This is a genomic window from Actinoallomurus rhizosphaericola, assembly GCF_024055675.1.
GTDB classification, from domain to species: Bacteria; Actinomycetota; Actinomycetes; order Streptosporangiales; family Streptosporangiaceae; genus Actinoallomurus; species Actinoallomurus soli.
The window spans coordinates 229,266-286,936 of sequence record NZ_JAMXMW010000008.1 but is presented as its reverse complement, the minus strand read 5'-3'; the positions used below and the strand labels follow the sequence as shown (position 1 = coordinate 286,936).

Sequence of the window (57,671 nt, the reverse complement as noted above, 5' to 3'; positions counted from 1 at the left end):
CCCGCCATTCCACTCCGTTATTCATCCGGTGGAGTTCGGCGGTGGCGGAATGCGGCTGGGCGAAGGCGTACCCGATGACACCCTCGTACGTGAACGCGCCCGACGCGACCAGCGAGTCGCGCTCGGCCGAGGAGGCGGTGAGCAGATAGGTGGCCCGGGCGTTGCTCCTGAGCCGGTAGATCGCCTGGGATCCGGTGAACGGCTGCCGGAGCAGATATCCCAGCTTCGTCGGCTCAAGCGTCATTCCATACTGGCTGACCGCGGCGCTCTCCTCGGCCTCGGACAAGGTCCAGAACCAGCCGGCATTGCCGTTGGTGCGTAGTTCCAGCAGGGGTACCGGATCGGTGACCTTGTTCTCCTGATCTCCCGTGTCCGCGGTCGCGACGCGCCCGCCCACCAGCGTCAACAGGACCAGCGTCGCCACCAATAGTGCTGCCGGCCTTCGCCGCATCGCCCACCTGCTTTCGACCACCGCCAACCGGATAGAGCCGACTTTACCGGTCCGCAACCGTCTCCGGCCGCCATTTCGAATCACTTCAGAATAAGCGAGCCAGTGGATTCGGCGGCCGAGTACCGATTCGGGAATGCTGGAGGACCAGGTGCTACGGCAGGGATGTCTGGCATGGTCCAGGTGCGCCGTCGATTTCGGCTGGTAGCACCCGCTCCAACACGGCCTTGACCAGCCCGCCCATTAGCGTCGGTCGTAGATATCGGGATCGTGACGCTGGTGAAGCACGGACGTCGTGACGTGCCACACCGCGTGGTCGATGTCCGGTTCGGCCAGGACACGCGGCTCCGATATCCCGCTCCTGCGGCACAACTCGGCCACGGCGCCTGTCTCGTGCCAGTGCCGGGCCGGCGCCAGGGCATCACGTCCCTCCGCGCCCTTGAGCCACAGCTTCGCCCCATGACCGAAGAGCGCGTTTATCGGCAACCGCACCACAGCGAATCCCATCGTTCCAGCACAGAGGGCACTTTCGCGCCTCAACCGCCGAACCTGCCCCCGCCTACTGAGCGCGCGAAGCTAGAGTAAAACAGAAACGAAAGTTCTTTCGGGCGGAGGTCGGTGTGCGGTCCCTGCAACAAGGAGACCCCGCGAGTGTCGGTCCGTACCAGCTCATCGCCCGGCTCGGCGAGGGCGGAATGGGCACCGTCTTCCTCGCTCGCTCGCCCGGAGCCGGGCTGGCCGCCCTCAAGCTCATCAAACGCGAGTATGCCGCGGACCCGGAATTTCGCGCGCGGTTCCGCCGGGAGATCACCGCCGCGAGCCGGGTCAGCGGCCTCTTCACCGCGCCGATCCAGGCCGCCGACGCCGATGCGTCGCAACCGTGGTTCACGACGGCCTACATCCCGGCGCCCACGTTGGACGAAGCGGTCACGGCGATCGGCCCGCTGCCCGAGCCCGCGGTACGGGCACTGGGCGCGGGCCTGGCCGAGGCGCTGCAGGCCATCCACGCGGCCGGTCTGGTTCATCGGGATCTCAAACCGGGCAACATCCTGCTGGCCGAGGACGGACCGAAGATCATTGACTTCGGGGTGGCCAAGGCCGGGGACGCCACCCAGCTCACCGGCACCGGCGGAATGCTCGGCACGCCGGCCTACATGGCACCGGAACAGATCGCGGGCAGCAAGGACGCCGGCCCCGCGTCCGACGTGTTCTCGCTGGGCGGCGTCCTCGTCCACGCGGCCACCGGGCGCAAGCCGTTCGGCGAACGGGACGAGGCGGCCCTGCTCTACGAGGTGATGTACGGGGAACCGGAGCTGCACGGGGTGCCCGGGTCGCTCCATTCGTTGCTCGCGGCGTGCCTGGCCAAGGAACCGGCGCGGCGTCCTCGGCTGGAGGACGTGCTCACGAGGCTGGCTCCCGCCGATCCGCAGGCGCTGCTGTCGCCCGCGCTGCGCGAGGCGGTGAGGGCCAAGGAGACCGAGGCGCATCAGGTGGCGTCCAGGCCGATCGCCGTTCCCCCGCCGCTGCCCCGGGTCGGGGTTCCGCGGCGCCGCGTTCTCGGGCTCACCGCGATCGGTGCGGTGGTGGTGGCCGGGGTCGGCGGAGGCACTGCGGCGTGGGCGCTGACCCGTACAGAGAAGTCCGCCAGGCCCGCCCCGCGCGGCACCGCCCTGGCCACCGCGCCGCCGCCCGCGTGGACCTTCACCCCGCCGACCGCGCTCACCGACGACGCGTACCTGCTCGTCAGCGGCGACGTCGTGCTCTTCGGGAGCACGGACGGCATCTGGGCGCTGGACGCACGGACGGGACGGCAGCTCTGGACCCATGACATCCCGCTGGGCGCCTCGGACACCGTCCATGGTTCGACATTCCTCGTGATCGGCGGCCATGACCAGCTTCTCAACGTGATCGATGCGACGACCGGTCATACCACGACCTTCCACACGAACACCGATAAGATCAGCACCGGCGATATTCACGGCGTCATCGGCAACACGGTCGTCCTGAATACGAGCGGCCCCAAGCTGAGCCGTGGGCCGGTCATCGCCGTGGATCTGACCAGCGGCCGGACCCTGTGGCACTACCCCGCCGGCACCGGCACCCTCGACCCCACCGGCGCGGTCGACGGGACGACCGTATTCATCAACGACAAGCCCGCGCTCGTCGCCCTGGACCCGGCGACCGGCCGCAAACGCTGGACCTACACCTGGCCCACGGACCTCGGCAGCCGGGACTGGGACACCTTCGACATCACGGCCGGCGGCGGCCGGGCCTTCGGCGACTTCGGCGGCGCCCTCCAGGCGGTCGACGCCACGAGCGGGAAGGCCCTGTGGTCGCACCCCACCGACCCGAAGGTCGACATCGCCTATGACACGGTCTTCCTCTCGGGCACCGACGCCATATTCAAGGGCACCGACGTGCGCGCGTACGACCAGGCCACCGGCACACCGAAATGGACGCTGTACGGCCCCGAACCATTGGCCGGCCTCGGGGGTGTCGCGGTGTCCGACGGCCTCATCGCCGCGGCCTTCGGCGGCTATTCCGGCTACCCGCAGGGCTTCTTCACCGCCCGGACCGACGGCCGTCTGCTCTGGACGCACTGGGGGCCCGCGACCGCCCTCGAAGACTGGGCGGTCGCGGTGGCCGGCTCATCGGTGTTCGCCACCGATCAGAGACGGGCGTACTGCTTCCGGGCGGGCGGATGACGGCCGCGCTGGAGCCGTCCGATCCGCACCACATCGGGCGCTATCGGCTGCTGCGCCGGCTGGGCGAGGGCGGCATGGGCCTGGTCTATCTGGGCGCGTCTCCAGGCGGGCGGGCGGTGGCCATCAAGGTCGTACGGCCCGAACTCGCCGGCGACCCGCGATTCCGCGCCCGGTTCCGGGCTGAGGCCGAGGCGGCCCGCAAGGTGAGCGGCGCGTTCACCAGCCCGGTGGTGGACGCCGATCCGGACGGGCCGGTCCCCTGGCTGGCGACCGCGTACGTCAACGGGCTCAATCTGCGGGATACGGTCAGGCGGTACGGTCCGATGCCCGAACCGGTGCTGCGCACGCTCGGCGCGGGGCTGGGGGAGGCGCTGATCGCCATCCACCAGGCCGGGCTGCTGCACCGCGACCTCAAGCCGGGCAACATCCTGCTGGCCAAGGACGGGCCACGGGTCATCGACTTCGGGATCAGCAAGGCCGTGGACGGCCCCGCGCTCACCGCCAGAGGCGAGCTGCTCGGCTCGCCGGGCTACATGTCCCCCGAGCAGATCCGCGGCACCCAGCTCACTCCGGCCGGCGACGTGTTCGCCTTCGGCGCGGTGCTGGCCTACGCGGCGACCGGCCGCCCGCCGTACGGCGTGGACGCGGTGCGCACGATCATCCACCGGACCCTGCACGAGCCGCCCGACCTGGACGGCGTCCCCGAGTCCCTGGTGAAGATGGTGGCGGCCTGTCTGAGCACCGACCCCGAGCGCCGGCCACCCGCGCATCTGCTGCCGCGGCTGCTGGCCGCGCAGCCGGTCGCGCCCGGCTGGCTCCCAGACGCGCTGGGCGAGGAGTTGCAGCAGCGCGAGGACACGCTGGTGATGGATCTGCGCGCCGCCGCCCGGGCCCGCACCCGGCGCCGGCTGCTGATCGGCGGTGCGGCCGTGGCGGGCCTGGCGGTCGTGGGCGGTGGCACCGCGGCGGCGCTGGACAGCGGCGACAGGGGACTCAAGCCGCCGCGCTTCCTGTGGCAGGCCACGACCAGCGGCGAGGAGGTCGCCCCGTATGCGACCGCGCGCGCCATCGTCACCGCCGACCGGATGTCCAAGTGCCGCGGCTTCGACGCGGCCACCGGACGGCAGCTCTGGTCCGCCGACTACGAAGAAGCCGACGTACTCCCCACCGGCATCTACGCCCTGGGCGGTTCCGGCGGCCCGCTGGTCGCCTGCGACCCCTATTCGCACGCGACCCGCTGGAGCTATCAGCCTCCGTTCACGCTGACCAATCTGATGATCGGGGCTCAGTCGACCGACCTCGTGGTGCTCACCGACTCGAAGACCATGATCATCGGTATCGACCCCCGCACCGGGCGGCAAGTGTGGCTCCGCCAGTGGCCGGGCTCGGGGGACCCGTTCCTCAACGTGAGCGGCATCATCGGCCGTACCCTCATCGCCGGCCGGATCGCCGAGAACGACTTCACGATGTTCGGGCTCCATCTGCTGACGGGCCAGGACCGATGGGTCGAGAAGAGCATGCGCCACGCGTTGGCGTCCGGCCCGAGCGACCTGCTCTTCTGCAACCCGGCGCGCACCACGCTGGAGGCCGTGTCGCCGGATACCGGGCTGCGGGTCTGGACCACCGACCTGCCCGACGCGGGCGACCCCACCCGGAACGACGAACTGTCACTCGATGTCACCGTGGCGGGCGGAATCGCCTACACCGGAGAGCCTACGGTCCACGCTCTGGACGTGCGCGACGGACGGCAGCTCTGGAAGTACACCCCGGCCTCACCGGGTGGCCAGGAACGCAGCTTCCTGGTCAGCGGGGAGCACGCCTACATCCTGGACAACCCGCAGCTCGTGGCGCTGGACGCCCGTACCGGCAGGCGGCGCTGGTCGGTCAACACGCCGGCGGCCCGTACCGCCCCGCTGATCGCGGCGGGGGGCCTGATCTGCACGGGCGTGTCCGGTCGGACCGGAGCCGGGCTGTACGGCTGGGCCGCCGAGACGGGCAAGCTCATCTGGAACCACCCGGCGAACGCGCCCGATCCGAACACCCAGTGGACCTTCGACACCCGTGGCCGGATGCTCACCGCGTTGTACGGCACCACCCTGCTCGCCTTCCATCTCGATTGAGCCCGCTGGGCGGACGCCGACGCCTGAAGAGACGCTGCCGACTCCGCTCTCGAACGCTGTGGGTGGTGCGACAACCCACCCTCACCGACCAGATCCAGGCCCTGCGCGCCGGCCTGGGCCACCAACCGGCCGATCAGATCTTCGGGGATCCGGGTCTGTCCAGTTAACGGCTCTGTCGCACTTTCGGTGGTAACGGACGGTGAGGCTGTTGTAGGAGGATGCGGTGGCGCAGGAGATGGAAGCCTGCCCGGCCATACATCTGTCTCTTGATAGGCGGCCGTCCGGTCGACGCTTGCCTGAGCAAGCTGCCTGGGCCGCAGCGCCGGAACGGAAAGTCCCACCAAGACGACCCGCGCCGGGCGGCTTAGCGTGACTTTCCGCTCCGATGTTCCTCACCCCCCATATCCTTTGGATCGTGCTCGAACGCATCGACCTGGGCGAAGTCGACTACGACGACGCGTGCGCGCGCATGGCCGGTTGGGTGAAGGAACGCCGCGAGGGCCGGGCAGGTGATCGGCTGTTCCTGCTGAGCCACCCACCGGTCATCACCTACGGGGCCCGTACGCCGGCCGCCGACCTGCCCGGCGTCCTCGCCGACACGGGGATCCCCACCGTTCCAGTCGACCGAGGCGGCTACGCGACGTACCACGGGCCCGGGCAGCTCATCGGGTACATCGTGCTGGACGTCCACGAGCGCGGCCCAGTCGACATCGTCCGCTGGCTGGAGAACGGCCTCATCGACGCGCTGGGGCGGCTGGGCATACCGGCGGTGCGCCGCGACACCCCACGCGGGGCGACCAGCCTCGTCGGCGTGTGGACGCCCGAGCACCACAAGATCGCCTCCATCGGCATGCGGATACGCAACGGCATCACCAGCCACGGATTCGCGCTCAACATCGATCCGGACCTGACCGCCTTCGACCTGTTCACCGTCTGCGGACTGCATGACGTGACCATGACCTCCCTGCGCGAAGTCTGCGCTCGGCTCGACGTTCCCCTGCCTACGGACGCCGAGGTACGCGACGCGGTCGCCGCGTCGCTGACCTGACAGCCGTCCCCGCCCACTGCTCAAGCCCGGCCCCGAAAGGCTTTCACGGGTTCGTTGGATTCTCCGCGATTGCTACCGGGGCCCCGATATGGCTGGAGCGGATCTTGCTCTCGGACGTTCCCCAGGACTGCAGCGCCCACCGCCACCGCAGAGCGCTCTGGTCGGCAACGGCCAAGTCCGGAAGCGTCAGCTTCGTATCCTTCGGTGGCGTCCAGTCTGTTGCGGTGGAAGGTGCGCGCGAGTGTCAGACCGGCCTTACCCGGGCGTCGACGCTGTACAGCCCAGCGACCCATGGCTCGACGCGAGGCGCACGGGTCTTCGCCGAGCACTAGCGCGGCGACCTGCCCATCACCGACCAGCGGGTCAGCCCGCCGAGCACCGACCTGCGCGGATCTCAGCCCTGGGGTGGGGTCGGAGGTGGTGCGCACAGCACTCAGCGGAAGAGCAGAGAAGAAGCAGGTACGTAGCTGTCCGTGCGTCGCCTCAGTTGTCCTTATACCTCCGGCGTAGGTCGTTGAAGGTTTCGCCGAACTCACGTTTCAGCGCCCTTCCCGGCGCCGCAGCGCCGCATCGGCCAGGTAACGCAACGACGCGACCGTGCGCACACTGCGGCCGGCCTCCCGGAACGCCTTTAGATCTCGTTGCGGCGGGACCCAGCTGATCCACCGCGGCGCGGTCGCCGTACCTCTTGCTGAGCCGTTCCGCATAGATGGCGATGCCAGGAAGGAGGAACGTGTCGCCGTCTGCCGGATCAGGATTTGACCCGCAGAGTGCTTCCCGGGCGAAGCCGGCCGTCGTCGCCGACGTCCGCGAGGACGGCAGGCAGGCCGACGCTGAGCATCTTGCGGCGGATCCGGCCGAGCATCTGGGCCATGAACAGGCCGCCGATTCCGGTGAATCCGGTGTGTTCATAGGTGAACCGGGTGCCGTCACCGACGGGCTCGAGGCGATAAGTGACCTCGGTGTCATCGCCGCCGCCGTCATCGGTCCAGGTGTATCGGAGCAGGGTCGGCTCGCCGACCTCGAGGACCTCGCAGTTGACGATGCCGTTCCAGCCGGGCTTGGGCTTGGCCACGAACCGGAATCTGGTGCCGGCGACCGGCGCGAAGCCCTCGGCGCGCGCGCCGGCGCCCGTCGCGGTCCACAGCGGGATCAGGTCGGGGTCGGTCAGGGCCCGCCAAACCCTGGTGGGGGGGTACGCGTAGTCGCGGACGATACGGATCTCGCTCACGGAGGCCTCCTCGGCTAAACTTTCTGTGACTAAAAAAATATAGTGGCTGGAGCTAGTTCGCAACTGGAGGCGAGCATCCGGATATGGCCGGACGTCCGGGAAAACTACAGTGACGGAAAAAATGCTGACGCTCGATACCATGGGGTCATGAGTGAGCCAACGGTGGACTGGGCATCCCTGCGGCCCCGGCCGGCCGGCCCCTCTAAATCGACAGGTCTGAGGGAGCGCAAGAAGTGGATGCTTCGCCAGCAGCTCACCGACGTGGCGACCCGGATGTTCCTCGATCGCGGATTCGACGGCGTACGGGTCGCCGAGGTCGCCGACCGGTGCAACGTGTCGGAGAAGACCGTCTTCAACTACTTCCCGACCAAGGAAGCACTCATCCTTGACCGCTGGGACTCCACGACCGCCGGCATCCAGGCCGCCCTCGCCGAGCCCGACCTGACGCCGGTCCAGGCCTGCGTCCGGGTCCTGGACGAGGAGACCCGCGGCCTGACCGTCGCCTTCGAGGCGTATGAGAACCCGGCCGCAGCAGTGGCCGACATCAGGCGCTTCGGCGAACTGCTGAATTCCACACCCTCCCTGCGCGCACACCAGCGAGCGACGACGGAACGGCTCATCGACGAGGCACAGCGACTCCTCGCCAAGCGCGCCGGAGCCGACGAAGACGCGCCGGAGCCGCGCATCGCCGCAGTAGCCCTCCTCGGGCTATGGGACGTCCACGCCCGCAGCATGCGCAAACACCTCACGCCCGGCCGTACTCCCGCCGACGTGCACGCCGCCATCATGGACGACGTACGCCGCGCCGCCCGGGTGATCGAGACCGGCATCGAAGACGCACACCTGGCCGCACCGCCCACCTGAGCTCCCGCCGAAAGTAGCGGCACCGGCCACGATCCGCCGGTGCCGCAAAAAAAACGGCCTTTCAGGTGGCCCTGCCGCGGTGCGCAGGTCCGCGCCGAGAAGGACACCTGCGCCGGCCGTCCTGAGCCGGGCGAGAGCGGACGCGGAACGATCGCCCGGCGCCGCCCGGTAGACGATGATCACTTGCTTGCTCGGCGACCAGCCGCGCGGGTCGACTCGACCCAGCGCGAACAACACCCGGGCACTGGCCCGGCCTGCTAACTCCCGCACCACCGCCCCGACCTGGGCGGTCAGGCGGACTGTTCGTCTCTGGTAGCGCTCCAAAACCCTAGCGACCTGTTCCCGGAACGTCCGCCGGGGACATCGCCAGTCCCGGCAGGCTAGCCGCCGCACCCGCACGTTCACGACCACCCGCCGCCCGTCGACGGGGATCGGCCACGGTCCGCCTCACACCACGCATGGATATGGGCGGTCTCGACCGCACATTCCGGACACGGTACGGGCACCCGCCGGCAGCGGGCCCGCACCCGGATCAACTCGTCCTCGTCCGTCACATCCTCAATGAGCAGGCTGGATAGGCCCGAAAACACCACAGCGACAAGCTCGTCGACCTTCAACACACCTCAGCGTGACAGGGCGATACCCTCCGTTACCACCGAAAGAGCGACAGAGCCGATGAGTCTGAAGATCGTCCGGGAGGAGGACCTTCGTGGATTCACGCTGACCGTATGGTTCGTGACAATCAGCCGTTGGGAATCGTCAGAACTTCATGAGGTGTGAGCAGACGGTCTCGTGCATCCGGGCTGGACGTCGTACAGCGGCACACCGGCCTGGACCAGCCAGGAGGTCGCGGCGTGCCGCATGATCTTCGGCGGGTACTTCCGGATGAGTGTTCTCTGGGAGAGCAGGGCGAGGGCGTGGTGGGTATCGTTCAGATGACGCCGGCTTCGGCCAGCCAACTCCACAGTTCTTCCTGGTGGATGACCGTGACTCCCAGCTTTTCGGCCTTGCCGGTCTTCGAGGCTCCGACGTTGTCGCCGGCGAGCAGGTAGTCGGTGCTGGCCGAGACCGACGAGGCGGTCGTTGCGGCCGCCTGCTCCACCAGGCGCGTGACGTCCGGCCGGCTGATCTTCGCGCCGGAGCGCGGGTCGGTGAAAGCGCCGGTGATCACGACCGACCTGCCCTTGAGCGGTGAGTCGCCCGCAGCCGCCGCGTCGACCGGCCGGTCCTCGGGCAGCACATCGAGATTCACGCCGCGCTCGCGCAGCGCCGTGATCTCCTCTTGGACGTCCGCGCGGGCGAAGAAGGCCACGATGCTCTCGGCGGCCTTCGGCCCGATGTCGCGGATCGCCACCAGGTCCTCGACCGTCGCCGCGGCGATGTCCTCGATGCGTTCGTAGCCGGCCAGGCACAGGCGCTTGGCGGTGCCCTCGGAGGCCATCGGGATCGCCAGCCCGATCAGTGCGCGCCGCAGCCCCATGCCCTTGGACGACTCGATCGAGTCGACCATTTTCCGGGCGCTGGTCTCGCCCATCCGCTCGTAACCGAGGAGCTGCTCGGCCGTCAGGTCGTACAGGTCGCTGCGGCGTTTGAGCACGCCGTCCTCGGCGAGCTTCTCGATCCAGACGTCACCGACGCCCTCCATGTCGGCCGCCTGGCGCGAGGCCCAGTGCATCAGCCGACGCGTCGCCTGCGCCGGGCACTGCAGGTTCACACACCAGCGCTCCTCACCGGTGCCGCGGACCTCCAGCTCGAAGCCGCACGACGGGCAGTGCGTCGGCGGGACGATCTCGACCTCGCTGCCATCGCGCCTCTCCGGCAGCGAGCGGCCCGCGAACGGGATCACATCACCGCGCCGCACGACCGCCACCGTGTCGCCGATCCGCAGATCGCGTTCGCGGATCAGCCGCGGGTTGTGGAGGGTGATGTTCTCCACCGTCACACCGCCGACGAACACCGGCGCGACCTTCGCGCGTGGCGGGACGCGGCCGATCTTGCCGACCGGCCACTCGACCGACAGCAGCGTCGTCAGCTTCTCCTCCGGCGGATACTTGAACGCGATCGCGCCACGGGGCTCGGCGCTGTTGAAGCCCGCCGCCTCGAACGCCGCCGGCTCGTGCAGCCGCACGACCGCGCCGTCGATGTCGTAGTCCAGTCCGTCGCGGCGGCCACCGATCTCGCCGATCGCGTCCATCACCTCCCTGGCGCTCGCGCACACGTACTGGGCGACCGGCTCGAAACCCGCCGGGATCTCCATCGCGACGCCATCGCGATCGGCGCCGAAGGCGAAGAACCGGAGCAGCCGCTCGGCCTTCGCGGCCGCCTCGGGATCCTTCAGCACCAGCGTCCCGGCGGCACCCGACCGCGGGTTGGTCAGCGTCCGGTCCGGGTGCGCCTCGTTATAGGCCGCCCACACCGACCGCAGCATCACGGCCTCGCCGCGGACCTCCACGCGCCCCGGAGCCGCGATCCGGGTCGGCAGGCCCGGAATCACGTGACGCACCTTCTCGGTCACCAACTCGCCGACCGCGCCGGTGCCGCGCGTGGCGACATGGTCGAGCCTTCCGTCGGTGTAGACGACGCTGAGCGAGAGCCCGTCGAGCTTTTCCGACACGCGGAAGACCTGGCCGCTGAAGCGCTCGCAGAACGTGCGGATCTGCTCCTCGCTCGTCGCCTTCGCCAGCGAGAGCATCGGGCGCGCGTGGCGCACGGTCGGGCCGGTCAGCTCCGCCGGCGCATTGACCTTGCCGAGCGGGCTGTCAACCGGCTCGAGCTCGGGATGCTCGGCGACGAGCGCCGCGAGCTCATCCTTCAGCGCGTCGTAGTCGGCGTCCGGCAGCGGGCTGTCGCCGGTGCCGTAGTACAGGTCGTTCAGCCGCTTGACCTCGGCGGTCAGCTCGGCGATGCGCTCTTCAACGTCCACTCCTCGATTAAAGGCGATGGCACCGACAATGTTCGCCGCCCGGCGTGTCGGTGCCGGAAACCCGGCTCGACCTCGGCGGGTGGCCTACGCCGGGTGCCCGGGGTCGATCGCGGGGAGGTCGGAGAACATGAGCGGGCCGCCGCCGTCGGAGCCGACATGCGTCTCGGCCGGGGCGAGCAGCACGCCGATGTGGTCACCGAGCTCTCGACGGTCGAGCACTCTACCGACGAGGACGCGCGGGCAGCGGGTCAGCAGCGGAACCCCGTCCGGGCCCGGCCGCCACTCGCAGCGAGCGAACTTGTCCGTCTCGTCCCCGGTCTCGGAGCCGAACAGCGTCGCCAGATCCTGCTGGTCCCGGCCCATCACGTGGACGGCGAGGTAGGAGGCGGAGGCCGCCACGCGGTAGGTCCGGTTCTTCTTCGACAGGCAGACGAGGAAGCGGAACGGGTCGATCCCACACTGTGTCGTGAACCCGACGAGACACCCTGCCCGTACGCGCCCGCCGTCGGCGGCGGTGGTCACCACGAACATCGGGTAGTCGAATCCCGAGATGAATCGCTCGGTGCCTCCCGCCTCGCGTCGGAAGGCGGTGAGCGTTTCCGGAACCGGTGCGTCGGCTTGGTGCATGCAGCGCTGCTTCCCGCCCGGTCTCCGCGAAAACACGCGCAACAAGGTCTGTCTGCTCACGTGCGACCGCCCGACTGCGATATCCGGGGATCATCCGAACGAAGCAGGACTCCCGAAGCGGGCCGCCTACTGGGGCAGGTGGCGCAGTTCGCTGTCGTACAGCTCGGCCGGGTCGAAGCCCATGCCGGTGAAGTGGCCTGCCAGTTCCAGGGAGAGGATGCCGTGCAGACGGGTCCAGAAGCGCAGGGCGCGGCGCAGGGCGGCCGGCGGGGCGGGGTGGCCGTCGGCCCACTGCCGGTGTTCGGCGAGGTGGGCCTCCAGTCGGGCGTCGGGGTGGCCGTCGGCCGGGGCGTCCACGGCCGTGCCGGCCGACTGGGCGGCGTCGAGGAGAGCGTCCATGATCTCTGAGGCGATCGTGGTGATGTCGTCGGGTGCGTGGTAGCCGGGAACCGGAGTGCCGTAGACGAGGAAGTAGCGCTGGGGGTCGTCCAGTGCCCAGGCGCGCAGTGCGTGTCCCAGTCCGGCCAGGTCCGCACCCGCCGCGGCGGCGGTGCGGATGGCGTCGGCGAGGCTGCGGTAGGCATCGCGGATCAGCTCGGTGATCAGCTCGTCCCGGCCGGCGAAGTACCGGTAGAGCGCGGGGCCACTCATACCCATCTGCTTGGCGATGGCGTTCAGGGACAGCCCCGGCGCTCCCGCGGCGGCGATCTGCTCCCAGGCGCGCTCCTTGACCTCGGCCCGTAGCTGGGCCCGGTAGCGCTCGCGTGGGGTCTCCCTGCCCACGGTGGTCATGTGCTCGTCCCTTCCCTGTTCGATCACCGGCTCCCGGAGGGCCGGTCGAGCCGCTCGACGCAGGCCCGCAGTTAGACCCTATTACGAATGTTCTTGACCGTCACTCCTGCAGCGCGTTATAACTTCTAACGAACGCGCCAGCCGCTAACTGTCGCTGGTGAGAGGTCGATGGAGGTCGTCATGAACGCTGCGGAAATGGTCGAGGTCGTGCTGCCGGGCAAGGTCGAGCCGGAGGGGCTTCAGGTGCGGCAGGGGGCCGTGCCGACCGCCGGCCCGGGCCAGGTCGTCGTCCGCATGGAGGCGACCGGTGTCTCCTTCGCCGAGCAGCAGATGCGCCGCGGCCGCTACTACGACCAGCCGCCCTACCCGTTCGTTCCCGGCTACGACCTGGTCGGCACCGTGCTGGCGACCGGGGACGGTGTCGCTCCGGGCCTGGTCGGCACCCGGGTGGCCGCGCTGCTGAAGGTCGGCGGCTGGGCCAGCCACGTGGTCGTCGACGCCGCCGATGTGGTGCCGGTGCCGGACGGGATCAGCGCCGCGGAGGCGGAGACCGTGGTGATCAACGGCATCACGGCCTGGCAGATGCTGCACCGCAAGGCCCGCGTCCGCGCCGGGCAGACCGTCCTGGTGCACGGCGCCAACGGAGGAGTCGGCTCGGTCCTGGTCCAGCTCGCCCAGGCCGCGGGCGCGAAGGTGATCGGCACCGCTTCCGCACGCCACCACGCCGCCCTGCGGGAACGGGGAGTGACCCCGATCGACTACCGCACCGAGAACATCCCCGCACGCGTCCGTGAACTCGCCCCGCGCGGCGTGGACGCCGTCTTCGACCACGTCGGCGGCCGCAGCGTCGTCGACTCCTGGCGCCTGCTCGCGCCGGGCGGCACGCTCGTCTCCTACGGCAGCGCCTCCACCCGCGACGATGAAGGTTCCAAGCAGTGGCCGGTGCTCAAGCTGCTGGGCCGAGTGTGGCTGTGGAACGCCCTGCCCAACCGCCGCCGCGCCTACTTCTTCAACGTCTGGGCCGGCCGGGCCCTGAGCCGCAGCCGCTTCCGGGCCCGGCTGCGCGCCGACCTCACCGGGGTGTTCGAAGCGCTGCGGCGCGGTGAGATCACCGCCCAGATCGCCGCCGAGCTGCCTCTCACCCAGGTCGCCGAGGCGATGCGCCTGGCCGAGTCCGGCACCGTCGCCGGAAAGGTCGTCCTCCACCCCTGACGCTCCCCGCCGAAGCCGTCGAACACGCATGTCACCGGGCCGCACCGTCGCGGTCCGACCGGAGGTGTACGGCGCAGCGCCCGCGCTGAACCGTCAGGGAACCGACGGACCGGACCGCACGCGCTGCACCGGGACGGGACGTGACGGTCGTCTCGGGTCAGCCCAGACGGAACTGCTGGGCGGTGCTGGTGTTGCAGGCGTAGATCTGCAGGACGTCGCCGGGACTCTGCCTGTTGCCGGGGTCGTCGAGGCAGCGTCCGGACTGCGGGTTGTAAAGGGTGCCGTCGCTCCGGCTGGTCCACGTCTGGGAGCCGGTGCCGTTGCAGTCGAACAACTGGACCGGGGTGCCGTCGGCGGTGGCCCCGTGGCTGACGTCGAGGCACTTGCCGAACACCCGGACGGTGCCGTCACCCGGGGTGGACCAGCGCTGTGCGTCGGTGCCGTTGCAGGTGTACAGCTGCACCGCGCCGGCCGAGGAGGGATCGGCATCGGCCACGTCGGCGCACAGCCCGCCCGGGCCGGTGATCGGTCCGGGTGGCAGCCGCCAGATCTGCCCGTCGGTGCCGAGACAGTCGTACAGCTGGAGCTGGACGGCCCCGGGGGTGCGGTTGGAGTCCGGGACGTCCAGGCAGCGGCCGGATTGGGGATTCAGCAGCGTGCCGTCGGCCCGGCGGGTCCAGGACTGGCCGGGGGCACCGTTGCAGGAGGCGATGGTGACCGGCGCGCCGTTGGCCGTGCCGCCGGCGGTCAGGCAGCGGCTCAGCAACCGTACGGTGTTGTCGCCGGCGTGGCCGGCCTGCTGCGCGGTGGTGTGGTTGCAGGTGTAGACCTGGACCGGTTGGCCGTCCGCGTCGATCCCGCCCCGCACGTCCAGGCACAGCCCGCCGACGCCGACGACCTCGCCGGTGCCCGGGTTGTCCGCGGCGGACCCGGTGAGCGCCACGGTGTGCGCCGCGCCCGTCGACAGGCTGTCGGTGGTGACGGTGACGGTGCGGCTGTTGCGGTTGTACGCCCACGCCGTCTCCGGCACCTGCGCTCCGTCGACCAGGACCGCGGTGGGCGCGGCGCTGTCGGCGACGCGCAGGGTGTACGCCCGGGTGGCGGGCGCCCCCGGATAGCCGCCCGTGGCGGCACCGACCGTGAAGGTACGGGAGCCGTCGGCCCAGGACAGCGGCGTGGTGGTGAACTGCCCGGACGCGTACCCGCTGCCCTCCCCCGCGTCGCCGTAGAGGCTGAAGGAGCCGTCCGCGCCGGCCGTGACGTCGACGGTGAGCCCGCCGCCCGGCTTCTCCTTCTGACCGTTCACGTAGTCGGTGCGCAGGGGCACCAGGCCGCCGGCCTTGACCAGCACGGGCATCCGGGACAGCGGAGCGCTCATCGTGACGGTCGTCGGCCCCGTGTACGTCGCGCCGGTGAAGTAGTCGCTCCAGGTGCCCGGCGGCACCCACACCGACACCGACCCGTTGCCGTTCGCGTCATTCGCAGTGGTGACCGGCGCCACCAGCATGTCATCGCCGTACATGTACTCACCGGAGGCGCTGTAGGCGGCGTCAGTGGTCGGGTAGTCCAGGTACATCGGCCGTACGATCGGCACTCCGGTCCGGGACGCCTGCCATGCCATCGTGTAGGTGTACGGCACCAGCGCCTCCCGCAGGCGCAGGAACCGCTGCGCCGCCGCCTGGGCCGCGCCCGGATAGTCCCACGGGAGCCGGTCGCCGTGGTCGGAGTGCAGCCGCAGCACCGGCTGGAACGTACCGAACTGCACCCACCGGGCGTACATGTCGTCGGCGAGGTGACCTCCGTGGAAGCCGCCGATGTCGTGCGTCACACCGGTCAGGCCGGCGGCGGCCTCCCCGGCGGTGAACCGCACCTCGTAGGCCAGGGTGTCCCAGGTCGAGTACGTGTCACCCGTGAACGCCAGCGTGTTGCGCCGCTCGGACCAGGGGCCGACCGCGAAGTTCGTGGCGTCGAGGCCGCCGTGCTCGGTGCCGCCGATCCGGCTGAACGCGAAGCCGCGCAGGCCGCGCCCGGTGTCGTGGTCGGCGTACGCCTGGTTGATCAGGTTGTCCGGCGCGACGTGCGGATCCGAGGCGATCGACGCGCCGCAGCCTCCGCAGTAGTCCAGCCACCAGGCCCGGACGCCCTGCTGCTCGAACGGCGCGTGCAGCCCCTGGTAGGCGGCCAGGTGCGCCGGATTCGACCAGTCGAAGTAGTGGGTGTGCCCGTCGGGCTGGACCGGCAGACCGCCGGCGGCGGTGTTCGCCGCCGGGAACCTCGGATCGGTGTCATCGATCTCAGGGTGGACGTTGAGGCTCACGTCCAGGCCCATCTGCTTCGTCCAGTCGAGGAATGCCTGCGGATCCGGGAACAGGTCCGTGTTCCAGTTCCACCCGTCCCACTCCACCGGCTTCTTCCAGTCGGTGTCCACGACGAGCCAGTCGATCGGGACGAAGTTCCTCCGGAACGCGGGCAGCAGCGTGTTCTGGTAGTCGGACGTGCTGTACCCCCAGAACCGGGAGAACCACACGCCGTACGCGGTCTGCGGTAGCAGGTTCACTCCCCCGGTCAGCGCGTTGAGGTCGCTCAGGCCCTGCTTGTAGTTCTGCCCGTACCCGAAGAAGTAGCCGTCCTGATAGGGCTGTGCGCCGTGGCTCGGCCGGTCACCGACCGTGTGGTTCGCGCCGAGCAACGCGGTGCGGGTGTCGTCCAGCAGGTACCAGCCGCCCCGGTCCAGGAGGCCCGGATGCAACGTGCCGGCGTCCGGCAGACCGTTCGGGAGATTGTCCAGCGACCGGTACCAGCCGCCCAACTGGCCGGCCGGCCCCGCGCCGTAGCCCGTGGTGCGCAGATCGGTGGCCGGCGCCGGGTAACCCGTGGCCGTGGTCGGCGTGACGGCGAGACTGTCGAGGTTGACGCGGCCCGAGTCACCGGCGTCCTCGGCGACGGTGATCGTGTTGACGCCGGCGCGCAGACCGACGTCCACCGACGCCGTGGACCAGGTGTCCCACGAACCGGTCGGCGGCAGGCTGAACCGCGGCCCCGCGTCGCCGTTGACGTGCGCCGTCAGCGTGCGCGTGGCGGACTGGCCGTCGCTGCCGGTGGCGTTGGCGTACCGGACCGCGAGTCGCCACGTGCCGGCGCTGGGCACGTCGACGTCGTACTGCACGCCGCTGCCGGTGCGCTCGTATCCCGAGGCGAATCCGGTACCCGTGTAGCCCTGATGGTCGTAGGCGGGCGTCGCGTTCCCCGTCAACAGCGCGTTCTCGCCCTCGCACGCGACCGACACGGGACAGTACGACGGGAACGCCGGGCGCGCGGTCGTGCCCGTCGCGGTGATCGCGACGCTTAAGTTCGACGCGGTGAACGGGCCGCTGTTCTGCTTGTACCGCAGAGTCAGCGCGCTGGTGCGGATCTCCCGGTAGCCGTCCGCCGTCACCGTCGTGGTGTACGGCGGCGGCGTGAACGACCGGTTGACGGCGTTGAAGGTGGTCGCGTCCGTGAAGACGCCGTCACCGGCGTACTCCGTGCGGATCAACGTCGGCGTCAGGACTTCGAACCGGGCGGCGCCGTCCGTCACGGCCGCCGCCGAGGTCGCGGCGGCGGGCGACGACGGGAGGGCGACGACGACCGAGGCGGCCGTCGCCAGCGTGGCCAGGGCGGACACCCCCGCCGAACGCCGGGCCGGTGATGTCCGGAGACGCATCGGCACCTCGCACACTCGGCTTGCCGTCCCCCGCATCAGATCATCGGACCGGGTTTCTGTAAACACTCTGAACGGTTTCTTTCCGACCCGGCCGGATCGGCCCGGCGCCGCCCGGGTGAACCACGTTTTATCCTGCGGACCGTGGCCAGCAACGATTCCGGGCACGGCGCGCCGACGGCCGAAGAGGACAGGGGCAAGGCCCACGGTGGTGTGCGCATCTCGGTGCTGGACACTTCTCCGATCGTGTCCGGCTCCACCGCTCGGCAGGCGCTCCTCGACACGGTCGATCTGGCGGTTTCCGCCGATGAGCTGGGCTACCACCGGTATTGGGTGCCCGAGCACCACAGCATGCGCGGCGTCGCTTGTTCCGCCCCCGCCGTGCTCGCGGGCCATCTCGCGAACGCGACCCGTCGCATCAGGGTGGGGGCGGGAGGAGTGCTGCTCCCGAATCACGCGCCGATCGTCGTGGCCGAACAGTTCGGGACGCTGGCCGCGCTCCATCCGGGACGGATCGACCTCGGGATCGGCCGGGCCCTCGGCGGTCCCCGCCGCGCCGCGGACGCCGTACGCAGCGAGACCGAGCGGACCGCCAAGAGCTTCCGCCTGCAGATCACGGAGCTGCTCGGCTACTTCGACGGTGCCTCCGACGACGGAGTACGCGCGGTTCCCGCGATCGGCAACCGGCCGGCGATCTGGATACTCGGCTCCAGCGCCGCGAGCGCACGCCTCGCCGCGTCACTCGGCCTGGCCTACGCGTTCGCCCATCACCTGAACCCCGGCGAGGCCGTGAACGCCGTCCGCGGTCACCGGGTCCTGTCCCGGTCTCCCGAGCCGGCCGGCCCCACACCTCCGGCCCTGATCAGCGTGTCGGTCATCGCGGCCGACACCGATGAGCGCGCCGAGTGGCTCGCCGGTCCCTCCCGGTTGAAGCTGCTGAGCAGAGCACAGGGCCGGCGGATCCTGTTGCCTCGCCCGGAAGAGGCCGCCGCCCACCCTTACACCGACGCCGACCGTGTGGAGATCGCCGAACGCACGAAGGGCGTCATCGTGGGGTCGCCGGAGACGGTGCGGCGACGGCTCCAGCGGCTGCTCGATGAGACCGGCGCCGACGAGCTGATGGTCACCACCCCGGTGTACGACCCCGGTGACCGCCGGCGGTCGTACGAACTCCTCAGCGGAATCGCGCCGTCGCTGCGATCCGCGTGCGGCTCTCCCCAGGCGGCCGAGGTCGACCAGGAGGTGTAGTGGTGGCGACGCGGACCGGAGCGGTCAGCCGTGGGCCACGGTCAGGGCGTAGAACTTGACCTTCGCACCGTTGCTGGTGCTGCTCGACGATGACTGGTTGTAGTCGCCGGCCTTGAAATACTGGTGGTAGGCGGTGAAGCCCGAGGCGATCGAGTAGCTCTTCGTGTTCCCGTTGACGGTGACCTGGATCTTGCCGCCGACGATCGCGATGACGTAGCTCCACTGGGTACCGAGTGACACATTGGTCAGCGTGTAGGTGTTCTGACCGCCGTCGGGTGACCTCTCGATGCCGAGGACGACGTCGCCGTTGGCGTGGTAGTACAGCTCGAGCAGCGGCTTCGTCGACGAGCCGCCGCTGCCGAGATGGATCTGTCCGACACAGACGTTCTTCGTCACCGAGACGATCCGCAGGGTCGCCGACAGCTTGTGAGTGCCGGACAGCGGCCAGTCCGCGGCGCTGCCGTCGGCGTTCATCTCGCGCAGTTCTGTGCGGGCGTAGCTGGAGTTCGGCGTGGTGACCCCGGACTCGGGGTCCCAGAAGGTCATCGAGCCGTCGTTCTTGTCGGTCCAGAAGTAAGCCGGATTCGTGTAGCCGTTCGCGCCCTTCAACTGCGACGGCGGGATCGTGGTCGGCGAGCCGGGCGATCCGATCGGGAGCTGGAGCGCCCACACCGACAGGTTGAAGTTGCCGCCCGGTGCGACGGTCGGGTCAAGGCCGGTGGCGCTCAGTCCCGTGGCAGGGGCGGAGCCGATGGCCGCGGCGTCACGGGCGCCGATGGCGCCTGGGGCGATCACCATGGCTCCGCCGGCGGCTGCCGCGAGGATTCTCCACCTGGTACGGCGTGTGCGGTCGTTGTCTGCCGTCACGAACATTCTCCCTCACGCGCGGGGCCGAACGCGTCCTGGCGGGGGCGCGAAGGTGGGCGTAGGGGCACGCTTCCTGGATTGCTGGACAGGAGCGGGCCCCTCCAGGTCATGACGTAAGAGTAGGTACACGACCGGTTTTTGTAAAGATACTTAACTATCGATGTTGCCGACGACCCGTCCGGTTCGATCCTCAGCCTTCGAGCCCACTGATGACGCGCAGACACTTCCGGGTCTCCTCCCCAGGGGTGTGACACGAGATCGCGTCCGGCATGTGCCCCCAACCGACGGTCCTTGACGCGCGTTCCGGCGAGCGAAACGCGCGTTGACACCGTGTTCTGCCTCATCGGCGAAGCTGATCACGACGCGATCCGCGCGTCCGTCGACGTCAGCCGCAGGCCGCCGATCGTTATCGGCTTGTTCGGCTGGAGCACGTGGTCCGGCACGGTCATCACCGCCGGGCAGTCGTCGCCGTCGATCTGCCTGGTCAGCGCGTAGAAGCCCTTCGAGTCGGTCCTGATCTCCTCACTGGTCGCGGCCGTCGCGTACATCGGCGCGTGTGGGGACGCCTCGTGCAGCACGCCCAAGCCGCCGACGTGGTCCGGATGCGCGTGCGTGATCAGGATCCCGACCACCGGACGGTGCACCGCACGGATCGCGGCGACCGTCTTATGCGCCTCGGACAGCGTGCGGCCCGAGTCGACCACGATCAGACCGTGTGGCGCGGACATCCACAGCACGTTGACCGAGCCGGGGTTCGGCGATGCGTACCGGCCGACCGGAAGCGGGGAGGCCGACGCCGACGCCGGCGCGGCGACCGGTATCAGCAGCAGGAGCGCGACGATCGCCTTCCTCACTGGAACCGTCCCGCGTTGGCCCGGGTCCACTCCGCGAACGTCCGCGGCGGACGGCCGGTCACTTCGAGAACCGTCGGGAAGACCGTTGCCTCGTCGAGCCTTCCATCCGAGTAGAAACTGAAGAACGCGTCGACGTACTGCTCCGGCATCTGCGTGAGCATCTCCGTGCGGGCCTCGTCGTCGGGCTGCGCCTCGTACCGGATCTCACGGCCGAGTGCCTGGGCCAGGATCCGCACCCGCTCCCCCGGCCGCAGCGCCTCCGGGCCGGTGACCGGGTACTCGCGGCCCTCGTGCTCCGCCGACACCAGCGCCTTGGCGGCAACGGCCGCGATGTCCGCCGGGTCGACCACCGCCGACGGCACGTCCGGCCACGGTGCCCGCACCACACCAGAGCTCACCTGGGGAGCCCACTGCAGTGCGTTGGTCATGAACATCCGCGGCCGCACCATCGTCCACCCCAGGCCGGACGCCCGCAGCGCGTCCTCGGTCTCGATCATGTATTTGGCGACCGCGTTGGACCGGTCGCCGGTCTCGACCGAGCCGCCGGACATCAGCACGACGCGCCGCACACCGGCTCGCGAAGCCTCGGTGAAGACATCCGGTGAGTAGCCACTGAGCAGGAACAACGCGGTGGCCCCGCCGAGCGCGGGCCGCAGCGTCGCCGGGTCGGTCAGGTCCCCCGCCACGGCCGTGGCACCGGCCGGCACCGTCGCCTTCGCCGGGTCCCTGGTCAGGGCCCGTACCGGTTGACCGGCCTCGACCAGCAGGCGGACCACTTCGCGCCCGACGTTCCCGGTAGCCCCAGCCACAACGATCACAGTCCGCTCCTCAAATGTTAGGGAACGTTCCCTAACGCGTAGACTACGTCGTCGTGAGGCGCCCTGCCACGGAAACGAGAGAGCACATCCTGGCGGTGGCGCACGACCTCTTCTACTGGCACAGCATCAAGGGCACCGGCGTCGACACCATCGCCGCGACGGCCGGTGTCGCGCCGACGACCCTTTACCGCCTGTTCGCGTCGAAGGACGACCTCGTCGCCGCGTACGTCGACCGCGCCGCGGGGCTCTACAAGCGATGGTTCATCGAGGCGACGGCCGATGGCGAGCCCGCCGACCGGATCCTGTCACTGTTCGACGCGCTCATCGAGCAGGTGCAGCCGGAACACTGCCGCGGTTGTCCGTTCCTGATGGCGATGGCCGAGTTGCCGGACGCGTCGGCCAAGGCACACGCGCTGGCCGTCGACACCAAGGCGTGGGTACGCGAGAAGATCGGCGAACTGACCGCCCAACTGGCCGTCGAGGACCCTGCGGTGCTCGCCGACCAGATCTTCCTCGTCATGGAAGGGGTTTACGCGTCCGTGCAGTCGCACGGCGCCGACGGGCCGGCGCGCCAGGCACGCGGGCTCGTCGAGGCCCTGCTCAGGGGAGCCCGTTGAGGAACGGCCGGTCCGCGCCAGGGGCTCGGGAAGACGAATCTTCTGCCGCCCCGGCCACCGCCGTCCCTGGCAACCACCCGCCTCCCTCGCGCGTCCAACGGCCATGCGCCGCCCCCTCACCATCGCCGTGATCCTGCTCGCTGCGACCGCCTGCTCGTCCACCGACGAACCCGGCGGCACGGCCACCCCGTCGGTCGCGAGCAGAGCACCGGCCGTCACCACCTCCTCCATCCCGCCGGCGCGCACCGCCAAGGAATACGCGGCCGCTCTCAAAGCCGCCATGCCGCGGGTGAAACGCATGCTCGTCGTGACGGAGACCAGCGACTCGAACAACCTTCTCGGCCGGCCGAACGGGTACACCTCGGCGGCCGTGCTCTCCGATAAGGTCGCGACGCAGTGCCAGAGCGCTCGGGATGGGATCGACTGCGGCGCGGTGGTCGAGGTGTGGCCGGACGCGCAGGCCGTCGCCCAGCGGGTCTCCTACATCCAGGGCATCTTGAAGAAAGCCCCGGCGCTCGGGAGCGAGTGGGACTATCCGGCGGGCACCGCGCTGTTGCGGGTGAACGGGAAAGTCGTGCGGCCGTCGGTCGCGAAGACGTACGAGGCGGCGTGGCGGCGCGTAGCGGGCTGACCTCGGACACGGCGAAAGCCCCGCCCTCCGGTCGGGAGGATGGTCCATTCAACCGACGCGACCTGCGAAAACGCTAGAACGATACTCGCTGATACTCGCACGGTCCTCGCGCTCACGGGAGCGACGGAACGCGATTACACCGCCGAGGCGCCTCGACCTCGAAGAGATCGCGCTTGGAATCGAACATTTTTCAACATTAAAGGGCGTCGGATTGGCTGCCCGCTGGAGGCGATGGCACTCACGCAGCGGACAAACCGCATTTATGGCATCGGGGCCAAGAGTGCGACAGACCTCAATCTTCACGAATGACCACGAAACAGCCACATACCCCCCTTGACGTCATCTTCCAGGAAGCCGCAGACTGCACACTCGGAACATCGCGTTTACACAGGCTTAAACGCGTCCCGCTTGTGAAGCGAGGCACCCGCATGCCCCCCAGCATCCCCAGACTGCTGTCCCGCTCGCGCGCGGCCCTGACCGCGATCATGATCCTCACGGTGCTGGCGTTGGGTGCCGGCCCGGTGGCGAGCGCCGCACCTCCTCCGATGGCGGCCCCCGTCACCGCCGGAACGGCGCACTCGGTGACGTACGACGGCTACTCCTTCAAGATCGACGGCGAGCGCACGTACATCTGGTCCGCCGAGTTCCACTACTTCCGCCTGCCCAATCAGGACCTGTGGCGGGACGTGTTCCAGAAGCTCAAAGCCGCCGGTTTCAACGCCGTCTCGCTCTACTGGGGCTACCACTCCCCGAGGCCAGGCGTCTACGACTTCACCGGGGTACGGGACGTCGACAAGCTGCTGGACATGGCCGACCAGGCCGGCCTCTACGTCATCGCCCGGCCCGGCCCGTACATCAACGCCGAGGTCGACGGCGGCGGCTTCCCCGGATGGCTGTCCACCAAGGCCGGAACCACCCGCACCGGCGACCCCGACTACCTCAAGTACTCCGACGAGTGGCAGGCCCAGATCGACGCGATCCTGGCCAGGCACCAGCTCACCACGGGCACCGGCTCGGTGATCGAGTACCAGGTCGAGAACGAGTACTACCACGGCGACGCCGCCGGACGCTCGTACATGAAACACCTGGAGAACAAGGCGCTCGCCGACGGCATCAAGGTCCCGCTGGTCGGTAACAACAACGGCACGTTCAACGCCGGTGACGGCGCTCTCGACGTGGACGCCGCGGACTCCTACCCGCAGGGCTTCAACTGTTCCAACCCCACTCAGTGGAATGGCGTGCCGGACATCAGCTACGACCATGTCGCGGGCAAGCCGCTGGCGACCGCCGAATTCCAGGGCGGCGCCTTCGACCCGTGGGGCGGCCCCGGCTACGACAAATGCGCCCAGCTCATCAACGACCGGTTCGCCAACGTGTTCTACAAGCAGAACATCGCGGTCGGCGCGACGTCACAGAGCTTCTACATGACCTACGGCGGCACCAACTGGGGCTGGCTCGGCGAGCCGCAGAACTACACCTCCTACGATTACGGCGCCGCGATCCGCGAGAACCGTGAGCTCGATCCCAAGTACGACCAGGACAAGCTCATCGGGTACTTCACCCAGGCGGTGGCGCCGCTGACCAAGACCGACGCGATCTCGGCCACCGCGCCGGACAACGCGCGGATCGTCGACACCGCGCGGAGGAACCCGGACACCGGCACGCAGTTCCACGTGCTGCGGCACTCCGACTCCACGTCGACGTCGAAGGACAGCACGCACATCTCTGTCGACTTCAACACCAAGCCGGTCGACTACACCTACGACGACAACGACGCGGCCCTGAAGTACTCCGGGTCCTGGTCGCACGTGGCCGACCAGAGCTACACCGGGGGCGACTACAAGCACACCGAGTCGTGGTCCAACGCGGCCGGCGACTCGCTGACCGTGCCGTTCAACGGCACCGCCGTCCGCTGGATCGGATCGAAGGTCGACAACCACGGGCTCGCCGACGTCTACCTGGACGGCGTCCTGCAGGCCACGGTCGACGGTTACGGCAACGAGAACCAGGCGGTGCTGTTCCAGAAGAGCGGCCTGACCGACGGTCCGCACACGCTCAAGATCGTGGTGGACGGCCGGCACAGCTCCGGCGCGACCGGCGACTTCGTCGCCATCGACGCCATCGATCTGACCGTGCCCGCGACCAAGCCCGTGACCTACCCGACCGTGCCGCAACAACCCGGCACCGGCATCACGCTGGACGGCCGCGAGTCGAAGATCATCACGGCGAACTACGACCTCGGCGGCAACCGGCTGCAGTACTCGACGTCCGAGCTGATGACCAACGCGACGATCGGCGGTCAGGACGTCGCCGTGCTGTACGGCGACGCCGGCACGGCGGGCGAGACGGTGCTGCGGTTCGCTTCGAAGCCGACCGTCACGTCCACCGGCGGCGATGTCACCCAGACGTGGGATGCCGCCACCGGTGACCTGCGGTTGAACTACACGCACAACGGCCTGGCCCGGGTGCGGATCACCGGCGGCGACCATCCGCTGCTCCTGCTGCTGGCGGACACGGCCACGGCGAAGACGTTCTGGCGGCAGGACACCGGCTCCGGCCCGGTCCTGGTACGCGGTACGCACCTGCTGCGCACCGCCAAGATCAGGCACTCGACGGCCGAACTGACCGGTGACGTGGACACCGACGGCTCGATCGAGGTGTGGAGCGAGGCGTCGAAGCTCAGCTGGAACGGCTCCGACGTCGCGACCACGGCATCCGACGACGGCAGCCTGGTCGGGAAGGTGCCGACCGCGGCCCCGGTCGAACTGCCGGCACTCACCAACTGGGTGCACACCCAGGAATCGCCGGAGGCCCAGCCCCGGTTCGACGACTCCACCTGGACGGTGGCCGACAAGATGACGTCGAACAGCATCACCACGCCCGGCTCGCTGCCGGTGCTGTTCGCGGATGACTACGGCTTCCACACCGGCAGCACCTGGTACCGCGGCCGCTTCACCGGCACCGGCAAGGAGGCCGGGATCACGTTGTCCGCGCAGAGCGGCGGGGGCGCGGCCGCCTCCTCGGTCTGGCTCAACGGCGTCTTCCTCGGCGGCTCCACCTCCGACGGTTCCAAGACGTACACCTTCCCGGCCGGGTCGGTGCACGCCGGCCCCGACAACCTGATCTCGGTACTCACCGTGAACATGGGCCACGAGGAGGACTACAACGAATCCAGCGGCAACAAGGCGGCCCGCGGGCTGACCGGCGCCAGACTGATCGGATCCCCGAACGCGATCACCTGGAGACTGCAGGGCGACCGGGGCGGCGAGACGCCGCCGGACACCGTACGCGGGCCTCTGAGCGTCGGCGGCCTGTACGGCGAGCGCGCCGGCTGGTACCTGCCGGGCTACCCGACCGACGCCTGGCAGCCGGTGACGCTTCCGGCCGCCGACAAGACGCCGGGCGTCTCCTGGTACGCCACCGACGTGACACTGCAGCTGCCGCCGGGCCAGGACACCTCGCTGGGCCTGACCATCAGCGACGCATCGTCCCGCAAGTACCGCGCGGAGATCTTCGTCAACGGCTGGCACATGGGCAACTACGTGAACTACCTCGGGCCGCAGCACAGCTTCCCGATCCCGAACGGGGTGCTGAACCCGCACGGCACGAACGACATCAAGATCGCCGTGTGGAACCTGGACGGCTCCACCGGCGGCCTGGGCACCGTGACGCTGACCAAGTACGGCAGCCACGCGTCCCCGCTGACGGTCGTGCAGAACAACAGCCCGGGATACAACGAGGGCACGTACAAGATGCCCAAGTCGCCCATCTCAACCGTCAACCTGCAGGTTCCCGGCACGGTGACCGGAGGGACCAAGTTCACCGCGACGGAGACGGTGAGCGTCGACCGCGGCGCGGCGGAGAACGTCATCCCGGCGCTCACGCTGCCCGACGGCTGGACGGCGAGCGCCCCGACACCCGCGTCCGCCGCGAGGCTGACCCCCGGGCAGTCGGCGACGTTCACGTTCACCGTCACCCCACCGGCGACCGTCGAGAAGCCGGCCGCGATCACGGCCACCGCGACCATGACCCAGAAGAGCAGCCGGCAGACGTTCAGCGACGAGCGGATCATCGGCCCGATACCGCCGGTGCCGCCGGCCGGTCAGGACAAGGTCAGCGACCTGCCCTGGCTGTCGGCGACCAACGGCTGGGGACCGGTCGAGCGGGACACCAGCGTCGGTGAGCAGGCCGCCGGTGACGGCCACCCGATCACCATCAACGGCACCTCGTACGCCAAGGGGCTGGGCACCAACGCCGTCAGCGACGTCGCGGTCTACCTCGGCGGTACGTGCAGCAGGTTCACCGCGACCGTCGGCATGGACGACGAGAACGGCAACGCCGGAACCGTCACGTTCAGCGTGGTGCTCGACGGCAAGACGCTGATCACCACGCCCACCGTCACCGGTTCCACCCCGGCCATCTCGATCGACGTTCCGGTCACCGGTGGTCAGGTGGTCGACCTGGTCGTCGGGGACGCCGGCGACGGCAACGGCAACGACCACGGCGACTGGGCGAACCCCGTGCTCACCTGCTCCGGCTGACCATCCGATCGCTCCGCACCGTCGGCCCCGCTCCCCATCAGGAGCGGGGCCGACGCCGTGTGGGCCGAGCCTCGCGCGAGCGACACACCGCACGGACCCGCCCTCGGCCGCTCGTGGTCGAAACCCGTTCCCCTTGTTTTCATCGATGTTCATCGGGTCGCCCGGCATTGCGTTCCCCCTGCCAGGACCGTTGTGCGTGCTCCCGGCGCCGCGGTGTCGAGCGCCTTGACGTGACCGCTCCGCCGCTCATACTTCCCCCCTGAATCACCATTCCGTATTTCGCGTCGTGTTCGAGATCCCGAACACGACCCCCTTCGCGAGGAGATCCATGAATCGAATGCTCGGACTCCGCCGGTGGGGCCCCGTCGCTTCGGCCTCATCGGCCGCCGCGCTGGCCGCGGCGGTCATCGTCCTCCCCGGATCCGCGCACGCGGCCGCCGGCTGCCAGGTCGACTACACGATCAGTTCGCAGTGGCAGGGAGGTTTCGGCGCGAACGTTTCCGTGACCAACCTGGGCGACCCGGTGTCGAGTTGGACGCTGACGTGGTCGTTCGGCGCCGGGCAGCAGGTCACCCAGGCCTGGAACGCCACCGTCACGCAGAGCGGGTCGAACGTGACCGCACACAGTGCGAGCTACAACGGCTCGCTGGCCACCGGCGCGAACACCAGTTTCGGCTTCAACGGTTCCTGGACCGGCAGCAACCCGCTACCGACCGACTTCGCGCTGAACGGAGTCGCCTGCACGGGCGGCGTCTCGGGCGGCGGCACCCCGACCCCCACGCCGACGCCGACTCCGACCGGTGGAAGCTGTTCTCTTCCCTCGACCTACCGCTGGACCTCGACCGGCGCACTGGCGACGCCGAAGAACGGATGGGTCTCACTCAAAGACTTCACCAACGTCGTCTACAACGGCAAACACCTGGTCTACGCCTCCAACGTGTCCGGATCCTCCTACGGCTCAATGGCCTTCACCCCCTTCACCAACTGGTCCGACATGGCCTCCACCGGCCAAACCGGAATGAGCCAAGCCGCAGTCGCACCCACCCTCTTCTACTTCGCCCCCAAAAACATCTGGGTCCTGGCCTACCAATGGGGCGCCTGGCCCTTCATCTACCGCACCTCCACCGACCCCACCAACCCCAACGGCTGGTCCACACCCCAACCCCTCTTCACCGGAAGCATCACCGGCTCCAGCACCGGACCCATCGACCAAACACTCATCGGCGACGGCACCAACATGTACCTGTTCTTCGCCGGCGACAACGGCCACATCTACCGCGCCACCATGCCGATCGGAAACTTCCCCGGAAACTTCGGCACCTCTTACACCACCGTCATGACCGACACCACCGCCAACCTCTTCGAAGCCGTCCAGGTCTACAAAGTCCAAGGCCAAAACCAATACCTCATGATCGTCGAAGCCATGGGCGCCAACGGCCGCTACTTCCGCTCCTTCACCGCCACCAGCCTCAACGGCACCTGGACCCCCCAAGCCACCAGCGAAACCAACCCCTTCGCCGGCAAAGCCAACAGCGGAGCCACCTGGACCAACGACATCAGCCACGGCGACCTCGTCCGCACCAACCCCGACCAGACCATGACCATCGACCCCTGCAACCTCCAACTCCTCTACCAAGGCAAAAACCCCACCGCCACCGGCCCCTACGACCAACTCCCCTGGCGACCCGGCCTCCTCACCCTCCAACACTGATCGCCGGCCGCCACCAGGCGTGATCGGGGGGCGGGCCGCCTCGGCCACCCCCCGATCCCTGCTCGGCGGTCAGTCGTCCAGCACTGCCAGGGCGTCGATCTCCACGAGCACCCCCGGCGGGAGGCTCATGTAGACGGTGGTGCGGGCGGGAAAGGGCTCCCCGACGGCCGCCGCGTACGCCTCGTTCATCCCGGCCAGGTGTGCGGGATCGGTGAGGTATACGCGCAGCATCACGACGTCCTGCAGGCTCGCGCCGCCTGCCGTGAGCACGGCGGTGACGTTGCGCAGGGCCTGTGTGGTCTGCTCGGTGACCGTGGTGCCGACGATTTCGCCCGTGTCCGGATCGAGCGGGAGCTGCCCGGAGACCTGCAGGACGGGGCCCTTGCGGACGCCCTGGGACAGCGGGGCCGCCAGGGCCGGAGCGTTCTCGCTGGTGATGACGGTTCTGGTCATGGTGTGTCCTCGAAGATGTGCGTACGGAGGCGGACGAGGGTCAGCTCCAGGCCTGCCGTTCCTCGCCGCGGGGATCGTCGACCTGGGCCCACTCGGCGTCGATGCGCATGGTGGCCCTGCGCTCGGTGTCGTACGGGTCCCAGCCGGGGTCGCCGGTCCTGGCGAACCGAACCCAGGTCTCGTGCATGCGGGCGGCGAGACGCGCAGGAGGCTCGTCGGGGCCGAGCAGGGCGGCGGGGCCGTGCAGCAGAGGGAGGTGCGCGCGATCGAACACGAAGGGCAGTTCCACCGCGTGGGTGGCGCCGAGCTCTCCGTCCAGGGCGTGGGAGCGCCAGGCGAACTCGTAGGCGTAGGTGGCGGACCGGGCATGAGCGGCGTGTGCGCCGGCCAGGGCCCAGCTGCCCGCGCCGAACAGCGCGTCGCCCATGATGGCGGAGCGCAGCTCGCCGAAGGACGCCTCGGGCCGTGTCTTCCGGTACGTCGCGACGAGTCGCGCCGGATCCGGATGCGAGCGGGCCGCCGCGTCCTCGACGTCCCCGGCGGTCGAGGTGGAGTACTCGCCCACGGGGACCAGGTAGAGGTTCCCCTCCTCGGTATTGGTCCCGATGAGCAGGTCGACGTCGGTGCCGAGGCCGGCGGCGACCGATTCGGCGGGCTGCGTGTCGAGCACCAGGCTGAAGGGGCTGAGCCCGATCAGGGGGTCGCGGTGCGTCTCGGACCGCAGGTCGATGCCCGCGAGCCGGGAGGCGGCCTCGACAAGGCGGTCGTCCGAGACGTCCGCGAAGGCGTCGGCATGGGGCTCGACGCCCAGGGCCTGGGCTGCCGCCCTGGTGACGCGGGCGGCCTGCTCGGAGGTGAACGCGCCCAGGCCGCTGCCGCTCTGGACGATCGCCCGGCGGAAGAGGCCCGTGGCCTCGGGAGTGGCCAGGACGCCACCGACGATGGTCGCCCCCGCCGACTGCCCGAAGAGGGTGACGTTTCGCGGATCCCCGCCGAAGGCGGCGATGTTCTCCTGGACCCAGCGCAGCGCGGCGACGACGTCGAGCAGACCGCGGTTGGCGGGAGCGCCTGGGAGGTCGAGGAATCCGGCGATGCCGAGCCGGTAGTTGAGGGTGACGAGGACGACGCCGTCGCGGGCGAAGGCGGAACCGTCGTACAGCGCGGACCGCGTCGATCCGGCGACGAATCCGCCGCCGTGGACGAACACCATGACGGGCAGGTCGCCGCCGCCGGCGGCGGGCGCCCAGACGTTGACGGTGAGGTGGTCCTCACCACGGCTCCAACCGGGGCCGAAGTACGGGGACATGTCCACGCTGCCGAGCCTGCGCTCGGACTGCGGCGCGTTCGGCCCCGGCATGGTCGCGTCCCGTACACCGTCCCACGGCTCGTGCGGGCGGGGCGGCGCGAACCGGCCGGCGCCGCGGGGCGGAGCGGCGTAGGGGATGTTCAGGAAGGCGGCGGTGTCACCCTGGCTCAGACCGCGGACGACCCCCTGCGCCGTGGTCACGACGGGGTCGGGATGGTGGTTCACAAGTTGTTCCTCTCCGCGGATCTCAGGCCTGCTCGGTGTACGGGGCGAAGGGGGCCCAGCCCTTGATGGCGAACCGGTCCCCCTCGCGTGCCACTTCCGCGGCGCCGTGGCCGCCCAGGTGCGCGGGGATCACGAGCGCGTTGTTGTCGGCCGCCCAGCCCAGTACCTTGCGGCGGGTGGCGCGGGCGCCCGCGGGGTCCTCACAGAAGCAGCTGTTGGAGTCGGGTTCGAGGATCTGGACCGGGCTGTGCAGCATGTCACCGACGAACACCGCGCGGTCCGTCCCGGAGGTGAGGGTCAGCACGGAGGATCCAGGGGTGTGCCCGGGAGCGGCCTCCAGGCGGAGGTCGGCGTCGATCTGGTGGCCGTCCTCCCACAGCACCGTCTGGCCGGCCTCGTGCACCGGGGCCACGCTGTCCTCGAAGACGTTCTGGTTGCCGCGGCCGAGCACCGACTCGTGGTCGTTCGCGGGATTCCAGAAGTCGAAGTCGACCTTCGGCATCAGATAGACGGCGTTGGGGAAGGTCGGCACCCAGCGCCGGCCGTCCAGATAGGTGTTCCAGCCGACATGATCGACGTGGAGATGTGTGTTGATCACAATGTCCACGTCTTCGGGCTGGACACCGGCGCGTGCGAGATTGGCCAGGAAGCCCGTTTCAAGGTGACTCCATACCGGTGAGTACGGGCGTTCCTTGTGGTTGCCCACTCCGGTGTCAACGAGGATGGTCTTGCCCTCGCTGCGCAGCAGCCAGGTCTGGATCGCGGAGTTCACGATATTGGTTTCGCGATCCAAGAAGTGCGGGGTCAGCCAGGAGGGTCCGTCGTCCCACACTTCCTTCGGGCTTTCCGGGAAGAAGGTGTCGGGCGTCATTTCGACGGAACCGTAGTATTCCCATACTCGGGTGACGGTGACGTTCCCGAGTGTGATCTGTTCCATGAGAGTTCCTTGGAATCGGCGAGCATTTCCTCGGACCCTACGAGCGATCTCTGTTCGGGTGGTATCCGTCACGTGACTGCACCTGCGCGTGGGCCGGGTCCGGGGCGGCTTGTAGCCTGAGACATCGGCAAGGCGGCTCCGATCGAGAAGCCATATTCATTGGAGTTTCCGTGGACGAGCACACAGGCGACCTCCGTACGGTCACGAGACCGGAGCCGGAGCCGGAGGAGCCGATCGTCGGCCGGGACGCGGAGCTGGCGCGCCTCCTCCGTGCGGTGGACCCGGCGTCGGCCGATCCGGTTCTGCTGCTGCTCGGTGACGCGGGCACCGGGAAGAGCGCGCTGCTGAGGCGCGCGGTGCGCCGGGCCGAGGCCGGCGGTGCCCGCGTCCTGCGTGCCGAGGGCAGCGAGTCGGAGTCGAGCCTGGCGTTCTCCGCCCTGCACCAGTTGCTGCGGCCGGTGCTGGCCGAGGCGGACGGACTGCCGGACGGGCAGCGCGCCGCGCTCCAGGACGCCTTCGGGCCGGCCACGCCGCGGCACCCGAGCGCACCCGGTCTCATGCCGATCGGGGTCGCCGTCCTGAGTCTGCTGTCGGCCGTGGGCGACCGGCGTTCCCTGCTCGTGGTGCTGGACGACGCGCAGTGGTTCGACCGTGCTTCCCTGGACGTGCTGTCGTTCGCCGTCAGACGGCTGGACGGTGAACCGGTCACGACGCTGGTCGCAGCCCGTGGCGGCGACCAGATCCCGGGATTCGACCGTCACGTGCCGACGCTCGTCCTCGGGCCGCTCGACGACGCCGCGGCCGATCGGCTGCTCGACCTGCAGCCGAAGAGCCCCACCGGCCACATCAGGACGCGGATCCTCGATCAAGCGGGCGGCAACCCACTGGCACTGGTGGAGCTGACGAGGGCGGCCACCGCGCACGACACGGCGACGGGGCTGCCGTCCGCAGGTCCGCTCCCGCTCACCGATCATCTGGAGCGGATCTTCGCCGCCCGGCTGGACGACCTCCCCGCCGCCACGAGGCGAGCCCTGCTGCTCCTGGCCGCCATGGACAGCGTCGACTCCGCGATCGTCGCCTCGGCCGGGCTTCCGAACGCCGAGGACGATGCCTGGCTGCCCGCCGAGCGGGCCGTCCTGGTCCGGCGGACCGGCCGTGACGTCCGCTTCCGTCACCCACTGGTCCGGGCCGCCGTGTATCACGCGGCGTCCCTGGGCGCCCAGCGCGAGGCTCATCTCGCGCTCGCCGAGATGCTGCGGGACGAACCGGATCGGCGTGCCTGGCATCTGGCCGCCGCGTGCCCGCGCCCGGACGCGGCCGTATCGGCGGCGCTGGAGCGGACCGCCGACCGGGCCCGCCGGCGCGGCGGTCACGCGGCGGCGGCCAAGGCCCTCCAGCGCGCCGCGGAGCTCACGCCGCAGCGCGAGGACAGTGCCCGGCTGCTGGTCGAAGCCGCGTCAGCGGCCGTGTTCACCGGAGACCTCGCCTGGGTCGAGGAACTGACCGCCGCGGCGCGCGTGCGCACGGACGACCGGGCACTGCTGGCCTCCGCCGCCGTGCAGGCCGGACGGCTGGCGGTCCTGACCGGACGCCACACCACGGTCTTCTCCCGCCTGACCGACACCGCGGAGGAGTTGGCGGTCGCCCAGCCCGCCGCCGCACTGGATCTCCTTGCCGATGCCGCCGTGGTCCGCTTCTACTCAGGAGAGGACACCCAGCGCCACCGCATCCGGGACATCCTGGAACGCCTCCCCGAGGACGCCGCACGCGCAGGCCTGCGCGCCTGGGTGCGGGCCGTGTCGGACCCCTTCGACGACCGGGCCGGGCTCGTCCGCCTGCTCCCGCGGGCGGCCGCCGACGCGGAGGCCCGGCCGGAGCACCTCACCACCGTCGGGATCATGGCGTGGCTCCTCGACGAGACCCCGCAGGCCGTCCGTGCCTTCGACGAGGCGTTCGACCGCTGGAAGCTGGAGGGGGCGCTGCCCGAGGGGCTGGGCGGCGCGGTCGCCTGGGCCTATGTGGAACGAGGCCGATGGGACCAGGCCCGTGAGGCCTGCGCCCGCACCACCGCGGTCGGCCGGGCGGCCGGCCTCGACCACGCCGTGGCCTGTGCGGCCACCGTGGACGCCACCGTACTGGCCTACCAGGGTGACGCGGCGGCGGCCCGAGCCCGGGCCGAGGACGCGCTCACCCTGGTCGATCCGCTGGAGAGCCGCTCGGTCTTCGTCTATGCCCATCGTGCGCTCGGCGCCGCGGCGGCCGCGGAAGGCGCGTACGAGACCGCGTACGACCACCTCCGTACGGCCTTCACTGCGGACGGCGCGCCCGTGCACTATCACGCCTCCTACCCGGCCCTCGCGGATCTGGCCGCCGCCGCTGTGCGCTGCGGCCGCCGCGAGGAGGTCGGCCCGATCGTCGAGCGTTCCGCACGATCGCTCGCGCAGAACGCCTCTCCCCGCCTGCGTGCGCTGATCAGCCGGGCCCACGGCCTGCTGGCGGACCCCGAGGACGCCGAGCCGCACTTCCGGGCGGCCCTGGCGGATCCGGTACTCGAGCACTGGCCCTTCGAACGCGCGCAGAGCCTGCTCGACCTCGCCGAGTGGCTGCGGCGCCGGCGGCGCATCGCGGAGGCGCGGGCGCCGCTCACCGAGGCCCTGGAGACCTTCCGCCGCCTGGGCGCACGCCCGTGGATCGAGCGCGCCCGGGCCGAATCACGGGCCGCCGGCCTCGCCGTCACGAACTCCACCCCCGACGCGCTCGCCGAACTCTCCCCCCAGCAGCAGCAGATCATCAGGCTCGCCGCCCGCGGACTGACCAACCGCGAGATCGGCGAGAAACTCTTCCTCTCCCCTCGCACGGTGAGCTCGCACCTCTACCGCAGCTTCCCCAAGCTGGGCATCACCGCCCGATCCCAGCTGCGCGACCTCGTCGAGGGCACCCTCACGACGTCCGGCCACCAGGACTGAGCGCGCGCCCGGCCGTGGAAGCAGTCACCTGACGCATACCGCGCGCCATCCCCCCGGACCAGACTGGCCGCGAGGGCGAGGAGTCGGTGACCCACCCGGTGGCCCCTTCGCCCTGCGATCCCGATGCGCCCTCGGTCCCGGGGATCCTGCGCGAACGCAGGTCCGAGGCCGGTGGGCCCGCCTCGCACCCGGTCTCTCCTCGCGGTCGGACCGGCGCGGCCACGACGAAGGACGGAAATCATGATGGCTGCGAAGACGGCGTCGTTGTGGGACCGGTTCGCCGCCGCCGACCCCGGGCTGCTGCGTCTGACCGCCGGGCTGCGTGCCGTCCTCGGCCTCACTCTCACCCTGGCCGCGCTGACGGTACTGGATCGGCCTCCCGCCGTCCTTCTGGCCGGAGGCTTCACGGCGGTGGTCATCTCTCTGGCGATCGGCGACCTGCACCCCCGCGACCAGCTCCGTACCCTGCTCGCCGGGATTCCTGTGGTCCTTGCCGCCGTGACGCTCGGGGGCCTGCTGGCGCCTTTCCCCCTCGCGTCCCGTCTGGCCTTCCTACTGCTGATCTTCACCGCGGTCTATGCGCGCCGCTTCGGACAACGGGGGCTCGATCTCGGGATCTTCGCCTTCATGGCCTACTTCCTGTCCCAGTTCGCCCGGGTTCAGGCCCACCAACTCCCGCAGCTGACCGGGGCGTCGGCCATCGCCTTCGCGGCAGCCGCGGTCACCCGACTCTGTCTGGTGCCGACGACCTCCGGCGGAATCCACCGGCGCCTCAGAGCGGCGTTCGACAGACGCCTACGTGATGCGCGGCGGGCCACGTCGGACCTACCGGCGGGCAGCGCGGCCGGCGTCCGCCGACTCGAACGACGTCTCGACCGGCTGCACACCGCCGCGCTGCTGCTCCAGGACTTCCTGCACGAGGCCCCGGCCGTGCCGTTCCCCGACACGGCGACGGAGCTCGAGCGGGTGGCACGTGCGGACGCGATCGCGCAGCGCCTCGGCGTGCTCGCGATCCGCTCCTCGAAGATCTCGACGGCGTCCGCTGGCACCACGACGAGTGCGGAGACCATCGGTCCGACGAACCGAGCGGAGCCCGGCCCCATGGCCCTCCGCCCCGGAGCATCACAGCCGTCAGGTCCGTGGCGGCCTACGACGCGGCAGGCTCTCCAGGTGACCGCCGCGGCCACGCTCGCGATGCTCGGCGGGCATCTGATCGACCCGCACCTGTGGTACTGGGCCGTGGCCACGGCCTGGGTCGTCTTCATCAACGCCGAGCACACCGGGGACATCCTGCTGCGGAGCGGGCGGCGGCTCGCCGGCACCGTGGCCGGGGTGCCGTTCGGATACGGCCTCGCCGTCCTGGCCGCCGGGCACACGAACGTGGCCCTGGCCTTTCTCCTCGCCTGCGTCTTCGGGATGTTCTACACCCCTTCCGACAGCTACTGGGCGGTGACCTTCTTCATCACCGGCTCGCTCAGCATGGTGCTCGCCGTCCTGCACACCCTGTCCTCGGAGCTGCTCGTCCTGCGCGTCCAGGAGACCGTTCTGGGGGCCGGGTGCGGGATTCTGGCAGCCGCGCTGGTCGTTCCCACGAGCGTTCACGCGGTCGCCGAAACGCGTCTGAGGGAGCTGCTCTCCGTCCTCGACCAGATCGTGTGTCCCGTGCCGCCGGCCGGTGTCCCGGCGCGCGCGCCTGATGACCGTGATCTCGGCCGGGCGCTGGACGCCTTCCGCAAGGCCTGCCGCCCCTTGGCGCATCCGCTCAATCCCCGCCGCGCCGAACGGGCCCGGGTCCGTCGTCTTCTCGAACGAGTGGAGGCCGCCTCCTTCCACGCGCAGAGCCTCGCCAGGACAGGGCCGCCTGCCGACGGCCCGCGTGGAGTGTCACGCATCGGGTGCACCGGTCGGAGGATCGGGAACTCGCCCGTCCGGCGGTCTCGGCCGGCCGGCGGTGAGGTCGGCGCGGATGGCCAGGGTCTCCCGGACGGCGTAGTAGACCAGAACGTACCCGGCGGCGGGGTCGGCCTGCCACCAGCCCAGGGCGGCGTTGAGGACCAGTCCGGCCAGTACGGCGGTGGCCAGCAACGCGTCGATGAGCGTGACCCTGCCTTCGGTGCGGAGAACCGGGTTGTCGAGTGCGATGCCGGTTCGGCGCTTGCCGTAGGCCAGCGAGAACATCACCGCGGCCGTGATCGCGGTCCAGCAGATCCCCGTGATGCTGTGGCCCGGACGATGTCCGACCAGCAGTACCCAGGTCGACTGCACGCTCAGGTAGACGGCGAGCAGCACGAACGCGGCGGCGATCGACATGAGCGCACGACGTCGGCGGTGCTCCCCCGATCCGGACAGTTCCCAGACCACCACGGCCGAGGCACCGATCTCGATGAGGGAGTCCAAGCCGAATCCCGCCAGCGCGACGGAGCGTGCCCGCCATGCCGCCAGCGCCAACAGCGCCACTCCGGCGACGTTCCAGCCGAGCGTGGCGTATTCCAGCCGCAGTCCCCGGCGCACCAGCCGGGCCTCACGCTGCATGATCAATCGCTGCCTCACGGGAAGACTCTCGTCATCGTGGAGTCTGCCGGAAATCCCGGCGAACGACCGCTTCCCGGATCTCCTGGAGGAGGAGGGCGAGGTCGGCTTCGGTGGTGTCGGGGTGGAGAATGCAGGCGCGCAGGGCGGCCGACCCGGACAGACGGGTGCCGGTGATGAAGGCGTGTCCGCGCCGCTGCACGGCGGCCGGGATCGCCTGGTTCAGCGCCTCCGCCGTTCCCGTGTCCACGCCTGCGGGCCGATACCGGAAGGCGACGATCGAGGTGATCGCCGGAGCGAGCAGCTCGAAGTCGTCAGCGGCTTCGACCATGGTGGCCAGTGAGCGGGCCAGCCCCATGCTGTGCCGCACCCGGCAGGCGATCCCGTCCCGTCCCAGATGGGCGATCGTGGCCCATACCCGCAGGGCGCGGAAGGGGCGGGTCTGCTCGGGGCCGTACTCGGAGAACCAGCCCAGCTCGTCCACGCCGTCCTCGCGCAGGTAGGGCGGCACGAGGCTGAAGGCGTCCCGTGGACCGGCCAGGTCGCGGAACAGGACGCAGCCGGCGTCGACCGGGACGCCGAGCCACTTGTGCGGGTCGAGGGCGAGGGAATCGGCCAGCTCCATCCCGGCGAAAGCCCGGCGGGCGTCTGAAGAATCGGCGAGGACGCCGAGCGCGCCGTAGGCGCCGTCGACGTGGAACCACAGCCCGTGCTCGCGCGCGACCTCGGCGACATCGCCCAAGGGGTCGATCGCCCCGGTGTTCACCGTGCCCGCGCTCGCCGCGACGACCAGGGGCCGTATCCCCGCCTCCTGATCCGCCCGGATGAGGCGGCGCAGTACATCGACGTCCATGCGGAACGCTCGGTCCACCGGGACCGTGCGGATGTACCGGCCGCCGAGGCCGAGGAGCTCGGCCGCCTTGTGCACGCAACTGTGTCCCTCGGCCGACACGTAGACCGCCAGGGGACGGTGCCCGTACAGGCCCGTCTCGCGCACGTCACCGACCGCCCGCTGCCGAGCCGTCGCGAGCGCGATGATCGTGGCCATGGACGCCCCGCTGGTGAGCAGTCCGGCCCCTGGTGGGTGTGGAAAGCCCACGAGTTCCGCCAGCCACCGCACGGCAGTGCGCTCCAGCAGGGCACCGCCGTGTTCTCCTCCCGCGCAGCTCGGATTCATCGCCGCGGCCAGCGGGGCGACCAGCACCCCGGCCGGTGACGGCGGAGAGTTGACCCAGCCGAAGAACCGGGGGTGCCCATTCCCCATGGGGTAGGCCAGCACGTGGTCGCGCACATCGGCCAGCAGGTCGGTCACGGGCCGGCCGGCGGCGGGCAGTGGCTGCCCGGTCAGCCAGCGGCGGTCCGCTTCGGCGACCGGCTGCCACACCGGCCCACCGGGCACGGCGGCCAGGTGGTCCATCGCCGTGTCCGCGGCGAGCCGGGCCGCCCGGCGCAGGTCATCCATCGCGGCCTCCACGACCGGCGCGGCGGTTCCCGTCAGCCGGTCGGTTCAGCGTCATGGCCAGGTAGTAGACGCACGGGTCGGCGGAGTCGTTGGCGAAGGCGTGCCGCCGGTCGCCAGGGAAGTAGGCGGCGTCCCCGGCTTCCAAGCGGTACGGCACGCCGTCCACCGTCAGGCGCAAGCGCCCGGTCTCCAGCGCGATGTACTCATGCGACCCCGGGGCATGGGGGGAGAACTCACCCGCGTCCACCCCCGGCCCCAGCGTGGTCCGCATGAATTCGAACTCAACGCCCGGCAGGACGGGAGAAAGGATGCGACGCTCCCAGCCGGACGGATCGCGCACGACCCGTTGTCCCTCTCCGGACAGGATCACGACATCGGGGTGGACCGGCTCGTCCAGGAGCCGGGCGATCGAGGTACCCAGCGCGGTCGCCAGCCGGTCCAGAACCAGCACGGTCGGTGTCTTGGTGCCCCGCTCCACCTCCGACGCCATGCTCCGGCTGACCCCGCTCAGCGCGGCGAGCCGTTCCAGCGCCATGCCGCGAGCCCGCCGCTCGGCCCGGATCCGCGCGCCCAGCTCCGCCATGGACAAGCCACTGGACAGAACATCGCTCTCACTCATCGTTCCACCATAGCGATGGACGTCCACTTTGGTGGAGAGGCTTCTCGAAACAACGCCGGCGAATTCGCGGTCAGCCCTGGGGGGCCGACGGCCGAAATGCCGTGACTGCTGAAACTTTCAACCCGCAGCCGCACCGCGAAGCGCCATGCCGGCCCCTGAGCCTCCTCGTAGCGGAAATTCCCGTCCGGGTCCGGGCTCCAGGCGACGGAGGCACTACCAGCAATCATCGCGTTTTTCAGCCGCCCCTCAGGCGTCCGTCCGCAGGAAGCGCATACACCGAGCGTCACCGCGTTCTCCGTCAACCGGTCGGCACGCAATTGACAACGGTCGGCACCGACATAGGGTGGCGGCCAGTGTTACCGGTAACACAGTTGAGGCGAGTCCCGCTCTTCACCCCTCACCCGTAATCGGCGGTCCCGTCGCCCGCCTCATTCGTCCCCCACCGTCTCGCGCAAGGAATGGTATGAGACACCCACCCCGCACCATCCGGCGAAAAGGTACGGCCAACGACACCGCCACGGAGATCTTGACCTGCAATGGCGGCGGCAATCATAAGTGGTCTCGCAATTGACCCGGAAGGAGGTTCCCATGTACAGCGCACGCATCAAGAAGGAGCGCCGCGCACTGACGGCGATGCTGGTCATGGTGGCCGCGGGCGCGGTCGCCCTCGCGATCACCCTGGTCGCCAACCCGGCTCGGGCCGACGTCACCGGCGCCCTGCGCGGCGTCGGTTCCGGCCGGTGTCTGGATGTCCTGGGCCAGAGCCAGACCGACGGTACCAACCTGCAGATCTATGACTGCTGGGGCGGCGCGAACCAGCAGTGGACATCGACCTCCAGTGGCCAGCTGACCGTGTACGGCAGCAAGTGCCTCGATGTGCCGAACCACGCGACCACCGCCGGCACCCGGGTGCAGATCTGGACCTGCAACGGTGGCGCCAACCAGCAGTGGCGCGTGAACTCCGACGGCACGGTGGTCGGTGTGGAGTCCGGGCTGTGCCTGGATGTCACGGGCGCCGGTACGGCCAACGGCACCGCGGTGGATCTCTGGACGTGCAACGGCGGTTCCAACCAGCAGTGGACCGGCCTGTCGGGCACGACTCCGACGCCGACGCCGACTCCGACCGGTGGAAGCTGTTCTCTTCCCTCGACCTACCACTGGACCTCGACCGGCGCGCTGGCGACGCCGAAGAACGGATGGGTCTCACTCAAAGACTTCACCAACGTCGTCTACAACGGCAAACACCTGGTCTACGCCTCCAACGTATCCGGATCCTCCTACGGCTCAATGGCCTTCACCCCCTTCACCAACTGGTCCGACATGGCCTCCACCGGCCAAACCGGAATGAGCCAAGCCGCAGTCGCACCCACCCTCTTCTACTTCGCCCCCAAAAACATCTGGGTCCTGGCCTACCAATGGGGCGCCTGGCCCTTCATCTACCGCACCTCCACCGACCCCACCAACCCCAACGGCTGGTCCACACCCCAACCCCTCTTCACCGGAAGCATCACCGGCTCCAGCACCGGACCCATCGACCAAACACTCATCGGCGACAACACCAACATGTACCTGTTCTTCGCCGGCGACAACGGCCACATCTACCGCGCCACCATGCCCATCGGAAACTTCCCCGGAAACTTCGGCACCACCTACACCACCATCATGACCGACACCACCGCCAACCTCTTCGAAGCCGTCCAGGTCTACAAAGTCCAAGGCCAAAACCAATACCTCATGATCGTCGAAGCCATGGGCGCCAACGGCCGCTACTTCCGCTCCTTCACCGCCACCAGCCTGGGCGGCACATGGACCCCCCAAGCCACCAGCGAAACCAACCCCTTCGCCGGCAAAGCCAACAGCGGAGCCACCTGGACCAACGACATCAGCCACGGCGACCTCGTCCGCACCAACCCCGACCAGACCATGACCATCGACCCCTGCAACCTCCAACTCCTCTACCAAGGCAAAAACCCCACCGCCACCGGCCCCTACGACCAACTCCCCTGGCGACCCGGCCTCCTCACCCTCCAGCACTGACCCGCCTCACCCACGAACCGGCCACCACCAGCGCATAGGTGAGCCCGGCGCCATTCTGTGGACCGCGGAATCATCCTCGCGAGCGCTCGCGGGGATGATTCCGCCGCGCTCGAGGGCAAGCCGTGGATCGAACCGGGGTCTTACGAGATCACCACGCCAACCGGGGCTTCTCGCAAATGCTTACTCAATGTATGCTGCTGATCACGATAAGCGATCCGGGGGTTCCCATGAACCACGAGTCCGCACAGGTCGAATCCGGTGCCCACGAACGACTGCTCTTGCGGTTCCGCATACTCGACTCCGACGGTAACGGCTATCTGGACGAGACCGACTTCGACCGGCTCGCCACCAAGGTGCTCAGTGCACTGGGCGAGCCGCGCGAGTCGGCGAAGGGCCAGGCGGTTCTCAACGGGCATCACCGCTTCTGGGCGGGCCTGCGCGCGTCTCTCGACGCCGATGGCGACGGCCGGATCAGCCTGGCCGAGTACCTCGCCCGGTTAGGCGACCCCGGCGAGGCGGCGCAGGCCGTGACCGACTACGCGACATCAATGGCCGCGCTGGTGGACCGGGACGACGACGGATACGTTGAGCGGGACGACTTCCTCACCTGCATGACCGCGAGCGGGTTCCCGGAGGCCAACAGCGCGGCCGTGTTCGAGGAACTGGACGAATCAGGCGACGGCCGGATCCCGGTCGGCCATTGGGCCGCGGCGATCGTGGACTGGTACAGATCCGAGCGGACCGACATCCCCGGCCATATCCTCGTCACGCCGCCAGACGCTTGATGATGTGGCACACCAGCGGCCATGTCCGCGGCATCCACCCCGCCGACGGGATCACCTGCCCGATCGACGTGCGAGAACGTCCGCGGCAGGCCGCTCAGCGCAGCCGGTGGGTGTGCCGTGTCGCCCGGGAGGGAGTGGCTGCCAGGCCGGCGAGGAGCTTGAGGCGCTCTTCTGAGGTGGTGCCCGGCTCTGCGGTGTAGAGGGTCAGGTCGTGCACGGCTCGGTGGGACATCGGCAGGTCCAGGGACTGGTAGGTGAGTGCGAGGAGGCCGACCTCGGGGTGCTGCAGCCGCTTGGCGCCGTCGTGGCGGATGGAGCCGGGTTCGGAGAAGATGTAGCGGGCGATGTCGGGGCGGCCGTGCCTCTCGGTGGTGGCGCTGTCGAACATCGGTGCGTGCAGGGCTCGGGCCAGCGGCCCCGCCCCGTGCCGGACAGGCTTGACCGAGACCCAACCGCTCCCAGGCCCGCCCAGGGCCACCTGGGAGCCGCCGATGGGGAGACTGAGCACCATGAGAGTGATGCGGTGGCGCAGGGACGCGCGATGAGCCGAGTGTTGATCACCGGCTCGGCCGACGGGCTCGGTCTGGCCGCCGCGCAGACCCTCGTGCACGACGGCCATGAGGTGGTCGTGCACGTGCGCAGCCAGGCCCGGCTCTCCGCTGTCCGCGACCTGCTGGAGTCGGGCGCGCGAGCCGTCGTCGGCGACCTCGCGGACCTTCAGCAGGTCCGGGAGGTCGCCGAGCAGGCCAACGACGTCGGGCCGATGGACGCGGTGATCCACAACGCCGGCGTCTACTCCGGTTCACAGGTCATGCCGGTCAACGTCGTGGCGCCCTACGCGCTGACGGCCTTGATGGACCGGCCCGCGCGGTTGGTGTACCTGAGCAGCGGCATGCACCGGTCGGGTCGCGCGGTGGTCGAGGGGATGGACTGGAGTGGTCGCCGTCAGACGGGCGGCTACTCCGACAGCAAGCTGTTCGTGACCACACTGGCCCTCTCCGTCGCGAGGCTGTGGCCCGAGGTGTTCAGCAACGCCGTCGACCCGGGCTGGGTGCCGACCCGCATGGGTGGACCCGACGCCCCGGACGACCTCCGACTCGGACACCTCACCCAGGAGTGGCTCGCCACCAGCGAGGACCCGCAGGCGCTGACCAGCGGGGGCTACTGGCACCATCAGGAGCGCGTCAGACCTCATCCCGCTGCGGGCGACGAGCGCTTCCAGAACGCCCTGCTCGAGCAGTTGACGCAGTTCACCGGGATGTCCCTGGAGTGACTCACGCATCGATGACGAGCGACTTGGTCGCACCGTGGGCGCCGCCGTGAATCTCGACCGCGGGCCGGCCTGGAATCTCCACGGCGGCGGTCGTACCGGGCGGCACGTTGACGACCAGGTCACGCCTGCCGCTCCGGCCGGTCCACGCAACGGTGATCGGTCCGTGCGGGGTCGGGACCGCGCCCTTGGCCCAGGTGAGCGTGCCGAAGTGCGGCGAGACGGTGAAGGTCCGATAGCCGGGATCGACGGGCTGCACGCCCAGCACATAGCCGGTCAATGCCGGCGTCGGGCCGGAGGACCAGCCATGGGAGGCGCTGATCGAGCCGTCCTGCAGGGTGCCGTCGGGCAGATAGTTCTCCCAGAAGGTGCCGGTGTAGCTCGGGTTCTTCGGATCGATCATCTGGTTCCAGGTGAGTGCCAGCAGTTTCTCCGCGTCGGTCGCGTAACCGGCTTCGTAGAGGGCCTCGACCTCGAAGCCGGTGACGAAGGGGCTCATCACAGAGCTGAGGCCGGCGTTGGCGGAGTACGGCCGTGATCCGTTGGTGTCCCACAGGGTCTTCAGGGCGCGCACGATGCCGGGCACCTTGCTCTGCGGGGCGATGCCGAACAACACGGCCAGGGAGTTGGCGTCCTGGGCGATGACGCCGCGGGCGGTCTCGCTGAGGTCGTACGCGCCGGTGGCCGGGTTGAACAGGCGAGCGTTGATCGCGTCCTTCACCCGGGCGGCGGTCGCCAGATGGCCGGCGGCCTTTCGGCCGTTGCCGAGTTGGGCCTCCAGGTAGGCCGCGTCGGTGAGGACGCGGTAGTAGAGCATGTTGGCGCCGGCGACCACGCCGGCCTTCGGGCCGTCGTAGATGTCCCAGTCCAGGCCGCTGTTGGGACCCCCGAAGACGTTGGCGGTGACGAGCAGGCCGCCGGCGTCGGTCAAGGTGGAGTCGTAGGCGATCTGACCCTCGACGTAGGGCAGGACCTGCCGGGCGAACCGGGTGTCGGCCGTCGCACGGAAGTAGCCGACCGCGTCGTCCACGGTCCACGAGGAGTACGTGTTGGAGTAGGCCGGGTCGAGCCCGTTGCTGCCGCCGGAGGGAACACCGAAGCCGGCGAGACCGGATCCGGGTGTCGAGAGCTTGAGCAGCGCGAGCACCGATCGCATCACGTACTCGGCGCCGTTGGAACCGAGCGAGGCGAGGATGGTCGGGCCTTCGACGGCGAGGTCGCCGGACCAGAGCTTCCGGTCACGTTTCGCTCCGTCCAGCACCGACGGCGCGAGAGCGCCCTGCACGCCTGTGGCGGCCATGTCGGTCTGCACGGTGTACGCGCCGTCGAACCACATCCGGTTCAGGGCGTCAGAGCTGGACAGGAAGTGGCCCTGGTACTGGGCGGGAGTGGCTCGGTAGGCCTCGAAGTCGACGCCCGCCGCCCGCAGGGTCACGGTGCCCGGTGTGGACAGGGTGATCGTCTCGTACCGGAAGCCGCCCTCGAAGGTGCCGCGTACCCGCGACTGCGCGGTTGGCGTGATCGACTGCCGGCGCTCGTAGCCGCCCGTACCGACGCCGTCGCCGGTCAGCCGGCCCTGCGCGTCGGACAGGTACTTGCGCGTCTCGCTGAAGGCGAGTTGCAGGGGCGGCGCGGTTCCGGAGGGCGCCGCGTCGATGTACGGGGTGCCGACCATCTCCTTGCCGTAGTCGAGCAGCACCGTCGCCGGCGCACCGCCGGGCGCCATCGTCAGGGTGGTCGCCTTGGTTCCCCGGCCGGCCAGGCCGGAAGCGTGTGTCACGTCACCGGACAGCACCGTCACGGCGACCGGGCGCACGTTGCTCGCGTCCGGTCCTTGCACATAGCCGCGCCGGTCGACCGGCTTCACCTGCGCCGTGGACGGCCCCAGCACATAGGAGTGCCGGTTCTGGGGATCCGCCCAAGCGACAGTGGGCCGCACTCCGGCGGAGACCGCGGTGGCCGCGAGTACCGCGATCGCGGTCGAACGGCCTCGTCTCACGGTCGGGCTTCGCCTTCTCACCTGTCCGACACCGTCCCTCTGCGTTCTCTTCGTTCGTCTCCGGCTCGCAGGCCGCCAACGGGCCTCGGACACTTTCCTGAGGCCGGTCAGCAATTAAAACGTTTTAATTTCAGGCGCTTTCTGGAGCGTAAATGCGACCCAGAACATGCGTCAACCCCCGTCTACAGGTAGGCCCTGCGACCGAACAGCGGCCGTTTCCACGCCGCTGAACGGCGGTTCCCGGGATGGACGCGGAGGCTCTTGACGGGCGGGCGGAGCAGGTCTAGGTTCTGAAAAACGTTTTAATTCCTAGCGACGCTCGGTGAAAAATAGAGCCGTTGCTCCGACGTACTCGGCGCAGGACCCCGATGCGGCCTCGATCCGCAGCAGACGGTTCCACTCGGCGGTGCGCTCGGAGCGCATCGTGGAACGACCTCGATCTGGCCGGTGCACCGGCCCACGGCCAGGTCGGCGAGCCAGTCGTCTTCGGTCTCCCCGCAGCGCGCCGACAGGACGGTGCCGTACCCGACGGCGTGAGCGTGGCGGACGACGGTACGTGCGGCGTGGCCCGGGCACTCGCCGTGGTGCCGCCGGACGGCGTTACCTCCCTGTCTTGGGCTTGGCGACCGGGAAGCGATCGAGGTCGTTGCCCAGGGTGATGCGGCCGCGGTAGCGGGCCTTCTGCGCGCTGCGGTCGGCGGCCCTCTGCCAGGCGGCGTCGGAGAGGACCGACGGGTCGGCCGGCGTGATGTGGCTGATCACGATCTGCCGGGCTCCCGATTCGACGCCGATCGCACCCAGGTCGCCCACCTCGGTGTGGACGGCGCCGATGTGGTCGACGACCGCGGGGGGATAGCCGATCGCGGCGACGGCGTCGCGGTGGTAGGCCTCGTGGACGAGGATGTCGGCGCCGTCGGCCAGGCGCGGGAGGTTGGGCGTGCGGGCGGTGTCGCCGGAGAAGACGATCACGCCGTCCTCGGTCTCGATCCGGTAGGCGAGGGCGGGGAACACCGGTCCGTGCGGGACGAGGATCGCGGTGACTTTCAGGTCGTCGTTCTCCATCACCGGGAACGGGACCATCTCCGGCGCGGTGGCGGACGCACCGGCCCCGGCCGATGCGGGCGGCTGGATCTCGTGGACCTGAAGGTAGTCGGCCATGTCGCTGCCCATGTGCTCGGCGATGAAGCCGTTGGTGGAGTAGGCGAACGCCGCGTTCGACAGGCGCAGCAGCTCGGCGACGCCGGGAACGGGATCGTCCGCCTGGACCCAGTGTGAGCCGGGCGGCGGACCGGCGGGCAGGCGGCCCGCCGAGCCGGGCCCGTACACCTCGATCGGCTTCTGGAAGCCCTGTGCGCCGACGACTCCGGCGCTGAGCAGCGGGAAGGAGAACAGATCCACGGTGTGGTCGGCGTGCAGGTGCGTCACGAAGATCGCCGTGAGGGACGGCATGGACAGTCCGGCCCGCATGAACTGGGTGACGGCCGCTCGTCCGGCGTCGATCACGTACGTGCGGCCGTTGACCACCAGCGCGGACGCGATACCGGTACGGGCTGCGAGGGGCGGCGGTCCAGCAGCCGTCCCCAGGAGGAACAGTTCGGTGCCGCGGTGGCCGGGGCGCCGGCCGCCGGGCGCGGCCTGTGCGGCCGGCGAGGCGAGGCCGGCGAGCGCGGCCGCGCCGCCTCCGAGAACGGCGGTCCTGAGCACCGCGCGACGGCCGGCCCAGGGGGCGGAGACCGGGGTCTCGGGCGCAGCGTGTCCGGTGGGGCGTTTAGCGGGATGGGATGCGCAGGTGCACACGGGATCAACTTTCGGCCGACTGATGGTGCCCGGCGTTCACTCGGGCCAGGGGTGCCACCAAAGGAAGCAGGGGCACGGTGGCGGCACCAGACCGCAGGTGATCGTGATTCCGGATCCAGACCATCCACGGAATGAATACTCACTCCGGCAACGGCCCTTCAGCCCGGTCGTACCGCCGGCTCCGCGGAGTGCGGCATGGCGATCTGCGGAGCCGGCCGCCATCCAGGCCGTGGATGGTGACCATACGGCAGATCGATTTCACAAGTCGTGATCGCGGCCACATGATGGCGGCCATGTTCAAACCGCCCCGGTCGGCCGGCGGCACTCTCGCCGCCTCCTGCTTCGCGATCATGCTGGCGCAGATCGCCAACGTGATCCCCGCTCCCATCAACGGCGAGATTCAAACGTCACTGCACGCGACCGGTGTCGGCCTGGCGTGGGTGACGTCGGCGTTCCTGCTGCCGACCGCGATCCTGGAACTCAGCTTCGGGGTCCTGGGCGACCTGCTCGGCCGCCGCCGGGTCATGCTGGCCGGCACGGCACTGCTGGCCGCAGGCTCCCTGGTGGCAGGCTCGGCGCACACCGTGCAACTGCTGTGGGCGGGGCAGGCGATCTCCGGGATCGGCGCGGGTGCGCTCATCCCGACGTCGCTGGCCATCGCCGTCGCCAGCGCCCGCGACGACCACGAACGCTCCCGCGGCGTCGCACTGTGGACCCTGTCGATGTCGATCGGCACCGTGCTCGGCGTCATCATCAGCGGCGCGGTCAGCGAGAACGCCTCCTGGCACCTGTCGTTCTACGCGATCGTCCCGCTCGCGGTGCTCAGCCTTCTCGCGACCGCGCTGCTGGCCGCCGAGTCCCGCCAGCCGGAGGGCCGGTCACTGGACTGGGCGGGACAGAGCACCATCGCCATCGGGATGTTCTGCCTGCTGTACGGAATCGTGCAGGGCGCGGGAAGCTCCTGGTCCACCTCGGTGATCATCCTGCTGGCCATCGGAGTGGCCGGGCTGGTGGCGTTCGTGGTGATCGAGAGCCGGGCACCGGCGCCGATGCTGAACCTCGCCGTGTTCCGCATCCCCGCCTTCAGCGCCGCGGCGCTCGCCGCCGTCATCGGCATGTTCTCCTTTCTCGGCAGCGTCTACGTGCTGAGCATCCGGATCGGCGCGCTGCAGCACAAGACGGGGATCGCCGCCGCGGCGTTCTTCATCGTCCTGCAGGGCGTACCGTGCGTCCTCGGCCCCGCGCTGCCCAAGGCCATGCGTCGCTTCGGCGCCCGTCGGCTGGTCACCGGGGGCCTGGTGCTGCTGGCCATGGGCGAGTTCTGGCTGGCCGCCACCCCGGTCGCCACCTCTTCGCTCGGCGCGCACGTCGGACCGCTCCTGCTGGAGGGCGTCGGCTTCCTGTTCGTGGTCTCGGCCATGACCTCGGCCGCGATCTCGGCGGTCCCCCTCTCGGCCACCGGCATGGCCAGCGCCGCGATCAGCACCGCCCGGGACTTCGGTATGTGCATCGGCCCCACGATCGTCAGCGCCGTGGCGCTCGGTGCCGCCGGCTCCGACCTCCCGCACCGCTTGGCGGGTCTCGCGCCGGACACGACGGCGGCCGCCGGCCACGCCGCGGCCGCCGGCGGACCCTTCGCGGTCCTGTCCATCCCCGCGGCCGCCCCCGCCGCCCTGCGCGCGCTCTCGCACGGATACTCGCTGGGCCTGATCATCTGCGCCTGCGCCGCGTTGGCGGCCGCTCTCACCACCGCACTGTGGCTGCGTGAATCCACCGACCGGCAGGCGGCCCCCGCCCCCGTCACCGCCCCGGCCTGACAGGCCGGCCGCAGAGCCGCTCGAAGGCGAGACAGGACGTCGTCGTCGAGGTCGCCGGGGCTTCGCACGTGATCACCGTGGTGTCACAAATTGCCGGGCTGTCTTGTCTGAGCTGACCAGGGGGAAGAATGGCCAGAACCAGTCCGGCGACCCGAAAGGGAGGCGATCACCGTGGGCGGCACCGGGTCGGCGGACCATCCGGGTGGGCCGGCGGACCTCGACGAGGCCATGACGGTCTTCGCCCGCGTACGGCCGCGCCTGTTCGGCATCGCGTACCGGATGCTCGGCAGCGCGACCGAGGCCGAGGACCTGGTGCAGGACGTATGGCTGCGCTGGCAGTCCTACGACCGCGGCACCGTAGCCGACCCGACCGCGTTCCTGGCGACGACGACCACCCGGTTGGCTATCAACGTCCTGCAGTCGGCACGGGTCCGGCGCGAGACCTACGTCGGTCCCTGGCTTCCCGAACCCGTCGACACCGGCGCCGACCCGTACCTCGGTGCCGAACGCGGCGAGGCCCTCAGCCTCGCCGTGCTGTTCCTCCTGGAGAGGCTCTCACCCACCGAACGCGCGGCGTACGTCCTGCGCGAAGCGTTCGACTATCCCTACCCGCAGATCGCGGACATCGTCCAGGTCGGTGAGGCGGCGGCCCGGCAACTCGTCAGCAGGGCCCGCAAGCACCTGCGGTCCGAGCGCCGGGCACCGGTGACCGGCGCCGAACAGCGCAGGCTGCTGACCGCTTTCGTCGCCGCGGCCCGCACCGGCGACCTCGCCGCTCTGGAGAAGATCCTCGCCGCGGACGTGGTCAGCTACTCCGATGGCGGCGGCGCCGCCCGGGCGTCTCGTTTCCCCGTGGTGGGCGCGGTCCGCGTCGCCAAGTACGTCAGAGCGTTCGCGGACCGGTTCTGGACCGGTGTCGACGTGCGATGGGCCGGCGTGAACGGGCAGACGGCCGCCCTGCTCTACCGCGACGGCGAGCTGTTCACGGTCCTCACCGTCGACGCCTCCGACGATGGCATCGAGCAGGTCTTGTGGATGATGAACCCCGGCAAGATCACCGCAGCGTCCGGCGCCGCCTGACATCGTCCCTCCGGACGCGAGAGGGCGGTCACAACAGGAGGGACCGTCCTGTCTTAACTGGCGACCCGACGGGAGTGAGGACAGCGTGCGGACGATCCCGACCGTCGGTGGCCACGCCACGGCGAACAACGCCACCCGCCCCCGGACGCCCTCGTCCCGCCGCGAGGAGGGCCGGCCGGCCGTGACCCGCGCGGACGCCACCGCTTCGCTGGCGGAGATGCTCGACGAACGGCGGCACCTGCTCAGGATCGCCGAGTGGATGTTCGGCGCGGTCACCGCCGACCAGGTCGTCCACGAGACCTACCGCCGCTGGTACGAACTCGACGACGCCGAACGCGCGAGCATCGCGGTGCCCCGGGCCTGGCTCACGCGAGTCGCGGGAGGCATCTGCCTGGACCTGCTCGCCGACTGCGAACACGGCGACCCGGCCATGCGCAGGGACACGGTTCGCCGGGCGGAGCCTCACCGCGCGCCCGACCCCATCACCGCCTGGGGCTGAATCCCGACAAACTGCGGAGCTGGCGTCGGCCATCGCCGCCGGCCTGAGCGGCGACGGCCGACGCGCCGGACGAAACGCCGTCTCAGATGAGTTCCAGGCCCCCGTCGATGGTGAGGACATGGCCGGTGAGCCAGGTCGTGGCCGGGTCGGCCAGACGCAGGATCCACGAGGCGACCTCGTGAGGTTCGCCACGGCGGCCGAGCGGTATGCGGGCGGCCTCGTCCTGCGTCGAGGTCGGACAGGACGGCAACGACGGAATCCGCTCGTCCCGGATCGGGACTCCGGCGCAGGGCGACCCGACACCACGGAGCGGCCACCGGCTCAAGCCCGGTGCTGTCACACACGCGGTCGCCGTCTGGTCCTAGCAGATGCCGGTTTTCCCGGCGGCTCACGCGATACGGCCCGCCCTCTCAGGCGAGGCGGCCGGACCAGGCGCCGCCTGCTCTTCCAAGAAGGGATGACGAACGATGACATCTCACGGTGACCTGCCCGTACCGGAGCACGGCCTCCTCCTCACGCACTTCCTGACCGTACGCGACGTCGCGATCTCAAGGCGCTTCTACGCCGACGTCTTCGGCGGCGAGGTCGTGATGGAGGAGAACAGGACCCACCCCCGACAAGCCGGACGTCACCTTGGACGTACCCCAGAGCGGCGAGCGAGTGTCCGGCTTCCTGAACGTGCGCGTGGCCGACATGGACGTCTTCTACGCGCATGCCGTCGCGAAGGGCGCCCGCTTCCTCACCGAGCCCCTCGACCGCGTCTCGGAACTGCGCTGCTACCTGCGCGACCCCGACGGCTACCTCATCGAGGTGGGCCAGTCCACCGGCCTGCTCAAGGGAATCCTGGCCGATGCGCCCGCGGAGTCCTGACCGGGGCGTTCCCGCACGTTGGAGGCGTACCCCGGCGCCCATCCGGCTCGGCGCTTCGCAGCGGCTCCGCGGCCGAGTCCGGGGAGCGCAGCGCTCAGGAGGCGGGGACGGGGAGGCCGGCGGCGAGGTGGTCGAACGCTTGGTCGATGAGCGCTTGCAGACCCTCGATCCCCGTCTCCGGTGTCCAGCCGGTGAAGGCCGCGCGGAAGGCCGACCCCGTCGCCGCCGCGAGCAGCCGCGGATAGAGACTGTCCGCCGGGCATCCGATGCGATCGGTGAGGGTGTCGACGAGCCTGGTCTCAAGGCGAAAGACCGCGTGCAGGACCTTCGTCCGCAGTTCGGGACACGCGCTGAACAGCATCTTGCGGGCATCCCAGCCGGTCTGTGCGGCGAAGCTGGGCAGGGTGTCGTCCATCGCTCGGCGCAGGGCCGTGAGCGGCGCTTCGTGCGATGGCCGCGCGGCGAGTCTGGCGGCGAACTCGTCGGTGAGGCGCTGGTCCCAGGCGAAGAGTGCCGCCTCCTTGCTCTCGAAGTAGTTGAAGAAGGTCCGGCGGGAGACGCCGGCGGCGTCGCAGATGTCGTTCACGGTGACGGCCGAGGGGCCGTGCTCCAGGAAGAGCCGGATCGCGGCAGCGCGCAGGGCCTCACGAGTCTCGGCCTTCTTACGCTCGCGATGTCCTGTGGCTGCGTCCTGCATGTCGACCAAGTCCCCTCCAACGGCCGAGGATCAGCGTACCCACGACGGATCGGATGCACTGGTGCAAGTTTGCACTAGTGCAGAATTCGCTAGGCTGAGCCCCATGGCATCTGCGGACGCAACGACGACACGTGCCGGCGACCTAGTGCGGACACTCGTGATGGGCCTCTGGCTCCCCGCGCTCTTCCTGGCCGGGTTGCTCTTCTCCTTCCTGCCGGCCTTCCATCACCCGGCACCGCATCACGTCAAGGTCGCGGTCGCCGCTTCACCGGCCACGACGGCGCAGTTGCAGCACCGGCTCGACACGGCGATCCCGGGCGGCTTCACCTTGCAGCCGGTCGACTCGGAGGCCGAGGCACGCTCCGCCGTCCTCAACGGCGACGTGGTGGCGGCATTCGCGCCGGCTCCACACCGTCCGCAGTTGTACGGCGCCAAGGCGGACGGCGCCGCCATGGAGTCGGTCATTCGTCAGGTCTTCACCTCCGGCGCCCAGACGGCCGGCACCACCCTCGACTTCCAGGAACTGGTCCCGACCAGGCCGGGAGACACCCTGGGCACCAGCCCGTTCTACCTGCTGATGGCCTGCACTCTCCCCGCCTACTTCCTGGTGGTCGCCATGCAGCGGGCGATGGGCTTCAGCCGTCGAGCACATGTGGCCACGATGGTCGGCGGCGGCTCCGTCGCCGCCGTCGCCTGTTACCTGACGGGGGCTTACGGGATGGATGCGATCCCGCAGCATCCGCTCGCCCTGCTGTACCTGTTCCTGCTGACGCAGGCCGTGTCACTGACCTCCTACGGGCTCGTGTCCTTTCTCGGCCCGTTCTTCCCAGGCGCCGCCGTCACGCTGTTCATCATGCTCAGCGTGCCCTCCAGCGGCCTTACCGTCCCCGTCGACCTGCTCCGGGGCTTCTTCCGCTTCCTTCACCCCGTCCTGCCGATGGGCAATGCCGCGGACGCCCTGCGCAATGTCGACTACTTCGACGACCGGCACCTGGGCCGGCCCACCGCGGTGCTCTGCGCCTGGATCGCGGCGGGCGCCGCTCTCATCGTGCTCGGATACGTCAGGCAACTCCGCCAACTCGTGCGCGAAGCACAGGCCGGCATGACGGACCATGTCCCTGCGCCCCCCGCAGAGGACCCCACCGTGGAACTCCCCGATCCGGTCGCACTCCCCCCGCGCCAACACCATTTCGGCATGCAACCACCGATACTGACCGGGCAGGTCAGCGGTCCTGCCGGAGAACCGCTGCCGGGCGCCACCATCACGGTCACCGACCCGCGCGGACACCAGCTCCTCCATACCCGTACGGACAAGAACGGCGAGTACGCGGCCACCGGCTTCCACGACGGTTTCGCCATCGTCGTCGCCGGCGCCCCCGGCCGGCAGCCGGTCGCCACGCGGCTGCACCTCAGCAACGCCACACCGGTGAACCAGGACTTCACCCTGACGCCCGGCCGCCAGGCCGTTCCGGGATCCAGGAGCAGCCGCCGAGCGACCACGATCGCCCACGACCAGGGCAACGCCGGTCGCACACTCTGACGTCCGGCGTCCGGGTCGCGCCGGGCAAGGCCGGTGGTCCGTCGTGGGACGGGAAGGCCGGTGGTCCGTCATGGGACGGGACGGCCTGCCGCACCCGGGTACGCGGCGCCTCCCGCCGCGCCCCGAGCCGGTCTTCGCGCACGCCGACGCCGCGCCGTGGTACGTCCGGCGCGGCGAAGGTCGCGTCTCTGCGGGGGCCGGTGGTACTCGCCTACCGGACCTGGCCGGTCGGGCGGATGCGGTGCTCCGTGGTGGCCCGGTCTTCGGCCGTGCCGGTTCCCGCATCCGGCGACTCCTCGCGGAAGTCGATCTTCCGGTGGGTTCCGTCGCACAGCGGTTTGCCGGCGGAGTGGCCGCAACGGCACAGCGTCATCCGGTTCCGGGTCTCCAGCGGCCGCCCGTCCGCGCGCTGGACGGGCACGCCGCCGGTGACCCACAGCGCGCCGGCCAGGCCGTTCTCCTCTTCGAGGACGGAGATGGCCTGCGGGAGGTCGGGCTCGATGGTCTCGCCGCCGCGTTCCAGGGCGTAGCTGTAGGAACCCGACGGGCAGTGATCGATGCGGCCCATGATGTCGGAGCGGACGTCGCTGTCCTCGGTATCGGCGAGCATGTCGGCGATGGGCCGGGTGCGCCCGATGCAGAACGCGGCGTGGACGCACAGTTCGCCGACGCGCTGGGCCGAGATGCCCACACCGTCGTGCACGTGCTGCAGTTCCTCGTACGGCCGGACGTCGGCGGTCTCGGTGCCGTCGAATCCGATCCGGGCGTGCGTCCCGTCGCAGAACGGCTTGGCGGACGAGTGGCCGCAGCGGCACAGCGCATAGGTGTCCTCGGTGGCCAACGTCTCGCCGGTCCTCCAGGTCAGCGCCGCGTTGTTCTCGGGAGCGACGATCTTGCGTTTGCGCTTGAGCGGGACCCCGCCGTACACGAGGTAGGGGCCGTCGGGGAGCACGACGATCCGCTGGGAGCCGTCGGCGCTCCAGCGGCGGTGCTCGGGTGGGACGTACTCGAAGGTGGGGCCGGCCGTCGTGCCCTCCCCGTCGGGCATCCGCATCAGGGCCTGGGCCTGGGCCTTGAGCCGGTACATGGTGGCGGTGGCGACCGCGAGCAACCTCGGGCTGCCGTTGAACGCCTGTTCCAGCAGGTGCAGCAGCAGACAGTACGTGTCGTTGAACTCCTCTTGGGCCGTACGGATCGCGCTGCCCGGGGCGTGGTCGGCGATTCGCGGGTTGGGCCTCATCGGGAGGACGCCGGCGAGGTCCACGGTGATCGGCTCGCCGGTGGGCCCGGAGCGCGGGGTGTCGCCGCGCCGGTAGCGCCGGCCGGCTCTGAGCTCCTGGAAGCGGTAGTAGTGGGCGACCTCGTCCCGGTCGGGGTGATGGACGTCCGGGTCGCCGTCCCAGACGGCGCCGCGGGAGGTGCCCTCGCCCTCTTCGACGATCTCCTCCAGCGCGGCCAGCGCCGAGGCCAGGTCGGTGACGGCGATCATGCGTCCGGCGGTGTTCCGGAAGTGCCCGGCGCGCAGCTGGCGGGCCTGATCGCCGCTGAAGACCGCGCGCTCGCCGAGCCGGTCGCACAGGCGGCGCAGCCCGTCCTCGATCGCGTCGTAGAACTGCCCGATCGTCTCGTAGGCGTCGCCCTCCGGTGGGGCGCCGGGCGGCGCCGGCCGTTCGAGCCGGAGGAACATGTCGAGTGCCTCGGCGCCGAACGGAAGCAGGGACAGTTCCAGGGAGGGGTCCGCGTGCGGCAGCCGCCGGGGATGCGACGGCAGCGTTCGCTGCGTGTCCAGCCGCGGACGCCCGCCGACGGCGTTGAGCAGGTTCGCGGCCAGTGCCAGGTGGAGCATCTCCTCGATGAAGACTCCGGCCACCGCCTCGACGGCTTCGGGATTGCGTTGCGGGTCCAGGGAGTAGAGCGCGCACAGGTACGGCGGCAGGGTCGCGTGTTCCAGCTCGATCGCCCACTGCAGGTGCTCGCGGAGATCGTCGATCGTGGCGATCCGCCCGATCGTGGCGGAGGCGACGGCATGCTGTTCCCGCACTGGATGATTCACGGTGTCTCGCTTCGGCTGTCGGAAGGGGATCTCACCGGCGTCGTCTTCGCCGGTGTCCACGGATCAGGCGCCCTCATCGGCGCCGCGCCGGCGAGGCCGGCGGTCGGCTTCCAGCTCCTCGACCGCGCTGAGGAGGTTACGAAGTCCGATGTCTTCGCGCTCGGCGTCGGCCGGGTCGAACAGCCACTCCGAGAGCGGCCGGCCGGCCGCCTCCTCCGGGCGGCTGGACTCGGACATCCTGAGTTCTGCCTCGACCTCGACCTCGAGTTCGATCTCGAAGTCGTCGTCGCCGGTCGGCTTGTTCATCTCTCCTCCACAGGTGGCTCAGCCGGTCGCCCGGCGGGCCGGGCGTTCGACGGCATGGATCAGTTGCGTCGCGACCTGTCCGGAGCGAACAGGTGGGTGAGGCTCTCGCTCTGGCAGGCCGCCGACGCGAAGCCGCGGTCGTTCCGGTGCTCGATGGCGACGACCGCGGCGACCCGCTCGGCGCGCCGCGACCACGACAGCGGCGTGCCGTCGGACCGGTCCCGGCGCGGCACGCGGCCGGCATCGGCTCCAGCAGGGCCGGCCGGGCCCCGGGCCGCCGGGCTGCCGGCGGCGCCGATTCCGCCGGCGGTCCGGCTGGTGTGGTGGTGCGATGGGGGTCAGGAGGCGCGGGCGACCCGAAGGTGCTTTCGCCGGGCGAGTTCCGCCTCGTCCACCAGGGTGACCATGGGCTTGCCGGGTTCGCAGAGCATCGTGACCACGAACCGGAGCGGCACGTCGTCACGGTTGTTGCCGTCGTGGTAGTGGATGACGTCGCCGCCGGGCTCCCAGAACGCCTCCCCCGCGGGGACGGGTCGCGGCGCCTGCCCTTCGACCTCCAGCAGCATCTCGCCTTCCAGCACGTACCCGAACGCCGGGCCCGGGTGCCGGTGCGGCGGCGCGCCGGGGTCGCCGGGCGGGTACTCGACGACCACGGTCATCGCGTGCGCTCCCGCCGGGATGAAGGGCGGCTCGACCTCCTGGATCGTGGTGAAGGCCGTCTGTCACGCGGACGATCTGGCCTTCGGCTCGCTGACCGGATCAGTGCCGGGCATGGAACCAACCTTTCTGACTCGTGGGGTGCGACGGGGCCGGGCGCTACTTGCCGGCGTCGCTCGCCAGCCAGTCGGCGTACTTGATCTCGCCGAGGATCGCGCCGTCGCCCGGTACGAGATCGCTCTCCCGCATCTCGGCGCCGAAGTAGTGCGCGTGCGGGTCGGTGACCACCTCACGCTCGTCGCCCCAGGCCGTCAGGGCGCTGCGGAAGAACTCGTCCATCCGGGACCGCTCGGGACCGGCGATGTCGATCCGCCCGTTCAGCGGCGACCCCACCGCGGTCCGGCCGACCGTCTGCGCGACCTCCTCACCCGCGATGGGCTGGAACAGCACCGCCGGCATCCGGACCGTGTCGCCGGCCGTGGCCTCGTCGGCGATCCGCCGGGCGAACTCGAAGAACTGCGTCGCGTGCACGAGCGAGAACGGGATCCCCGAGTCCTTGATCAGCTGCTCCTGGGCGACCTTCGCCCGGAAGTAGCCGATGTCGGGCCGCCGTTCGGTGCCCACGACCGACAGCGCGACGTGGTGGCCGACCCCGGCATTCTCCTCCGCCGCCAGCAGATTGCCGGTGGAGGTCCGGAAGAACTCCAGCACCGCCGTGTCCTCGAAGGACGGGGAGTTGGACACGTCGATCACCACGGACGCGCCGTCCAGGACCTCGGCCAGCCCTTCGCCGGTGAGGGTGTTGACGCC

At 70.0% G+C, this 57,671-nt stretch carries 45 protein-coding genes and 1 pseudogene (2 of these 46 cut by a window edge); 20 read left to right on the top strand and 26 right to left on the bottom strand.

All coding sequences use genetic code 11. The features are described 5' to 3' along the window. Positions 1-424 carry the 5' end (the start) of a glycoside hydrolase family 99-like domain-containing protein gene (locus NE234_RS20165; protein WP_252782013.1) on the bottom strand. Its footprint begins 1,214 nt before the window's first position, so the window shows 424 of its 1,638 coding nt (coding positions 1-424); its start codon is at positions 422-424; the stop codon falls past the left edge of the window. A gap of 644 nt (positions 425-1,068) precedes the next feature. Between NE234_RS20165 and NE234_RS20160 the strand changes: the two genes are divergently transcribed. The 3 genes from NE234_RS20160 (at position 1,069) to lipB (ending at position 6,321) form a co-directional block, all read left to right on the top strand. Next, complete coding sequence (locus NE234_RS20160) at positions 1,069-3,153, top strand: protein kinase domain-containing protein (protein ID WP_252782012.1); 2,085 nt, start codon at positions 1,069-1,071, stop codon at positions 3,151-3,153. After that, positions 3,150-5,273, top strand: coding sequence for a protein kinase domain-containing protein (locus NE234_RS20155; RefSeq protein WP_252782011.1), 2,124 nt, complete (start codon positions 3,150-3,152; stop codon positions 5,271-5,273). Before NE234_RS20160 ends, NE234_RS20155 begins: the two co-directional genes overlap by 4 nt. Before the next feature lie 415 nt (positions 5,274-5,688). After that, positions 5,689-6,321, top strand: coding sequence for a lipoyl(octanoyl) transferase LipB (lipB, locus tag NE234_RS20150; protein ID WP_252782010.1), 633 nt, complete (start codon positions 5,689-5,691; stop codon positions 6,319-6,321). Between the two features lie 751 nt (positions 6,322-7,072). On the opposite strand, the gene NE234_RS20145 is transcribed toward lipB, so the two are convergent. Further along, positions 7,073-7,552 (bottom strand): SRPBCC family protein, encoded by a 480-nt coding sequence (locus NE234_RS20145; protein WP_252782009.1) that lies wholly within the window; start codon positions 7,550-7,552, stop codon positions 7,073-7,075. Positions 7,553-7,699: 147 nt separating this feature from the next. Here NE234_RS20145 and NE234_RS20140 point away from each other — a divergent pair, with 147 nt between their 5' ends. Further along, positions 7,700-8,416: a TetR family transcriptional regulator gene (locus NE234_RS20140; protein ID WP_252782008.1), complete on the top strand. Its 717-nt coding sequence runs from the start codon at positions 7,700-7,702 to the stop codon at positions 8,414-8,416. A 931-nt stretch (positions 8,417-9,347) separates the two neighbouring features. Here the strand turns inward: NE234_RS20140 and ligA are convergent. From ligA to NE234_RS20125, 3 genes are all read right to left on the bottom strand, one after another. Continuing rightward, a complete protein-coding gene (gene ligA, locus NE234_RS20135) occupies positions 9,348-11,339 on the bottom strand; it encodes an NAD-dependent DNA ligase LigA (protein WP_252782007.1) in 1,992 nt (663 codons plus the stop codon). Between the two features lie 84 nt (positions 11,340-11,423). Continuing rightward, a complete protein-coding gene (locus tag NE234_RS20130; RefSeq protein ID WP_252782006.1) occupies positions 11,424-11,966 on the bottom strand; it encodes a flavin reductase family protein in 543 nt (180 codons plus the stop codon). 126 nt (positions 11,967-12,092) lie between these two features. Continuing rightward, positions 12,093-12,785 carry a TetR/AcrR family transcriptional regulator gene (locus NE234_RS20125; protein WP_252782005.1) on the bottom strand — a complete coding sequence of 231 codons (693 nt, stop codon included), beginning with the start codon at positions 12,783-12,785 and terminating at the stop codon, positions 12,093-12,095. Between the two features lie 153 nt (positions 12,786-12,938). Between NE234_RS20125 and NE234_RS20120 the strand changes: the two genes are divergently transcribed. Further along, positions 12,939-13,970 carry a medium chain dehydrogenase/reductase family protein gene (locus tag NE234_RS20120; RefSeq protein ID WP_252782004.1) on the top strand — a complete coding sequence of 344 codons (1,032 nt, stop codon included), beginning with the start codon at positions 12,939-12,941 and terminating at the stop codon, positions 13,968-13,970. Between the two features lie 157 nt (positions 13,971-14,127). On the opposite strand, the gene NE234_RS20115 is transcribed toward NE234_RS20120, so the two are convergent. Further along, positions 14,128-17,673, bottom strand: coding sequence for a ricin-type beta-trefoil lectin domain protein (locus NE234_RS20115; protein ID WP_252782003.1), 3,546 nt, complete (start codon positions 17,671-17,673; stop codon positions 14,128-14,130). A gap of 141 nt (positions 17,674-17,814) precedes the next feature. Between NE234_RS20115 and NE234_RS20110 the strand changes: the two genes are divergently transcribed. Further along, positions 17,815-18,918, top strand: a complete 1,104-nt coding sequence (locus NE234_RS20110) for an LLM class flavin-dependent oxidoreductase (protein ID WP_252782002.1) — start codon at positions 17,815-17,817, stop codon at positions 18,916-18,918. Between the two features lie 24 nt (positions 18,919-18,942). On the opposite strand, the gene NE234_RS20105 is transcribed toward NE234_RS20110, so the two are convergent. From NE234_RS20105 to NE234_RS20095, 3 genes are all read right to left on the bottom strand, one after another. After that, positions 18,943-19,716 (bottom strand): polysaccharide lyase family 7 protein, encoded by a 774-nt coding sequence (locus NE234_RS20105; protein ID WP_252782001.1) that lies wholly within the window; start codon positions 19,714-19,716, stop codon positions 18,943-18,945. A 425-nt stretch (positions 19,717-20,141) separates the two neighbouring features. After that, positions 20,142-20,639: an MBL fold metallo-hydrolase gene (locus NE234_RS20100; RefSeq protein WP_252782000.1), complete on the bottom strand. Its 498-nt coding sequence runs from the start codon at positions 20,637-20,639 to the stop codon at positions 20,142-20,144. After that, positions 20,636-21,457, bottom strand: a complete 822-nt coding sequence (locus NE234_RS20095; RefSeq protein ID WP_252781999.1) for an NAD(P)H-binding protein — start codon at positions 21,455-21,457, stop codon at positions 20,636-20,638. Before NE234_RS20095 ends, NE234_RS20100 begins: the two co-directional genes overlap by 4 nt. Before the next feature lie 53 nt (positions 21,458-21,510). On the opposite strand from NE234_RS20095, the gene NE234_RS20090 reads away from it, so the two are divergent. The 4 genes from NE234_RS20090 (at position 21,511) to NE234_RS20075 (ending at position 28,957) form a co-directional block, all read left to right on the top strand. After that, the gene (locus tag NE234_RS20090) at positions 21,511-22,074 is read left to right on the top strand and encodes a TetR/AcrR family transcriptional regulator (RefSeq protein ID WP_252781998.1); all 564 of its coding nucleotides are present in this window, start codon (positions 21,511-21,513) and stop codon (positions 22,072-22,074) included. A gap of 103 nt (positions 22,075-22,177) precedes the next feature. Further along, positions 22,178-22,705, top strand: a complete 528-nt coding sequence (locus tag NE234_RS20085) for a hypothetical protein (protein ID WP_252781997.1) — start codon at positions 22,178-22,180, stop codon at positions 22,703-22,705. Positions 22,706-23,133: 428 nt separating this feature from the next. Then, a complete protein-coding gene (locus NE234_RS20080; protein WP_252781996.1) occupies positions 23,134-27,246 on the top strand; it encodes a beta-galactosidase in 4,113 nt (1,370 codons plus the stop codon). Between the two features lie 337 nt (positions 27,247-27,583). Then, positions 27,584-28,957 (top strand): non-reducing end alpha-L-arabinofuranosidase family hydrolase, encoded by a 1,374-nt coding sequence (locus tag NE234_RS20075; RefSeq protein WP_252781995.1) that lies wholly within the window; start codon positions 27,584-27,586, stop codon positions 28,955-28,957. Between the two features lie 69 nt (positions 28,958-29,026). Here NE234_RS20075 and NE234_RS20070 read toward each other — a convergent pair whose 3' ends face one another. The 3 genes from NE234_RS20070 to NE234_RS20060 are packed head-to-tail and all read right to left on the bottom strand — an operon-like array spanning position 29,027 to position 31,878. Beyond that, complete coding sequence (locus NE234_RS20070; RefSeq protein WP_252781994.1) at positions 29,027-29,410, bottom strand: RidA family protein; 384 nt, start codon at positions 29,408-29,410, stop codon at positions 29,027-29,029. A gap of 40 nt (positions 29,411-29,450) precedes the next feature. Then, the gene (locus NE234_RS20065) at positions 29,451-30,941 is read right to left on the bottom strand and encodes a carboxylesterase/lipase family protein (protein ID WP_252781993.1); all 1,491 of its coding nucleotides are present in this window, start codon (positions 30,939-30,941) and stop codon (positions 29,451-29,453) included. Positions 30,942-30,963: 22 nt separating this feature from the next. Continuing rightward, a complete protein-coding gene (locus NE234_RS20060) occupies positions 30,964-31,878 on the bottom strand; it encodes an MBL fold metallo-hydrolase (protein ID WP_252781992.1) in 915 nt (304 codons plus the stop codon). A gap of 170 nt (positions 31,879-32,048) precedes the next feature. On the opposite strand from NE234_RS20060, the gene NE234_RS20055 reads away from it, so the two are divergent. After that, positions 32,049-34,844 (top strand): helix-turn-helix transcriptional regulator, encoded by a 2,796-nt coding sequence (locus tag NE234_RS20055; RefSeq protein WP_252781991.1) that lies wholly within the window; start codon positions 32,049-32,051, stop codon positions 34,842-34,844. A 123-nt stretch (positions 34,845-34,967) separates the two neighbouring features. Then, positions 34,968-36,401: pseudogene (locus NE234_RS45970) on the top strand (FUSC family protein); the annotation flags it as partial. A 327-nt stretch (positions 36,402-36,728) separates the two neighbouring features. Here the strand turns inward: NE234_RS45970 and NE234_RS45380 are convergent. The 3 genes from NE234_RS45380 to NE234_RS20040 are packed head-to-tail and all read right to left on the bottom strand — an operon-like array spanning position 36,729 to position 39,454. Beyond that, positions 36,729-37,394, bottom strand: coding sequence for a cation diffusion facilitator family transporter (locus NE234_RS45380; RefSeq protein ID WP_252781990.1), 666 nt, complete (start codon positions 37,392-37,394; stop codon positions 36,729-36,731). Positions 37,395-37,407: 13 nt separating this feature from the next. Further along, positions 37,408-38,835, bottom strand: coding sequence for a pyridoxal phosphate-dependent decarboxylase family protein (locus NE234_RS20045; RefSeq protein WP_252781989.1), 1,428 nt, complete (start codon positions 38,833-38,835; stop codon positions 37,408-37,410). Then, positions 38,828-39,454 (bottom strand): helix-turn-helix domain-containing protein, encoded by a 627-nt coding sequence (locus NE234_RS20040; RefSeq protein WP_252781988.1) that lies wholly within the window; start codon positions 39,452-39,454, stop codon positions 38,828-38,830. The genes NE234_RS20045 and NE234_RS20040 overlap by 8 nt, the downstream gene beginning before the upstream one ends. Before the next feature lie 588 nt (positions 39,455-40,042). On the opposite strand from NE234_RS20040, the gene NE234_RS20035 reads away from it, so the two are divergent. Then, complete coding sequence (locus tag NE234_RS20035) at positions 40,043-41,491, top strand: non-reducing end alpha-L-arabinofuranosidase family hydrolase (protein WP_252781987.1); 1,449 nt, start codon at positions 40,043-40,045, stop codon at positions 41,489-41,491. A gap of 191 nt (positions 41,492-41,682) precedes the next feature. Then, positions 41,683-42,276, top strand: a complete 594-nt coding sequence (locus NE234_RS20030) for an EF-hand domain-containing protein (RefSeq protein WP_252781986.1) — start codon at positions 41,683-41,685, stop codon at positions 42,274-42,276. A gap of 94 nt (positions 42,277-42,370) precedes the next feature. Here NE234_RS20030 and NE234_RS20025 read toward each other — a convergent pair whose 3' ends face one another. After that, on the bottom strand, positions 42,371-42,787 hold the full coding sequence (locus tag NE234_RS20025; protein ID WP_252781985.1) for an MmyB family transcriptional regulator: 417 nt from the start codon (positions 42,785-42,787) through the stop codon (positions 42,371-42,373). A 30-nt stretch (positions 42,788-42,817) separates the two neighbouring features. Between NE234_RS20025 and NE234_RS20020 the strand changes: the two genes are divergently transcribed. After that, positions 42,818-43,549: an SDR family NAD(P)-dependent oxidoreductase gene (locus NE234_RS20020; RefSeq protein WP_252781984.1), complete on the top strand. Its 732-nt coding sequence runs from the start codon at positions 42,818-42,820 to the stop codon at positions 43,547-43,549. Position 43,550: 1 nt separating this feature from the next. On the opposite strand, the gene NE234_RS45375 is transcribed toward NE234_RS20020, so the two are convergent. The 3 genes from NE234_RS45375 to NE234_RS20010 form a co-directional block, all read right to left on the bottom strand. Beyond that, a complete protein-coding gene (locus tag NE234_RS45375; RefSeq protein WP_252781983.1) occupies positions 43,551-45,545 on the bottom strand; it encodes an alpha-L-rhamnosidase C-terminal domain-containing protein in 1,995 nt (664 codons plus the stop codon). Between the two features lie 302 nt (positions 45,546-45,847). Then, entirely contained in the window at positions 45,848-46,183 is a 336-nt protein-coding gene (locus tag NE234_RS45965; RefSeq protein WP_406567032.1) for a hypothetical protein, read from the bottom strand. Next, positions 46,146-47,249 (bottom strand): MBL fold metallo-hydrolase, encoded by a 1,104-nt coding sequence (locus tag NE234_RS20010; RefSeq protein ID WP_252781982.1) that lies wholly within the window; start codon positions 47,247-47,249, stop codon positions 46,146-46,148. Before NE234_RS20010 ends, NE234_RS45965 begins: the two co-directional genes overlap by 38 nt. A 386-nt stretch (positions 47,250-47,635) precedes the next feature. Between NE234_RS20010 and NE234_RS20005 the strand changes: the two genes are divergently transcribed. The 3 genes from NE234_RS20005 (at position 47,636) to NE234_RS19995 (ending at position 50,738) form a co-directional block, all read left to right on the top strand. Continuing rightward, the gene (locus NE234_RS20005; RefSeq protein ID WP_252781981.1) at positions 47,636-49,159 is read left to right on the top strand and encodes an MFS transporter; all 1,524 of its coding nucleotides are present in this window, start codon (positions 47,636-47,638) and stop codon (positions 49,157-49,159) included. A 171-nt stretch (positions 49,160-49,330) separates the two neighbouring features. Beyond that, positions 49,331-50,239: an RNA polymerase sigma-70 factor gene (locus tag NE234_RS20000; RefSeq protein WP_252781980.1), complete on the top strand. Its 909-nt coding sequence runs from the start codon at positions 49,331-49,333 to the stop codon at positions 50,237-50,239. 85 nt (positions 50,240-50,324) lie between these two features. Further along, positions 50,325-50,738 carry a sigma-70 family RNA polymerase sigma factor family protein gene (locus NE234_RS19995; protein ID WP_252781979.1) on the top strand — a complete coding sequence of 138 codons (414 nt, stop codon included), beginning with the start codon at positions 50,325-50,327 and terminating at the stop codon, positions 50,736-50,738. An 82-nt stretch (positions 50,739-50,820) separates the two neighbouring features. Here the strand turns inward: NE234_RS19995 and NE234_RS19990 are convergent, their stop codons facing one another. Further along, positions 50,821-50,988 carry an SDR family oxidoreductase gene (locus NE234_RS19990; RefSeq protein WP_252781978.1) on the bottom strand — a complete coding sequence of 56 codons (168 nt, stop codon included), beginning with the start codon at positions 50,986-50,988 and terminating at the stop codon, positions 50,821-50,823. Between the two features lie 383 nt (positions 50,989-51,371). Here NE234_RS19990 and NE234_RS19985 point away from each other — a divergent pair, with 383 nt between their 5' ends. Then, positions 51,372-51,608, top strand: a complete 237-nt coding sequence (locus NE234_RS19985) for a VOC family protein (protein ID WP_252781977.1) — start codon at positions 51,372-51,374, stop codon at positions 51,606-51,608. A 94-nt stretch (positions 51,609-51,702) separates the two neighbouring features. On the opposite strand, the gene NE234_RS19980 is transcribed toward NE234_RS19985, so the two are convergent. Next, positions 51,703-52,305 carry a TetR/AcrR family transcriptional regulator gene (locus tag NE234_RS19980; RefSeq protein WP_252782084.1) on the bottom strand — a complete coding sequence of 201 codons (603 nt, stop codon included), beginning with the start codon at positions 52,303-52,305 and terminating at the stop codon, positions 51,703-51,705. A 103-nt stretch (positions 52,306-52,408) separates the two neighbouring features. On the opposite strand from NE234_RS19980, the gene NE234_RS19975 reads away from it, so the two are divergent. Next, entirely contained in the window at positions 52,409-53,845 is a 1,437-nt protein-coding gene (locus NE234_RS19975; RefSeq protein WP_252781976.1) for a carboxypeptidase regulatory-like domain-containing protein, read from the top strand. A 211-nt stretch (positions 53,846-54,056) separates the two neighbouring features. Here NE234_RS19975 and NE234_RS19970 read toward each other — a convergent pair whose 3' ends face one another. The 5 genes from NE234_RS19970 to NE234_RS19950 form a co-directional block, all read right to left on the bottom strand. Further along, positions 54,057-55,886 (bottom strand): ferritin-like domain-containing protein, encoded by a 1,830-nt coding sequence (locus NE234_RS19970; protein WP_252781975.1) that lies wholly within the window; start codon positions 55,884-55,886, stop codon positions 54,057-54,059. A gap of 75 nt (positions 55,887-55,961) precedes the next feature. Then, on the bottom strand, positions 55,962-56,204 hold the full coding sequence (locus NE234_RS19965) for a hypothetical protein (protein WP_252781974.1): 243 nt from the start codon (positions 56,202-56,204) through the stop codon (positions 55,962-55,964). A gap of 59 nt (positions 56,205-56,263) precedes the next feature. Next, a complete protein-coding gene (locus NE234_RS19960) occupies positions 56,264-56,437 on the bottom strand; it encodes a hypothetical protein (RefSeq protein WP_252781973.1) in 174 nt (57 codons plus the stop codon). 105 nt (positions 56,438-56,542) lie between these two features. Then, positions 56,543-56,863: a cupin domain-containing protein gene (locus NE234_RS19955; protein WP_252781972.1), complete on the bottom strand. Its 321-nt coding sequence runs from the start codon at positions 56,861-56,863 to the stop codon at positions 56,543-56,545. A gap of 157 nt (positions 56,864-57,020) precedes the next feature. After that, positions 57,021-57,671: the 3' portion of an SDR family oxidoreductase gene (locus NE234_RS19950; RefSeq protein WP_252781971.1), read on the bottom strand. The gene runs 102 nt beyond the window's last position; only the last 651 of its 753 coding nucleotides appear in the window; its start codon lies off the right edge, out of view; it ends in the stop codon at positions 57,021-57,023.

Excerpts from the sequence above, each read along its gene's own strand:
- NE234_RS20120 (WP_252782004.1), top strand. The coding sequence starts at position 12,939 with ATGAACGCTGCGGAAATGGTCGAGGTCGTGCTGCCGGGCAAGGTCGAG.
- NE234_RS19955 (WP_252781972.1), bottom strand. The coding sequence starts at position 56,863 with ATGACCGTGGTCGTCGAGTACCCGCCCGGCGACCCCGGCGCGCCGCCG.
- NE234_RS20025 (WP_252781985.1), bottom strand. The coding sequence starts at position 42,787 with ATGGTGCTCAGTCTCCCCATCGGCGGCTCCCAGGTGGCCCTGGGCGGG.
- NE234_RS20070 (WP_252781994.1), bottom strand. The coding sequence starts at position 29,410 with ATGACCAGAACCGTCATCACCAGCGAGAACGCTCCGGCCCTGGCGGCC.
- NE234_RS20115 (WP_252782003.1), bottom strand. The coding sequence starts at position 17,673 with ATGCGTCTCCGGACATCACCGGCCCGGCGTTCGGCGGGGGTGTCCGCC.
- NE234_RS20140 (WP_252782008.1), top strand. The coding sequence starts at position 7,700 with ATGAGTGAGCCAACGGTGGACTGGGCATCCCTGCGGCCCCGGCCGGCC.
- NE234_RS19965 (WP_252781974.1), bottom strand. The coding sequence starts at position 56,204 with ATGAACAAGCCGACCGGCGACGACGACTTCGAGATCGAACTCGAGGTC.
- NE234_RS20155 (WP_252782011.1), top strand. The coding sequence starts at position 3,150 with ATGACGGCCGCGCTGGAGCCGTCCGATCCGCACCACATCGGGCGCTAT.
- NE234_RS20105 (WP_252782001.1), bottom strand. The coding sequence starts at position 19,716 with ATGGTGATCGCCCCAGGCGCCATCGGCGCCCGTGACGCCGCGGCCATC.
- NE234_RS19975 (WP_252781976.1), top strand. The coding sequence starts at position 52,409 with ATGGCATCTGCGGACGCAACGACGACACGTGCCGGCGACCTAGTGCGG.
- NE234_RS20040 (WP_252781988.1), bottom strand. The coding sequence starts at position 39,454 with ATGAGTGAGAGCGATGTTCTGTCCAGTGGCTTGTCCATGGCGGAGCTG.
- NE234_RS20045 (WP_252781989.1), bottom strand. The coding sequence starts at position 38,835 with ATGGATGACCTGCGCCGGGCGGCCCGGCTCGCCGCGGACACGGCGATG.
- NE234_RS20085 (WP_252781997.1), top strand. The coding sequence starts at position 22,178 with ATGCGCCGCCCCCTCACCATCGCCGTGATCCTGCTCGCTGCGACCGCC.
- NE234_RS20030 (WP_252781986.1), top strand. The coding sequence starts at position 41,683 with ATGCTGCTGATCACGATAAGCGATCCGGGGGTTCCCATGAACCACGAG.
- NE234_RS20130 (WP_252782006.1), bottom strand. The coding sequence starts at position 11,966 with ATGCACCAAGCCGACGCACCGGTTCCGGAAACGCTCACCGCCTTCCGA.
- NE234_RS19980 (WP_252782084.1), bottom strand. The coding sequence starts at position 52,305 with ATGCAGGACGCAGCCACAGGACATCGCGAGCGTAAGAAGGCCGAGACT.
- NE234_RS20075 (WP_252781995.1), top strand. The coding sequence starts at position 27,584 with ATGCTCGGACTCCGCCGGTGGGGCCCCGTCGCTTCGGCCTCATCGGCC.
- NE234_RS20005 (WP_252781981.1), top strand. The coding sequence starts at position 47,636 with ATGTTCAAACCGCCCCGGTCGGCCGGCGGCACTCTCGCCGCCTCCTGC.
- NE234_RS20060 (WP_252781992.1), bottom strand. The coding sequence starts at position 31,878 with ATGGAACAGATCACACTCGGGAACGTCACCGTCACCCGAGTATGGGAA.
- NE234_RS20080 (WP_252781996.1), top strand. The coding sequence starts at position 23,134 with ATGCCCCCCAGCATCCCCAGACTGCTGTCCCGCTCGCGCGCGGCCCTG.
- NE234_RS20020 (WP_252781984.1), top strand. The coding sequence starts at position 42,818 with ATGAGCCGAGTGTTGATCACCGGCTCGGCCGACGGGCTCGGTCTGGCC.
- NE234_RS20035 (WP_252781987.1), top strand. The coding sequence starts at position 40,043 with ATGTACAGCGCACGCATCAAGAAGGAGCGCCGCGCACTGACGGCGATG.